Source organism: Psychroserpens jangbogonensis, assembly GCF_000797465.1.
Taxonomy (GTDB): domain Bacteria; phylum Bacteroidota; class Bacteroidia; order Flavobacteriales; family Flavobacteriaceae; genus Psychroserpens; species Psychroserpens jangbogonensis.
In genome coordinates, this window is the sequence record NZ_JSWG01000011.1 from 57,672 (window position 1) to 115,342 (window position 57,671).

Here is a 57,671-nt window from a genome sequence, read left to right on the forward strand (position 1 = left end):
TTTCCATTTTTTAAGTGGGTTTTTTAATCGTTTTTCAAAGCGACGTTGTTGTTCTTCTTTAGAGACTGAAAACCAAAATTTAATTATGGTTGTTCCAGATTCGTATAGCATATGTTCAAATTCAGGAACCTGAATCATAAACCGATTGTATTGTTGTTTTGTGCAAAAACCCATAACAGGTTCTACAACAGCTCTATTGTACCAACTTCTGTCAAAAAAAACAATCTCTCCAGCATTGGGAAGTTCTTTAATGTACCGATTGAAATACCACTGATTTTTTTCTACTTCTGTAGGCTTGTTTAAGGCTACAACTCGCATGGCTCTTGGATTGAGGTGTTCTTTGAATCTTTTTATTGTTCCTCCTTTACCCGAAGCATCTCTCCCTTCAAAAATAATGGCTATTTTTTTGTTTTCTTTTTGAACCCAACGCTGAAAATCTACAAGCTCGGCCTGAATAGGAAGTAATTCCTGTTCATATTGGTGTTTTTCTAAAGCTAATTCATAATTAGGATGTTCAGCTTTGTTAGAGTTTAAATACTCTTTTAAATCTGTATTGGATTTAAATGAATTGAGAAGGTCTTCTGTAAGCATAAATTGAAAATTTCTATGTGAGTATTAAAATTATGAAATAAGGTAGAAATATTTCATGACTTTTGTCATTTAAAAAAATGATATCATAAAAAAACCTTCCAATTTATTGGAAGGTTTTGAGATTGTAATCGATATTATAGTAAGTTATCTTAATTTCGGATAATCACTAGGATTAGCTTCGTGCATAACATCATAAACAGCTTCAAAAATATCTTCTGCTGATGGTTTTGAAAAATAATCTCCATCTGTACCATAAGCTGGTCGATGTGGTTGTGCTGCTAATGTTTTAGGCTGACAATCGAGATATTGAAAAGCGTTTTGTGTGTTTATAATTTCATTTAAAATATACGCTGAAGCTCCACCAGGAACATCTTCGTCAATAACCATAAGACGATTTGTTTTTGCTACACTCTTCACAATATCATGATTGAGATCAAAAGGTAACAACGATTGTACATCAATGATTTCAACATCAATACCAACTTCAATGAGTTCTTTCGCAGTTTGCTCAACAATTCTAAGTGTAGAACCATAAGACACTAAGGTAATATCTGTTCCTTCTTTCACAGTTTCAACAACTCCAAGAGGTGTTTTAAACTGACCAATATTATTTGGTAATGTTTCTTTTAAACGGTAACCATTTAAACATTCTATGATTAGAGCAGGTTCATCACTCTCTAAAAGCGTATTGTAGAAACCTGCAGCTTTGGTCATATTTCTTGGAACCAAAACATGAATTCCTCTTATAAGATTTATAACTCCTCCTAATTGAGAACCAGAATGCCAAATACCTTCTAGTCTGTGTCCACGAGTTCTAACAATTAAAGGCGCTTTTTGTCTTCCTTTAGTTCTATAATGAAGCGTTGCCAAATCATCACTCATGATTTGTAATGCGTACAAAATATAATCTAAGTATTGTATTTCAGCAATTGGTCTTAAACCACGCATTGCCATACCAATTCCTTGTCCGATAATTGTAGCTTCTCTAATTCCTGCATCAGCAACTCTAAGTTCGCCATACTTTTCTTGAAGACCTTCTAATCCTTGATTAACATCACCAATATTTCCAGCATCTTCACCAAAAACTAGCGCTTCTGGATAGTTATTAAAAATAGCGTCAAAATTTTCTCTTAGAATTAGTCGTCCGTCAACCTGTTCTGAATTATCACTGTAGGTTGGTAATACTTCTTTAATGTTTGTTGCAGCATTTTTTGAAGTACTATATAGATGTGAACTGTATTTAGGTTGAACCGTTTCCATATAGGCATTAATCCAAGTCTGAACACTATCTTTTTCGATTGATTCTTCAGAAACAACATAGCGTAATGCCTTTCTTACTGAAGAAGCAATGTCTCTTCTTGCTGGTTCGTCTATATTTTTTAGTTGATCAACAATTTTTTTAATAAATACTTTATTGCTGCTTGATTCAGCTAACGCTGTTAATAATATGTTAGCCTCTTGGTGCTCTGATTTTATTGGTTCTAAGTACGAATTCCAAGCGGCTTTTTTACCATCGCGAACATTCTTTTTGATGGTTTTGTTTATTGAATCAAGCTCATCTTGTGTAGCAATGTTATTGCTGATCATCCATTTGCACATTTGATCAATGCAATCAAACTCTGCTTCCCATTCTAAACGTTCTTTACTTTTATAACGCTCGTGAGAACCAGAAGTAGAATGTCCTTGAGGTTGAGTTAATTCAAGAACATGTATCATTACTGGAACATGTTCTTCTCTAGCAATGTATTCTGCTTTTTGATATGTTTCTATTAACGCTGGATAATCCCAACCGTTAACTTTTAATATTTCGTAACCTTTATTATCTTCATCTCGTTGGAAACCCTTTAGGATTTCTGAAATATTCTCTTTCGTAGTTTGGTGTCTCGCATGTACCGAAATACCATATTCATCATCCCAAATATTAATCACCATAGGTACTTGTAATACACCTGCAGCATTTATGGTTTCAAAAAACAAACCTTCACTTGTACTTGCATTACCGATAGTTCCCCAAGCAATTTCATTTCCGTTTTTTGAGAAATTAGTAGTATCTATACCATCTACATTTCTATAAATTTTAGATGCTTGTGCTAAACCTAAAAGTCTTGGCATCTGACCACCAGTAGGAGAGATGTCTGCGCTAGAATTTTTTTGTTCTGTTAAGTTTTTCCAGTTACCATTTTCATCAAGACTATGAGTCCCAAAATGGCCACCCATTTGACGACCAGCTGACATTGGCTCCTGTGTGATATCTGTATTGGCATATAAACCAGAAAAGAACTGTTCGATCGTTAATTCACCAATAGCCATCATAAAGGTTTGGTCTCTATAATATCCAGATCTGAAATCACCATTTTTAAAGACCTTTGCCCAAGCGAGCTGAGGAATTTCTTTTCCGTCACCGAAAATACCAAATTTAGCTTTTCCTGTTAATACTTCACGTCGACCTAACAAACTACATTCTCTGCTGGTAATAGCAATTTTATAGTCGTTTAAGACTTCAGTTTTGAAGTCCTCAAAAGTTAAATCAGTTTTAGTATCAGAATTGGTTTGCATAGCCTTTTGTTATATGTTGCAAATTTAACTAAAGTTTCTATGTTTTACAACCTTAGAAATTGTTATATATTTGATAAATTATCACAAAAAGACCATAATTTTTGCGAAATTCTTGATTTGGGCAAAAAAATTAGGGTTAAGTTAAGAATTTTCTAAAACCATTTACGTCTAAATAAGCCTAAAAGTCTTCCAGGATCTAATGTAAATAAGAAGCGTATACGCTCTTCATAATTTGGCTGTCCAACTTCCCAGCCTAAACTTGAATATATCGGAAAGTAAATTTCAAAATAATCGGTTATCAAATTCAAACGAATTCCGGAATCGTACACAAAGTTTGGATTCTCGCTTCTGTTTTTGACTAAACCAATATCTCCATAAGCTTCAACGTACCTCCAAATTGTTGTACTTGCATTTACTGTAGTCATCCATCGGTTTGCAAATGGTGTTTCTAACATGGATTTAAATCCACCTTCTGCAATAATAATTTGCTGACTGAAAATTCCTGAAGATTCTGAACGTCCTAAATAGTTATAATCAAAAAGGTAATCTGTTGGACGATCTAAAGCAAAACTGAAATAGTCTGATTGAGAATCTGTTTTATTATATAAAAATGTTCCAGCGAAAAAACGAATATTGAATTGTCTGTTTTTTTCAGATAGTTTTCTGTATTCGTAGTTAACTGATATTTTTCCGAAGCGTTCAGCAAGTTGAAAATCGTAAAACCATCTTTTGAAATTGATAATACCAGGTTTTCCAGAAACGTATCTTATATTAAATACGCTGTAGTCTGGTTCATCAATAATATCATTATCAACTTCAAATACAGTATCATCTCCCACATCTCTTCTAATCGAAAGGAATCTGAAATTTAAATTTTTGAATTCATCTGATCTAAAATCATTGTCATCCCTAAAACTGAAGGAGACACTTGGTGAAATTCTTGTTACAAAGGCTTCTTCTGCAAAAGATGAATAGCTAGCGCTTATCCCATAATTAATTCCATATAGGTTTCTATTCTCGATATTGTGTGTGTATCGAACAGAACCACTACCAGTTATTGATTTTGAATTTAAAGCGTATTGTGGTGATATTTTATAATTAAGTCGTTTTTTAAGTAATGTTTTATTGTAAAATTTACCACCAAGTGTTAATCCATCATAGATGTTTTCAAACTCTACTAACGGCATCATGAAAATCTGATTGTAATATGGATCTTCAACATCTTGAATAAGTCTAAACTGAAGAGGTTTATTATTTAAAAAATTACTATTTAAAGACTTATAATTATCTCTAAGATTAAACTCAGGAATTGTATTATCGTAGTTTAAAGCAAACTTTGTGTTTCCTTCTCTTGGAATGGTAAGGGTTTTACTTTCGTTTATGTTTTCTATCCAAGTTTTGGTAATAATAGAATCATTATCAAGAGTAAATAATGACACTGGTACACTATTATCTCTTTTGTTTCTTATCGTTAGTGTTATAGAATCTTCAGTAGCTTTGACATCTTTAATTTTGAAATCAATCTTTTTTCGAGAATTGATATAATCGGTAAAAAACCAATCGACATCTTTGTCTGTGTTTTTCTTAAGTAGATTTTCGAATTCTTTTGATGATGTAATTTCTAGTTTTTCATCTGAAAGGAATTGACTAATAGTAGATTCAATAGTATTGCCATTTACAAAATCATCTAAATATCGTAAACCAACACCAGCTTTGTATTTACTAGCAATATTTGAATTGAATTTTAAGAGAGAATCTTTTGAAGTTGTCAATGGTTGATCTCTGTTCGTTCTAGCCATTTGCATATAGAACATAACAAACTGGTCATTGTATTTTAAATCTGCAGCATGAAACGATCTAATTCCCCAAACACTTGCTAGTGTACCAATCATTTTGGTGTCAGGATAAAACTCTTCAATATACTTCATTAAGTAATAAATCTGAATCCCTTCTTTAATCCAATAATCTTTTCTTGGGTTGACTAAAAGCGTGTTATCTAAGTAATTTTTAAGCGCAGTTTTTAATAATTTTAGTTCATATTGAAAACTATCAGGAAAAGGCCTAATAAAATCAGGTAGTTGATTTAAGCCATACAAAGGATCTTTTTTATAATCACTCTTTGTAATCAATAATCGCTCGTGAGGATAATCCCCAAGGTTTTTGGTAATATAACGTGTTATTTTGTCTGTAATTAGAGCTTTTTCTTCTCCAGGAATGTCTTTACTATTTATATCTGAAACGATATTAAAATCATCAGTTTGAACATATTTAAACTCAGAAAATCTAACCAATACAAATGTAGTATTAACTCTGTTCTCTCCGTATAATTTTATGATTTGTTCGTTGTTTGTCTGTTGTATATCACTAGTGTTCAATTCAGAAATAAACGTATATCCTAAAGGAAATTTAATTTCAAAATTGAGGTTTGCTTTTGGAGTATAAAGGTCATCTAGATTTTTGTTACTATATATCTGCCATTTGTCATCGTAAACGGCAGGAGTAAGGTACCAATATTTTAAACTTAACTCTTTGTTTTCGCTAATACCATAACCAGTAAAGGTGTCGTCAGGCAATACTAAATTATAGGTTAAGTTGAGCTCATATTTTTGATTCGGTAAAAGCGATGAGTTTAGTTCTACTTTTACGATATCTGGATGTTCTACTAAATTACTAAAATTTAAGTTGTCACCTGTGTTGTCTTTCAAAGTAGTGATTGTGGTATAGCCACGTTGCTCACTCTTTGCAAGATGTACCTTAAGGCTAAATTCTTCTTCAAAACGTTTTGCTAAAGGTGTTTTTTTTGTTGAATAAGCATTATTCCAATCATTAAGATAAATGACATTTAAGGCGTCGTCACTCGTGTTATGATAAATAATCTTTTGTTGTATGTGAATGGTCTTGTTCTCTATATCAAAATCAGCTTTTAGATCAATAGAATTTTGACCAAAACCAACAGTATACAAGCACAAACTAAATGCAATAAAAAGGGATTGTTTTAATTTCAATGTGCTATAATGAATTTTAATGGTTTATCTTGAAATTCTTGTGTTGTGATGTAATATATACCATTTGCCATAGATGACATGTTTTCTTCTATATATAACGAATTTTTAACATTAATTGTTTTAATAACTTGCCCTAAACTATTGTTAATAGTCAGCGTTTTTAATTGAGCTAAGGGATTCAGTTTTAGTCTTAACACATCGCTAATAACATTAGAACCTGCGAATTGAATTGCAGTTATGGTTGTGAACTCTTTTAAGGATAAAGTTTGATTAGTCTGTAATTCTAGTGTAACTGGAAGATGATCACTAAAATTGTGTAACGCATTTCTTATAAATGATGAATAATCAGCACCAGAACAATCTGATGAGTTGATAGCTTGATTATAGCATTGTACATTGGCGTTATTTCCAAAGACTTTATATGTGTTTTCTACAAATTTAATTTCAGGATTTGTCTCCATGTTTTCTGAGGTCATGATAAAATCAAATCGATCATCAAACCCTCCTGTCGCTCCGCCAAAACCAGTTTGTGTTCTGGTAGATTGCGTCATCACATCAATATAATTTGTGTTGTTATGCCAGCTTCCAATTTGGTCCGCAGGATCTATAAAATCAATATTATTGTTGTTGTCAGAATCTATGAGTTCTTGAAATGCAGCTTCAGAACTCGTATATACATTGAAGTCTCCAGCTAGAACCACATTGCTATCTGAAGGTAAAGTGTCGAGATATGCAATTAAATCTTCAACCATTTGAAAACGAAGTGCTTGATTTTCTGTTCCACTAGATGCTTTTAAATGACAAACGATAAAATCAATAAACACAGGATTTGTATCAACTTCAAGTGAATTGATTTTCATTCTATAATGATTGAAATCCCTAAAAATACTCGTTACAATACTTTGGCTATCTAATATAAACTTTGAACTATCGTAGTAAATGAAATTCTGAAGATCATTTTGGTTACCAAGGTTATCATCAGAAGTATTCAATTCAAATGTTGCACTTTGGTAATTTGGATTTAAAAACTCCAACGTACTCATTATGGTATTTGCACCACTTATATTATTGAGTTCACACACCATAAATATATCTGGTCTATAATCGTCTAAAACTAATTCTAAATATTGTAAACGATTAGGGACTGCATCTTCTAAGGGGAAATTTAAAACGTTATAAAACATTAATTTAAAATTCTCCTGTGCATGCAATCCTTTAAATGCAAAGATGCAAAGCATCAATACCAAACATATTTTCTTTTTCATAGCTGTATTAAAAAGCAAATGTCTGTTTTAGAAATTCGGACTTAGTCCAGATTCCTTATAGAAACTATCTAAAATACTTATAACTTCATCTGCAGTATCTACCACATGAATTAAGTCTAAATCCTTCGGACTAATATTTTTTTCTTCTAACAAAGTTGATTTTACCCAATCCATTAAGCCTCCCCAAAAATCGGATCCAACTAAGATGATAGGGAATTTTTCAATTTTATTAGTTTGGATTAAAGTCATAGCTTCAAAGAGTTCGTCTAAAGTTCCAAAACCTCCAGGCATAACCACGAATCCTTGTGAATACTTAACAAACATTACTTTTCTAACGAAAAAGTAATCAAAATCTAAGCTTTTATCTGCATCAATATACGGATTATCATGTTGCTCAAAAGGCAATTCAATATTAAGACCTACAGAAGTTCCTCCTGCAATATGGGCACCTTTATTACCAGCTTCCATGATTCCTGGTCCACCACCTGTAATGACACCATATCCATGTTCTACGATTCTTGTTGCTACTTGTTCTGTGAGTTTATAATATTTGTGATCTGGCTTTGTTCTTGCAGATCCAAAAATAGAAACACAAGGTCCAATTTTACTAAGCTTTTCGTAACCACTTACGAATTCACCCATAATTTTAAAAATGGCCCATGAGTCGTTGGTTTTAATTTCATTCCAACCTTTTACATTTTGTTCTTTTCTCATTTGTATTCTTATTAATTTTAAGTCAACCGGCTAATTTAATTCTTTTTTCAAGAATTTAGCAGTGTAACTCTTTTTATCTTTAATTATCTCTTCTGGAGTTCCTTTGGCTACTATGTTTCCTCCACCTTGTCCGCCTTCGTAACCAATATCAATAATGTAGTCTGCCATTTTAATAACATCTAAGTTATGCTCAATGATTAAGACCGTATTGCCTTTATCAACTAACTTAATTAGAACTAACATTAGGACTCTAATATCTTCAAAATGTAATCCTGTTGTTGGTTCATCAAGAATATAGAAGGTATTTCCTGTATCTCTTTTACTGAGTTCTGTTGCGAGTTTTATACGTTGTGCTTCTCCTCCAGAAAGTGTTGTGCTTTGCTGACCAAGAGTTATATATCCTAAACCAACATCTACAATGGTTTTTAATTTTTTATGAATTTTCGGAATGTGTTCAAAGAAGTTAACGGCGTCATTCATAGTCATGTCCAATACATCACTAATCGATTTTCCTTTGTAGCGAATCTCTAAGGTTTCTCTATTGAATCGTTTGCCTTGGCAAGTTTCACATTCGACATATACGTCTGGAAGGAAATTCATTTCAATGACACGTAAACCACCACCTTGACAGGTTTCACATCGACCACCTTTTACATTGAAACTAAATCGACCAGGTTTATAACCACGAATCAAAGCTTCAGGAATCTTTGCAAACAAACTTCTTATTTCGCTAAAAGTTCCAGTATAAGTAGCAGGATTACTTCTAGGAGTTCTACCAATAGGAGATTGGTTTATATCAATCACTTTATCAATATGCTCCAAACCTTTAATGCTTTTGTAAGGCATTGGTACTTTCACACCATTAAAATAATGCGCATTCATAATTGGGTAAAGCGTCTCATTAATAAGTGTTGATTTTCCACTACCTGAAACACCAGTAACTCCAATCATTTTTCCTAAAGGAAGCGTTACAGATACATTCTTTAAATTGTTACCTGTGCACCCTTTAAGTTCAATTTTTTTGCCATTTCCTTTGCGTCGCTTCTTTGGTACAGGAATTTTTTTTGTTCCGTTAAGGTAATCAGCTGTTAAAGTATCATGAGTTAATAATTCTTCAGGAGAACCGATGCTAATAATTTCTCCACCATATTTTCCTGCCTTCGGTCCAATATCAATAACATAATCGGCACGTTCTATCATGTCTTTATCATGTTCAACAACAATAACAGAATTTCCAATATCTCGAAGAGCGACCAGTGAGTTTATTAATTTTTCATTATCACGTTGATGTAAACCAATACTAGGTTCGTCTAAAATATAAAGAACACCAACTAACTGAGAGCCAATTTGAGTGGCAAGCCTAATACGTTGCGCTTCTCCACCTGATAGTGATTTTGAACTTCTATTAAGTGATAAATAATCTAAACCAACATCTAATAAAAATTTAGACCTTGTTTTTATCTCTTTTATAATTTCTTCAGCAATTTTAAACTGTTTCTCTGAAAGGTGGTTTTCTAAATCTTCAAACCAAGCAGAGAAATCAATAATGTCTTTTTGTGCAAGTTCAGCAATACTTAGTCCGTTAACTTTAAAATATAAAGACTCTTTTCTTAGTCTAGATCCTTTGCAAGTTGGACAAGATACTTTGTCCATATAGTCTTTTGCCCAACGTTTTAGTGATGTCGTTTCAGCATTTTTATACTGACTTTCGATAAAATTGGCAACACCTTCAAATTCTATATTATAATCACGAGTTACACCTAAAGTTTTACTTTCTACGGAAAACTTATCGTTTCCACCATACATAATCATTTGTTTGGCTTCAGAAGGAATGCCTTTGAATGGATCAGTCAAATTAAAATTAAAGCGCTGTGCTATGGTTTCAAATTGCTTAAAAATCCAACTATTTTTTTCCGAACCATGAGGTGCTAAAGCACCAGCCTTAATAGACAAACTATTATCAGGAACAATTTTATTTTCGTTGACTTGGTATAAAGTTCCAATACCGTTACACGTTTGGCAAGCACCTTTTGGAGAGTTGAATGAAAAGTTATTAGGTTCTGGATTTGGATATGAAATACCAGAAGAAGGACACATGAGATTACGACTAAAATAACGAACCTCTTCCGTATCGTGATCGAGAATCATTAATACGTCGTCACCATGATACATCGCAGTATTTATAGTTTCAGAAAGACGTTTATCATTATCTGCAGTGTCATCAATTTTAAGTCTGTCGATGACGATTTCTATTTCATGCGTTTTGTAACGATCGAGCTTCATTCCTTTTACTAGATCACGAACGTCACCATCGGCTCTTACTTTTACAAAACCTTGCTTTGCAATTTGTTCAAAAAGTTCACGATAGTGACCTTTTCTAGAGCGAATAATAGGAGAGAGGACATTAATGCGTTTACCTTTATAGCTCTCTTTGATAAGGTCTTTTATTTGCTCATCACTGTAGCTTACCATTTTTTCTCCAGTATTATAACTATAAGCGTCACTTGCGCGAGCATAGAGCAGACGTAAGAAATCATAAATTTCTGTAATAGTACCAACAGTAGATCGAGGTGATTTACTTGTTGTTTTTTGTTCAATTGCAATTACAGGAGATAAGCCATCAATTTTATCTACATCAGGACGTTCTAAACCACCCAAAAATTGTCGAGCATAGGCAGAAAACGTTTCAATATAACGACGCTGACCTTCGGCATAAATAGTATCAAAGGCTAAAGAAGATTTTCCGCTTCCAGATAAACCAGTTATAACAACTAATTGTTCACGTGGAATGGAAACATCAATATTTTTTAAGTTATGCACTCTGGCACCTTTGACCTCGATGAATTCGTGGAATTTGCTCATAAATAATCCTGAAAATGTGAGTTTTGCTCACAAAGTTGCAAAGGTACTTAATTTAGCAATAAAATCGAAATATGGATCATTTAGAGTTTTGTTAAATTAGGGATTCTGCCAAAGTTTTTAAGACGATGTTCGTTTTCTTTTATTAATTTAGTTGCTAAAGCTAAACCATGCATCTAACAGAAGACATCAAAGACTATATTAATAAGAGTGTTTTGTGTTGGCTTGCGACAGTATCTTCAGATCAAATCCCAAACGTTTCACCAAAAGAAATCTTTGACTGTTATGAACCTGAAAGTATTATTATAGCCAATATTGCATCACCTCAAACGGTTCGTAATATCAAACAAAATTCTAATGTTTGTGTGAGTTTTATTGATATTCTCGTTCAGAAAGGATTTCAAATTAAAGGTAAAGCTGAAATCGTTAGTAAAGCACATTCGGAATTCTCAGCAATGGAACAGAAATTAACCAAAATGACTAGAGGACTATTTCCGTTTGCAAGCATTACAAAAATTAGTATTCAGGAAGTAAAGACCATCATTGCACCTAAATGTCTGCTTTATCCAGAAACAACAGAAGAACAACAAATAGAAAGCGCTAAAAAAGCTTATGGCTTTTAAAAAACTAAACTGTATTAAATCAAATTAATAATGAAGACGAATCTAAAAATTACGTTTGTAATAGTATTAAGCTTATTGTTTTTAAGTTATAATTCTGGGGCTACTTCAGAAGATAGAACAATAGTTGAAATGAAGACCAATTATGGTACAATGGTTCTTGAACTTTACAATGAAACCCCTTTACATCGAGATAATTTTATAAAGTTAGTTAATGACAAAGCATACGATAGCTTGCTGTTTCATCGTGTGATAGAAAGTTTTATGATTCAAGGTGGTGATCCAGATAGTCGACATGCAAAATCTGGTGTTCTTTTGGGTGAAGGAGATTTGAAGTATTCGGTTAATGCAGAATTTAGACCAGATTTGTTTCATAAAAAAGGCGCTTTATCTATGGCTAGATCAGAAACACTTGGAAGAGTTTCTAGTGCAATGCAATTTTTTATAGTTCAAGGAAAAATCTATAACGATAGTCTTTTAGATGTATCAGATTCTAGAATAAATAAAATGTTAGCGAGACATTATTTATTAAACCAACCAGCGAATGAAACGTTATGGACAGCCTTAAAAAAGGCAGAAGAAGATGAAGCTAAGTATAAGGTTTTGAATGACAGTGTTAATGTTATGGTTGAGTCTTTTACAGATTTTGAAACTTATAGCATTCCGCAAACACAACGTGAGATTTATAAAACAATAGGAGGGACGCCTCATTTAGATCAAAATTATACGGTTTTCGGACAAGTTATTGAGGGATTAGATATTGTAGATTCAATAGCCAAAGTAAAAAAGGATAAATGGGATCGACCAATATCTGATGTTATTATACTTTCGGTTCGGTTAAAAACGAATTAAGGTAATTATGGCAAGCTCGTTTCCATATTAATTTATATTTTAGTTGAGCAGTAATCAATAAATTAAATAGATGAAATTATTAGGTATAGGATCAAGAATAAATCACTCAGAATACGGTAAAGGTGTTGTCACTAATGTCACGTCAAAACATTATTGGGTTACATTTATTGATAACGGATTAGAAACTATTGAGCTAGATAGTGAATTTGAAGTTATTGAAGCTGCGGAAGACGAAGTAGATACGGTCAGCTTTTATGAAGTAGAGAGTAGTCTGGTTCAAATTCTAAAAAAATGGAGTGATGCAACTGAAGTTGTTTCTATTGCAGATAAATGGAAAGGGGGAAAATTGATTTTAGAACCAACAGATACTAGTTTACAGAGTAAAGAAATTCCTATTGATGGGTTTTTCCATAAGATTACCATGGTTAGAGATCGATTACGAGTTATGGAACAGAAAATTAACTCCAGCAAGAATCTTGATGAACAAGAAAAAATAGAACTTCAACAATATATTACAAGGAGTTACGGAAGTTTAACCACATTTAATGTGCTATTTAAACTGAAAACTCAACAGTTCACAGGGCAGAAGAGCTCATAATATTAGTATTTCATTTTTTGTTTTTGAAAGCACTGTTTTTAGAAAACATGGATTTTATTTGGAAAATTCTAAAATGTAAAGTATATTTGTCATATAGTAAAGATAATTTTACTTAATATAAAAGATACTTGTCAATTATGGATCGAAATAGTTTTGTTGAATGTGAGAGAAAGGGTTTAAATAAATTAATCAACTTTAGGTTACCATACTATTTCTATAAAGTAGGAATGGTTATAGTAGGAGCTTCAATTGTCATGATGTTTGTTAGGGCATTTGCTTTAGATGGTGATCAAGAAATATTAAAAGAAGTTTTACAAAAAGGAATCTTAATAGGAATGTTACTTATGTCTATTGCAAGAGATAAAGATGAAGACGAGATGGTTGTGAAATTAAGAATGCAATCTTATACTTACGCATTTATAGCTGGTGTTCTATATGCTTTAATTATGCCATTTGTTGATTTAGGTGTGTCTACCATTGTGCATGGAGGAGGAGAAGTATATAAAGATTTAGGCGATTTTCAATTATTGTTATTTATCCTAATGGTACAGCTCTTATGTTTTCATACTTTAAAGCGTATGCGATAATGGAAAATACTATAAAAGTAGAACGTGCTATTTTGAGTCTTACTCAAGATGATTTAGCCAAAAAAATTGGTGTATCACGTCAAACGATAAATTCTATTGAAGCCAATAGATATGTACCGTCAACTGTTTTAGCTTTAAAACTTTCAGATGTGTTTAGTAAACCAGTTAATGACTTTTTTAATCTTAGTAAAAATGATTAGCCTGATAATAGTAATTATAACGATTTGCTTACAAATCGTTATAACAATTCTTTAAGTGTTTTAAGTCCCATTGTAGCTGTTTCAGTAATCACTTTTAATTGCCCTTTACTTTCTATCGCAGGATTAGGATCAATAAAAAAAGTTGGAGTGCCTTCAGGAACATAATGCATTAAACTTGCTGCAGGATAGACTTGCATTGAAGTACCAATAATTACTAAGATATTTGCTGTTGCACAGATTTCCATTGCTTTATCAATCATTGGAACCGCTTCACCAAACCAAACAATATGCGGTCTTAATTGATAACCTTTGTCACACATATCACCAGGAATAAGATCTTTCGTCCAAGATTGGATATCAAATTCGTTTCCAGTGCTCCTTACTTTTAGTAATTCACCATGTAGATGAATTACTTGACTGCTTCCAGCGCGTTCATGAAGATCATCTACATTTTGTGTTATGATAGTGACGTTATATGATTGTTCTAATTCTACTAAGTCTTTATGTGCAGAATTTGGTTCAACTTCTAATAACTGTTTCCGTCGCTGATTGTAAAACGCTAAAACCAATTCTGGATTTTTATGAAACCCTTCTGGTGTAGCAACTTCCATAACATCATGACCTTCCCATAATCCGTCGGCATCTCTAAACGTTTTTAATCCGCTTTCGGCACTCATGCCAGCACCTGTAAGTACAACTATATGTTTCATGTGTGTATGCTTATTGTTTTTTTATTGACACATGTTATTCGCTATTGATCATTCTCTTGAGTGATAAAGCTTTTAACTTGCTTATTTCATTGTATAAATTTACTAATTTTAGCGTATGATTGACCTAGACCTTTTAGAACATTTAGAAACTTACCTCACAGAAAAACGAAAGGTGCGATTCACAAATGTATTGTCACAACGCACAAAACATTTTACTGTTGCTACAGAAGATGTTTATCAATTGCATAACACAAGTGCCGTAATTCGCAGTTGTGATGTGTTTGGTATTCAAGAAGTAAATATTGTCGAAGAAGTAAATAGCAAAAACATAGATCGTGAAATAGCCATGGGAGCACAAAAGTGGGTAGATTTAAATCGCTACAATTCTGTAAAAGAAACTATTTCAGATTTAAAAGAAAAAGGGTATCAAATTGTAGCTACCACACCTCATGAAAAAGATGCGATGCTTCATGATTTTGATGTAACAAAAAAATCTTGCTTTTTCTTCGGAAGAGAGACAGAAGGTTTGTCACAAGAGGTTATAGATCAAGCAGATTGTTTTTTAAAAATACCTATGGTTGGATTTACTGAAAGTTTGAATATTTCGGTTTCAGCAGCAATTATTTTGCAACATGTTACCACTAAGCTTAAGCAATCCAATGTGAATTGGCAACTCACTGAAGCCGAAAAACAAGAAAAGCGAATAGATTGGTGTAAGAAAACTATTAAAAGTTATGATGAGATTATTGAACGTTTTTATCAAACGCAGTAATCATAAAACTTAAGTAATATCTTGTCAAAGCCTCATATAAAGTGTTACTAATCTATTATTTTGGTATTTAAAGAGAATTAATTTGTCAATCAATCATAGATTAATAGATTGGATTCAATTAGTTATTTTATTAAAGTGAGTGTTTTATTCAAACAATTAAAATCACTGCTCTTTACATTTAGATTAATTTTTATTGTTGTGTTAATAATGCTAGGGATATTATTAGGATTACATTATTTTAATGATGTACCAATAGAAGTTTTAACGAATGATGTAGCAGTACTTGGAAAACTTCCTATTTATGCAGGTATACTATCTCAAATAGGTATATTTCTGTGGTCAGCAACTGCTGCAATTTGTCTTTACAGCTTGCAATTTATTTCTAACAAAAAGCATAAGACGTTTATTTGGGCTTCAGCATTTATTACAATTTTTCTAGGTTTTGATGATGCATTCATGTTTCATGAAATATTATTTCCATCTTTAGGAATACTTCAAAAAGTAGTGTTTTTATGTTATGGAATATTGATGTCGTTCTATTTCTTAAGTTATTTTAAACTCATCTTTAAAACAGATTTTATACTCTTAGGATTGGCTATGATAAGCTTTGGGTCATCTTTATTTATAGATAATTTGATGGCAAACACAACACCATATGTCTCAAAACTACTTGAAGATGGTTTTAAATTTTTGGGTATTCTTTTTTGGTTGGGATATTTTGTAAAAACTACGAAACAAATGATAGGTCTGGAAACTTTAGAAGCGTCCTGATTTTTTACTACGACTTAATACTTTATACTCTTCATAGCATTCACTAATAGCATCTAGAACTTGAAGATCATTAGCAGTTTCTATAAAATCTTTTGAATAATTACATTGATTTATGATTTCGTCTAAATCATATTTATCAACTTGCAAAAGGACTAGAAGCATTTCTCTATCAAAACGTGAAGCTAGGTTTTTTCTAATTTCATCGTCTTGCTTCATCTTTTTGAGCTTACGTAATTCATTTGGCTTTTTACCAAACATATTATGTAAGAAATCTGCAGGATTAAAAATAGCGCCTAAAACTTTATTTACAGCATTAGGTCTTCGGTCACCAGCTTCATAGCCTTTGTTTGATAATCCTGAAATACTATATCTATAATTAGATTTTATAGGTATTTGCTTAATATCTACAGCTAAGTAACCCGTAAGTTTTAATTGATTAACAACAACTTCTTCTAAAGCTAAAGCTAACTCAGTCATGCCTATTTTGGTCTGGCCAAACTTAAGCCAATCATTGGTAACTCTTACTTTAATGGATTTATAACCTAAATACGAAAAATGAAGTGTGTCATTAACACTTGCTTTTATTTCAAACTCACCTTGATCATTGGTAGAAGTACCAATAACTTGATTCAAATTAACAATATTCACTCGGTCAATTGGTAAATCTGTAGAGACATCGATAACCGTTCCCATTACAGATGTTGGATCTTGAGCAAAACAAATTACAGTTGTAAAAAAAAGAATAGCAAGTAGCTGTAGGTGTCTCATGTATTAAAATTACGGTATAAAAGTACTAAACAAAAGTAAATAACTAAATGAATGCCTAATAATTTGACTTAATATTAACAAGATGTGATTCTGAAGCCTATATTTAGTGTTGTGTTAAAGTTTTGTATGCTTATTTTATTGTATATATTAAACAAAACTATGATGAGTCTAAAACCAACGTTTAGTATTATATTACTCCTATGTTGCTTAGCAGTTAACAGTTTTGCACAACAAGAAGCTGCAATATGGTATTTCGGTGATAATGCAGGTTTAGATTTTAATTCTGGAGTTCCTGTACCATTATTAGATGGTCAGATTGATACAGTTGAAGGTTGTGCCACAATTTCAGATGCCAATGGTAGTTTGTTGTTTTATACTGATGGGATTATAGTCTGGAACAGAAATCATAATGTGATGCCCAATGGTACTGGATTGTTAGGAGATCCTTCTAGTACACAATCTGGAATTATAGTACCAAAACCAAATAATACCAACGTTTATTATATTTTTACCGTTGATGATTCTGCTGGTCCAAATGGACTTAATTATTCTGAAGTTGATATGGCATTAAATGGAGGTAATGGTGATGTGACTTCTTTAAAGAATATTCAACTAGTGACACCAGTATCTGAAAAAGTGACAGCAATAGACCATGCTAATGGAATTGATTTTTGGGTAGTAACACACGAATTTAATTCAAATAACTTCACATCATACTTAATTTCTGAATCAGGAGTTACAACAACTCCAGTTATTTCCTCAGTTGGAAGTATGCATGATGGTCCAACACAAGAATCATTTGGGTATATGAAGATTTCTCCTAACGGAGAACGCTTGGCACTAGCTAAATTTGTTGCAGATGTAGATGTTGAGTTATTCGATTTTGATAATTCTACTGGAATCGTGTCTAACCCATTAGAATTACAAGGTGTGTTTTATGATAATAATGCCTCTGGAGCATATGGAATAGAGTTTTCTCCTAATAATCAACTGTTGTATGTGTCTGATGTTGATTTTGAAAATAATGTTAGTAGAGTTCATCAATTTGATATTAATCAAAATTCAGTTGTAGATATTTTAAATTCAGACACGATTCTTTATGAAGGTAATAGAATTCTTGGAGCAATTCAACTTGCTATAGATCAAAAAATGTATGTGTCTGTGGCTGAAGCATTTTTTATTGATGTTATCGAAAACCCAAATAGTATCGGGATTTCAGCTAACTATTCTTCTGAAACGGTCAGCCTTGGAGGAAGATTAGGTGTTTTTGGATTACCGCCTTTTATCCAATCCTTTTTTAATGTTGGAATTAATGTAGAAGGAATTTGTCTTGGTGAAAGTACACAATTTTCAGTTTCTGCTTCTGATGAAATTGTATCAATTTCGTGGAATTTCGGAGATGGTAATACTTCTGAAGATGAAAATCCATTACATGTGTATGCATCTCCTGGTGAATATGATGTAGTTGTAATTGTTAATTCTCTATCAGATACAACAACCTTATCAAAAACTATTGAAATTTATGATTCACCAATAGCTAACACTATAACAGATTATATTTTATGTGATGATCTTAGTTCTGACGGCTTTGAAAATTTTAATCTTTTTAGTCTGAATGATCAGATATTAAATGGACAAGTTGGAAATTTTAATATTACCTTTCATATATCTGAAGAATTTGCTAATGAAGGTACTAATATGTTACCTAGTAATTATGAAAATACGAGCAATCCTGAAAGCATTTTTGCACGGATTGAAAATGCTAATAATAGAATTTGTTATGATATTACATCATTTGAAATTTCAACGTTTCCTTTGCCTTCTATAATTGAAGAGGAGACTTATATGTTATGTGTAGGTGATTCTATTCAGTTAGAAGCAGAGGAAGGTTATAATTATTATTGGTCTACTGGAGAGGCTACTCGAATTATTACGGTTAATGAAGCTGGAATTTATACAGTTGATATTATTGATGAGAACCAAGTGCCATTTATTAGTTGTTCGAGAACTAAAACGTTCGTAATAAATGCGTCTGATATTGCAACAATTGTTAATATTCAAATTGAAGATTGGTCACTAAATAATAATATTATAAGTGTTTTTGTAGATGGCTTAGGTGATTATGAATTTTCTTTAGATAATATTACATACCAAGACAGTAATATTTTTACAGGGTTATCTCCAGATGCTTACACTGTTTATATTAGAGATAAAAATGATTGTGGTATAGTTAGTGAAGACGTATTTCTGTTATATTATCCTAAATTTTTTACACCAAATGGAGACGAATATAATCCATTTTGGCAAATTATTAACGGCTCAACAGAGCTTGATTTAGAAGTGTTAATATTTGATAGATATGGCAAACTAATTGCAGAATTCACAACGGGCTCCATTGGTTGGGATGGGAGTCATAATGGTCAAGATATGCCAGCTACAGATTATTGGTTTGCGGTTAAACGACCCAGTAATGGAAAAACATATACAGGTCATTTTACATTGAGACGTTAGTTTACTATAAAAAAAAAAGCCTTGTTTAAAACAAGGCTTTTTTTTAATCTCTACGTCTTGAACGTCTAGGTCTGTCAGATCCAGAACTACTCTCTGAACGTCTAGGTGCTCTTGAGTCTCCTCCTGAACTTTGTCTATCACTTCTATTTCCAGAACTATCGCTAGAACGTCTATCGCCTCTGTTTCCAGAATCACTTCGTCTTCCTGAACCTTCAGAAGAGCGTCTGTCAGAAGAGCGTCTGTCACTTCTGTTGCCAGAATCAGAATCACTACGTCTTCCAGATGAGCGTTTATCATCGTTGCGTCTTCGGTCACCACCACCAGAAGAGCGTCCACCATCACGACGTCCACCACCTGAGCGTCCGCTATCACGACGTCCACCACCAGATGATCGTCCACCTCGACTTCGTCCGTCACCACCTCTGTCTTCACTAACTTCAACATTGACAAATCTTCCGTCATGTTTAAAATCGGTAAAAAAGGCTAATACCTTCTCTTGAACTTCTTTTTCAGTATTAAAGAAAGAAAAACTCTCTTTTACATCAACTTTAAAGACATCATCACGACCTAACTCTAAAACTTCTTTTAAGAAATCTTTTAGTTTCATCCAATCATAACCATCTTTTCGCCCTACGTTTATAAAGTAACGTGATTCATTTTTACTTCCTCCATAACCACGACCACCACTATCGCCTTCAGAATCTCTAGAAGAACTTGGAGCATTAAGGTTTTTAGTTTTTTGGTAATAGTCAAAGAAACGAGTAAACTCAACTGAGAAGAATTTTTTAATCAATTCGTCTTTATCAGTATCTTCAAATAAATCATTTATACTCGTTAGATATTTGTCAATCTCATGATTAACTTCTGTATTGTGTATTTTATTAGCAAGTGACATCAATTGAACTTCACAAATTTCCATTCCATCAGGAATTTCTTTTTTCTCAAATTCTTTCTTGATGATGCGCTCGATACTTTTAATTTTACGCACTTCACTTTTAGAAACGATTACCATCGAAATACCAGTTTTACCAGCACGTCCTGTACGTCCAGAACGGTGTGTGTAAATTTCAGGTTCATCAGGTAATTGGTAATTGATAACGTGAGTAATATCATCAACGTCAATACCACGAGCAGCAACATCTGTTGCAACTAGCATTTGTATTTGTTTGTTTCTGAAAGACTTCATTACCATATCACGTTGATTCTGACTTAAATCTCCATGTAAAGCTCCAGCACTGTAACCATCTTCGATTAAGTTTTCGGCTACTTTTTGTGTATCACGTTTTGTGCGACAGAAAATCACAGAAAAGATATCTGGATTTGCATCAGACAAACGTTTTAAGGCTTGGTAGCGATCTCTTGCGTTTACTAAATAGTATTCGTGAGAGACTTGACTTGTGCTTTCGTTTTTATTTCCAACCGTAATTTCAATAGGGCTATCCATGAATTTTCTAGCAATGTTAGATACCTCTTTAGGCATCGTTGCAGAAAACAGCCACGTATTTTTATCATCTGGTGTATGTGATAAGATATCAGTGATATCCTCATAGAATCCCATGTTTAGCATTTCATCGGCTTCATCTAAAACTGAATATTCAATTTTAGAAATATCAACCATGTTTCTACTAATCATATCTTTCATACGACCTGGAGTAGCCACAATAATTTGTGCGCCACGTTTTACAGCTCTTGCTTGATCTTGAATACTTGCACCACCATAAATAGCGACAACATTCAGACCTTTACAATACTTTCCGTAAAGTTTAATCTCGTTGGTAATTTGTAAACAAAGTTCACGAGTAGGAGAGAGTATCAATCCTTGCGTCGTACGACTATCTACATTAATTTTTTGTAGCATCGGAAATCCGAATGCGGCAGTTTTACCTGTTCCTGTTTGCGCTAAGGCAACAAGATCGGTATCTTCTTCTAATAAAATTGGAATTGCTTTTGCTTGTACATCACTAGGGTTTTCAAATCCTAAATCGTTAATAGCTGCAATAAGGTCTTCATTAAGACCGAGTTCTTGGAATGTGCTCATTCTTTTGTTTTGTATTCGATTATGTCCTTTGGTGTTACAAAAGAAGCGAATCGACATACTAAACACTTAAACTTCTAGGTAACACATCCTCACTCTGAGGAATTTAACGTCCCGATTCTTCGGGATTTTTCAAGGTGCAAAGATAGGCTTTTATTTGGATAATCAATATTCTAGTTTATCTCCATTGGAAGTAAAGTTTAAACCCTCTGCTAAAAGCCGCTTTTTAAAATTTTCTATTTATCGTGCTTTCCCTATTTTTCTAGTTAAATCATTCTGTATAATGATATATATCATTGTGTGAATTTTACAATCCTCTTACCTTTTTAATCGGAAATAATTCCGGAAAATTTACTCAATGTTGAGTATTTAATAATAAATAAAACTTAATAACTATGAAAACTAAACAGTTTATTACAGGTATTCTTTCTATTCTTACTATTTTTTGTTTTACCATAACTTTTACAGGATGTAGTAGTGATGATGATGGAGATGGAGATGGTCCCACAACGGTAACGTACAGAGTTGCTGAAATAGTTAACACTGAAATTTCAGGTTCAAATATTTATGAAGACAAAGATCTTTATAATTATATAGATAATCGGTTAACAGAAGTTATTAATCTTGACAAAGAAAATGGAATTTGGGTGGAAGACAGAAAAACGGAATTTGAGTATAATGGTGATTGGGTGTCTTCTACCCGCTATGACAAAGATGGAGATGATTGGGTGTATCAGAATATGCAGTCATCAAATCAAATCAAAATTGTAAATGGGAAAGTTATGGAAATCCAAAACACCTATTTGAATTATGTTTATAGAGAAGTTTTTACGTACAGTGGAGATAAAATAATGAAAGTTGAGTTTTTTGAAAATGGTGAATTAGATGAAAAGTATGTCTGTACATATATTGGAGAAAACCTAGATGAAATTATTGAATACAACTACTATAACGGTATTGAAGAATTAGATCGCAAATATGAATTCTCTTATGTAAATGGAAACTTGACAGAGGTATTAAGACTGTACTATGATAACGGAGTTTGGGAAAATTCTGATAAAGATGTATACTTATATTCTGGAAATAAAGTGATTCAAATTGATGATTATGACTTTGATGATGATAATGGTATTTGGGAATTAGATGATAGCGAATATTTTAGCTATAATAGTCAAGGACTTTTAGAATCTATTTCAGAGAGTGGTGATGGATGGACAGAGGAAGAAATATACACGTATGAAGAAGGCATAGGTAATTATAGATTATTATATGGTGATGCTGGTTATTATGAAGTTTTCAATTATCCAAATGCTCAAAGAAATGGTGAGACTGTTGCAAGTCCTGATGAAAGAAAGTTTAATTTAAAACGATTCTTAATGCATTAGAATGATGTACTAAGTAAAAAATCATATTATTTTTTTTGATTGTTAAAAGCTAATTAACTACCATCAAATAAAAAAGACCTTGCAGAAATGTAAGGTCTTTTTTATTTGATGATTTTTATCTATTCAGTTTGGTGTCAAATATCTTGCTTAAATTGTATTTAGAAATTCAACCAATAACCTAACAGCTTTCCCTCGATGTCCAATGGTGTTCTTTTCATCTAACGAAATTTCAGCAAATGTTTTATTATAACCTTCAGCTTTAAAAATTGGATCATATCCAAAACCTTTATCTCCATGTTTGGTTTTAGTAATTTCGCCTTTACAAATTCCAGTAAACGTTTCTAAGTTATTATTTAGATGAAGCGCAATAACGGTTTTAAACTGTGCATTTCTATTCGGTCTTACTTCAAGATTTTGAAGTAACTTATCCATATTATCATTAGCATCTCGTAGCTCTCCAGCATAACGAGCACTAAAAACACCAGGCTCACCATTAAGCGTTTCAACTTCTAAACCTGTGTCATCAGCAAAGCAATCAAATCCATAGTGTTCTTTTATATATTCTGCTTTTTGAATGGCATTGCCTTTAATTGTTAATTGCGTTTCTGGTACGTCTTCAAAACAACCAATGTCTTTTAAACCTAATAGTTTAACATGTGAAGGAATTAAGGATTGTACTTCTTTGAGTTTATTAAGATTGTTTGTTGCGAAAACGAGCTGCATGACTATAAATATTGAAGCTTTAAAGATACTTTAATTATTTTTTTTATCTGAATAATTTTCAACTACAAAATCACCCCATTCTGCAATAGAAATCAGAATAGGAATAAGTGTTTTTCCGAAATCTGTTAAGGCATATTCAACTTTTAAAGGAGGTTTAGTCGTGTACACTTTTCTACTTATCACTCCATCTTCTTCCAGTTTTTTTAGTTGTAAACTCAACGTACGCTCAGTTACAGTTGGAATAAGTTTTCTTAATTCGTTATATCGCAATGGACTATCAATTAAATGAATCAAAATAACCGATTTCCATTTTCCTCCAATGATGCCCATTGTAACGCTTGTGCAACATGGATATTCTTTTCCTTTTACTTTATACATAACTTTTTTTGTTATAAAATGCTACTATCCTTTTAGACCGTTATTGCAAATGTAATATACTATACTTAGTTTTGCAACTATAAAAAGTATAGTATAAATAATTATTTAAAATATGAACATAATAGATACCTTAAATTGGCGATATTCTACAAAAGATTTTGACCCAACAAAAAAAATTTCCGAAGATAATGTTAAACAGTTAAAAGCATTATTAAGAATGAGTCCTTCAAGTACAAATATTCAGCCTTGGCATTTTCTAATCGCAGGTGATAAAGAAGGTAAAGAAAGAATAGCAAAAGGAGCTCAAGGCTTTTTTCATTTTAATGAGCCAAAAATATTAAATGCGTCTCATGTTGTTGTGTTTTGCTCAAGAACAAGTGCAGATGAAGACTATATGTTACATCTTTTAGATAAAGAAGAAAAAGATGGAAGATTTCCAAATGATGAAGTGAAACAAAATACGCATGGAGGTCGAAATCTTTTTGCTGATATCCATAAATATGATGTAAAAGATTTTCAACATTGGCTGGAAAAGCAAGTCTACCTAAACATTGGTAACTTCTTGCTTGGCGCTGCAACCCTTGGTATAGACGCTTTGCCTATGGAAGGCGTAGATTTAAAAGCGCTTGATGGAGAGTTTGGTTTACGAGAAAAAGGATATACTTCTGTTGCAGTTGTAGCTGTTGGATACAGAACAGATTCTGATTTTAACACAACTGACAGAACACCAAAGTCGAGGTTGTCAGAAGCCGAAATATTTACATTGTTGTAAGAAAGACTAAATAATATTTAGTTAAAAATTGATAATAGTTTAAAACACAGATTTTGGGATCTGTGTTTTTTTTGTCTTAATAAATTAAGCTTTATACTGAAAAACTTTAGTTATCTTTAGTAACTACTAACTAAATTAAAGAATGCAAGAATTTAATTCACCATTAGCCGCTTTTCTGCATTGGGAAGCCGAATCTCCAAATCATATCTTTTTAAAACAACCTATTAATGGTAAGAAAATAGAATACACATATCAAGAAGCTGGTAAAGAAGCGCGTAAAATGGCTACATATTTAAATTCTTTAGGTTTGCCAGACCGAAGTCATATCGCCTTACTTTCAAAAAATTGCGCACATTGGATTATATCAGACTTAGCAATAATGATGGCTGGTTATGTGTCTATTCCGATTTATCCAACATTGAACAGCTCATCAATGAACCAAATTTTGGTACATAGCGAATCAAAAGCTATTATTATTGGTAAGTTGGATGATTTTGCATCTCAGAAGGAAGGTATTCCAGATATTCCAAGAATTAGTGTTGGATTATTTGGCGAACAAGAAGGCATGTTATGGGAAGATATCATTGAAAAAAATCAAGCACTTAAAGAAGTTCATAAAACAGATCCAGATGCTTTACATACAATTATTTATACATCAGGAACAACTGGAACTCCCAAAGGTGTGATGCATTCTGGCAGTAATTTTATGGAGTCATCATCAACATTAGTTCGAGAGTTCACATTAGATAGTAAACCAAGGCTGTTTTCATATTTACCTTTAGCTCATGTAGCCGAACGTTTACTAAACAATGCAGGAATGGCATTAGGAGGTTCGATTACATTTGCCGAGTCTTTAGAGACATTTGCCAAAGATTTAGAAGAAGTTCAGCCCAATTTGTTTTTTGCAGTGCCAAGAATATGGACCAAATTCAGAGAGAAAATATTAGAATCTCTTCCTCAGAAGAAACTTAATTTATTATTAAAAATCCCAATACTAAACGGCATAATAAAAAATAAACTGAAACATAAGTTAGGTTTAAAGGAGGCTGTTTTTATTGCCTCAGCGGCTGCGCCAATTTCTTCTGAAATAGTAAGATGGTATTTAAAGTTAGGGATAACTATTTATCAAGGTTACGGAATGACAGAAGATTGTTGTGTATCTCATTTTAATAAACCAGGAGCAAATAAAATTGGTTCTGTAGGTAAAACATTTGATAATGTAAAAGCAAAATTGTCACCCGAAGGTGAGATTTGTATCAAGAATAAATGCTTGATGAAAGGTTATTATAAAGCGCCAGAATTAACAGCAGAAGTTTTTGATGATGAAGGTTATTTAAAAACTGGCGATATGGGAGAATTTGATCACGATGGATTTTTGAGTATTGTTGGTCGTGTAAAAGATCAATTTAAAACCGATAAAGGCAAATACATTTCACCATCACACATTGAGTTATTAATGTGTGGTAATACAGATATTGAACAGATTTGTATTGTTGGTACTGGAATTCCTCAACCTATCGCTTTAATCACCTTATCTGAACTCGGAAAAGCAAAGTCTAAAGAAGATGTCTCAAGTTCATTGCTAGCAAGTGCAACCGGAATTAATCCAACGCTTGAAAAACATGAGCGAATCGAAAAAATAGTTATTATGAAAGAAGATTGGAATGTTGCTAATGGTTTAGCGACACCAAGTTTGAAAGTGAAACGAAACAGTATTGAGAAAATTCATCAGGAGTTTTATCCATCATGGTTTAAAACTACTGAAAAGGTGATTTTTGAATAGATTTTCAATCCGTAAAATTTATCAATACTTTATGACTTTTGTCAGTTAAATTTTATTTTCAATTTTGTAAATTTATGTATTGAAATTAACTAAAACAAGACCGATTATGGATGTAAACATTAGATATGTCGATGTAGATATAAGTGACACACTGAACACTTTTACAAAAGAAAAATTAAATAAATTATTTGTCAGATATGATTTTCTAATTGGAGCGGCAGTCCGATTCAAACAAGATGAACACAGTCATACAAAAGGTAAAATATGTGATATAGAATTAAGTTTACCTGGACCACGAATATTTGCTACTTCAGACGAAGCAAAACATGAAGTCGCTGTTAGAAAAACTATTAGCGATTTAGAAAAACAACTTAAAAGGCGAAAAGAAGTTTTTAAGACGCATTAACTCTTTAAATTTTTCGCAAACTGGCCTTATGAAATTCGAAAGCATTTTATGAGGCTTTTTTGTGCATTAAAGAATTAGTGAGTTTTGAATGTTATATTTGTAGATACTTAAATTTCTCTTCAAATGAAAAAACTAGCCCTTGTAATTGTATTATTATCACTTATGAATTGTTCAGAAAAAGAAATCGAAAAAATTGCTGTTGAGTTACCAAAAGATAACCCGTTTAATGTTGCTTTAAATGAATCTTTTGATTACGCTAAAGTTACAGGAGAATCTATAGAATCCTACGTAGATTATGAAATAGAACAAGCAGTGCAAACGATTGAAGTTATAAAAAGTCAATCAACGCCATCATTAGAAAATACATTTCTTCCATTTGATGCTGTATACAATAAATTAAGTCAAGCTGGCAGCAATTCATTTATGTTGTATTGGACGTCTACAGATTCTATAACTAGAGTAAAAGGGATAGAGTATTCTCAAAAAGTAGATTCTATAAGCACAGCGATTTCATCAGATAAAGAATTGTTCAAACAGTTTGAAACTTTTGCAGCTTCTGAAGCCTATTCTAAATTAAATAATAGACGACAACGATTTGTTGACGATATCATTGATAATTTCAAACAATCTGGAATTAATTTAGCTGATGATAAATTGGATAAGGTTAAAACCTTAAAAGCCGAAATTTCAGATTTGACGTCTCAGTATTCAATAAATATGAATACAGCTAATTCAGTATTAACACTAGATGAAGCTGGAGCTGACGGACTTCCAGAGAGTCTTAAAGAGAAATATAAGACTGAAAATAGCACTTATGAAATTCCTGCTCAACCTTCAACTAGAGGGCCAGTTATGGATAATGCGACAAATCCAGAAACTAGAAAAGCATACCAAATGCTGTATTCTAATAGAGGTGCTGATAAAAATTTAGAGATTTTAAATCAGTTGGTTAAAAAACGTTATCAACTTGGACAGTTAATGGGTTACAAATCTTATGCGGAATATAATTTAGTTCCTAAAATGGCTAAAAACCCAGAGACAGTATGGAAATTTGTTAATGACCTGATAGCAGAATCTAAAGAAAAGGCCATTCAAGATATAGAGGTGTTAAAAACGGCTAGAAAGAAGTTGGATAATATCAGTATTGATGAAGATTTAAATGCTTGGGATTTAGCATATTATAAAAATCAGATATTAAAAACCGAATACCAAGTAGATGCCGAAAAAATACGTGAGTATTTACCAATGAGTGCATGTCTTTCAGGAATGTTTGAGTTATATCAAGAATTATTAGATGTAGAATTCAAAAAAATAGAAAATGCTTCGGTTTGGCATGAAGATGTTTTAGCGTATGAAGTGTTTGAAAATGATAAATTAAAAGGACGTTTCTTTCTGGATTTGTACCCAAGGCCAAATAAAGAAACATGGTTTTATGCTGTGCCTTTATCTTCCGGAAAACAAATGGAAGATGGTTATGAAGTTCCAGTATCTATGCTCTTGGGTAATTTTACAAAGGGAACTGATGAGTTGCCTTCCATGATTACTCATGGTGAATTAAGCACTTTATTTCATGAGTTCGGACACATTATGGACAAGATGTCTTATGAAGGAGAATACAGCATGCAATCTGACACAAAAAGGGATTTTGTTGAGGCAATGTCACAGATTTTCGAAAATTGGATTTGGGATTATGATGTCTTAAGTACGTTTGCAAAGCACTATGAAACAGGTGAAGTATTGCCAAAAGAATTATTTAATAGCATGGTGAATGCTAAAAATGTATCATCAGGTATTTCTGCTCAAGGGTCATTAAGAAACTGTATTTACGATATGAATTTATATGATAAATACAATCCAGAGCAACCAATAGATACAGATCAGTTATGGCGTGATGTAGATAACCAATTGGGCGTTATGGATTGGTATGTTGAAGGAACTCATCCTCAAGCTTGTTGGATTCATATCAATACACATCCAGTTTATTACTATGGTTATTTATGGTCTGAAGTTTATGCTCAAGACATGTTTACTGTATTTGAAAAGAATGGATTACGCAATCAAGAAACTGGTGTGAGATACAGAAAATTAATTCTTGCTAATGGAAGTCAAAGAACCGTTGATGAGGCTGTTGAAGAATTTCTAGGTCGACCAATGAATAACAAAGCCTACGTTAAAAGTCTTGGGCTAGAATAATAATTATGAAGTACACGAAGTACATATTTATTTTTTGTTCTTTTTTGTTCTTGTCAAATTTCAAGAGTTCTAAAGACTATGAATTCGATTACATTATTGAGTACAAATCACTGTTAAGTGGCAAAGAGGATAAATCTATTTTTTACCTGACAAATTCTAAAGACAATTCTTATTATGGTAAATTTTCAAGTGAAGATGATACAAATTATAGAATTAGTTTTTTTAAGCCAGGAAGCGTTCGAAGTCATGCAACTGTAAACAAGCAAGATTTTTTTAAAGCTGAGACTATTTTGATTGAAGCTAATGTTTTCAAAAAAGATTATAATTCAAAAGCCAATAATAATGATTACTTTGAAAATCTTAGGGATACTTTAATAAATGAAGCTTCTTTTAAAAGATATGTTTTTAAATCAGTACATGTTAATCCTATGAATTTAGATATTTACTACACTGTTGAGCCTAAAACTGAATTTCATTTACCATTACTGTCTTTTGGAGGTGCTTATCAAGTATGGAAATCAGAAAAAAATATTCCAAATGGTATTTTGAAGGAGTATTATTTTTTTAATGAGGATAATAACATTGTTGAAGCACATTATAAACTAGTTGGTTATCAACCTTACAAAAAGACGATAAGAGTAAAGTATTAATCATCTATGATGATAAGGCTCATTTCGTAAAATAGTAAAGCCACGATACAATTGCTCAATCACAAACAAACGAATCATTTGATGGGAAAAAGTCATTTTAGATAATGACAGTTTTCCATTTGCTTTTTTATACACGTCTGGTGAGAACCCATAAGGTCCACCAATCACAAATACCAATCGTTTAATACCCGAATTCATGTGCTTTTGTAAATAATTTGAAAAGGCAACCGAATCTAATTCTTTTCCGTTTTCATCCAATAAAATCAAAACATCTGTAGGATTCAGTTTGTTTAAAATGAGTTCACCTTCCTTTTGTTTTTGTTGGTCTTCACTAAGGTTTTTTGCTTTTTTGAGATCTGGAATAATCTCAAATTCAAATTTCACATAAAAACCTAAACGCTTTTGATAGTCATCAATAAGAGCCTGTAATTGCTTATTATCAGTTTTGCCAATGGCAAGAAGTTTAATTGTCATGCTTCAAAGTTATACTTTTTTAGAATTTGGAATTTGTTTTTTGAAACTTTTTAAGTTGCAATTACTATTTTTACATTAAATACATTCATATGATTTCTCAAGAACAATTCAACATAGAAGTAGACCTCATTATTACAAATGCGATAAGAGAAGATGTAGGTGATGGAGATCACAGTTCTTTAGCTTGTATTCCAGCAACAGCAAAAGGTAAGGCCAAACTTTTAGTGAAAGATGAAGGCATTATTGCTGGTGTAGAATTCGCAAAGCAAGTATTTGCTTATGTCGATAAAGATATGAAAGTTGAAACCTTGATTGAGGATGGAAGTCCTGTAAAGTATGGAGATATTGTGTTTTATGTAGAAGGTGCTTCGCAATCTATTTTGAAGGCTGAACGTTTGGTTTTAAATGCGATGCAACGTATGAGTGCGATTGCGACAAAAACAAAGCAGTTTGTTGATTTATTAGAAGGTACTGGAACCAAAATTCTGGATACTAGAAAAACAACACCTGGACTTAGAGCTCTAGAAAAATGGGCTGTAAAAATTGGAGGAGGAGAGAACCATAGGTTTGCATTGTATGATATGATAATGTTGAAAGACAATCATATTGACTTTTCTGGAGGAATAACAAAAGCAATTAATAAAACAAAGCAATACTTAAAAGACACCAATCGTGATTTAAAGATTATTGTTGAAGCAAGAGATCTTGATGAAATAAAGCAAATCCTTGAAGTTGGAGGTGTGTATCGAATTTTGATAGACAACTTCAATTATGAAGATACTCGAACAGCTGTTAAGATTATTGGTGATCAATGTTTAACTGAGTCTTCAGGAGGTATTAACGAAAAAACCATTAGAAAATATGCCGAATGTGGTGTGGATTATATTTCTTCAGGAGCTTTGACACACTCTGTGTACAATAAAGATTTAAGTTTAAAAGCAGTAGACTAAAAAGAGGTTAACTTGTTGTAAGTCCTAAACGTTTCCCTTCTTTAATCATTAATTCATGAGCAGCTTCATATTCATTAGGAATATCACCTTCGAGAATAGCTTCTTTAATCAATTCTTTTATGTGTCCGATTTCACGAGAAGGCTTGATATTAAAAGCTTTCATGATATCTTCACCTGAGATTGGTGGTTGAAAATTACGTATTTGATCACGTGCCTCAACTTCATCAATTTTTTGACGGACAATCTTAAAATTATTATGATACTTCTGAAATTTATTTGGATTCTTAGTCGTAATATCTGCTTCGCAAAGCGTCATTAAATCTTCGACATAATCACCAGCATCAAAAACCAAACGCCTAACAGCCGAATCAGTAACAAGGTCTTGAGCTAAAACAATAGGTCTCGAACTCATAAAAACCATTTTTTGAACAAATTTCATTTTTTCATTCAATGGCATTTTTAACTTTTTGAATAAATGGTATACCATTTTAGCACCTTCAAATTCGTGTGCATGGAATGTCCAACCTACTTTTTTACTAAACTTTTTAGTAGGTGCTTTTCCGATATCATGGAGTAGTGCAGCCCAACGCAACCAAAGATTGTCTGTGTGCTTTGAAATATTATCTACAACTTCTAAAGTGTGGTAAAAGTTGTCTTTATGTTTTTGTCCTTCAATTTCATCTATACCTTTTAAAGCAGTTATTTCAGGTAAGATATGGTCTAATAAACCTGTTTTTTCAAGCAATAAGAAACCTACAGAAGGTACATCGCTTTCTAGAATCTTATTTAGTTCTACAACTATACGTTCCTTAGTAATGATTTTAATTCGATCTTTATTTCTTGTAATTGACTCCAATGATTTTGCTTCAATAACAAATCCAAGTTGTGTCGCAAATCGGATGGCTCTCATCATTCGCAAAGGATCATCACTATACGTTATATCTGGATCTAGAGGTGTACGAATGATTTTGTTCTGTAAGTCTTCAACACCATTAAAAGGATCTAATAAGGCACCAAAATTATCTTCACTCAAATCCAGAGCTAAAGCATTTATTGTGAAGTCTCTTCGGTTTTGGTCATCTTCAAGAGTTCCGTTTTCAACAACAGGATTTCTACTGTCTTCATTATAACTTTCCTTTCGAGCACCTACAAACTCAATATCCATATCTTCAAAAGGAAGCATAGCCGTTCCGTAAGTTTTAAATACCTGTACTTTTGGTTTGTTAGGCAAGTTTTTCGAGACTTGTTTGGCAAGTGTGATTCCACTACCAACAGCAACAATGTCAATGTCTTTATGTAATCCTCGATTTAAAATATGATCACGTACAAAGCCACCAATCACATATGAATCAAGTTCAAGCTCGCGAGCAGAATCAGATATGATTTTAAAAATAGTGTTGTGTAAGGCGTTTTTGTAATTCATTACTTCAATTTCAAATGCTTCGAGATGAATTTAATTACTTTTTTAAAAAGTAAATAAAAGTTTGTTTCAGTTGACAAATCTACAACATAGTCGACTTCTAATAAAATGTCTTTATGTTTATTTTATGGACAAATTCAAGTATTGATTGCATTATTCCTATCTTGTTTGCCAATGATTTTTAATATAAATTGTGCAACACACTTAAACATTTTATATTTGTTTTTATATTTTTAAATTCATCAACTTTTCTTAATGATTAACGTAACAAAATCTTTCCTTCCAAATCAAGCAGAGTATAATGCCATTTTAAAAACATCTTGGGATAAAGCTTGGATCACCAATAGAGGTCCTTTGGTAAAGGAGTTGGAACAAAAGATTAAAGATAAGTTTGATATCAGTCATGTTATAGCGACTACAAATGGAACATTGCCACTTCAAATAGCTATAAAAGCTTTAGAACTTAAGGGTGAAATAATAACCACACCGTTTAGCTATATAGCAACGGCTTCTAGTATCGCTTGGGAATCATGTACACCGATTTTCGCTGATATTGAGGCAGATAGTTTCAATATTGATCCCAAAGAAATTGAAGCTAATATTACTGAAAAAACAACTGCAATTATTGCAACACATGTATTTGGGAATCCTTGCAATTTAGAAGCGATACAGAGCATTGCAGAAAAATATAATTTGAAAGTTATTTATGATGCAGCTCATGCTTTTGGTGTAATTTATAAAGGAACTTCTATTTTTGAATATGGAGATGTGAGTACATGTAGTTTTCATGCGACAAAAATTTTCCATACAGGAGAAGGTGGAGCATTGTTTACAAAAGACCAAGAGCTTTATGATGCTTTGTATTACCATCATAATTTTGGTCATGATGGACCGGAAAATTTTCATGGTTTAGGAATCAATGCTAAAATGAGCGAATTTCAGGCAGCAATGGGTTTAACTGTATTTCCATATTTTGATGATATTATTGCAAGACGGGAATTACTTTATAAATTATACTTAAGTAAACTGAATTCAGAAAATTTGCAATTTCAGAGGATCATAAATGATTCAGAATATAACTACGCTTATTTTCCTTTAGTATTTGAATCAGAATCACAATTAAACACAGTGAAAGAGGCCTTGAATGATAATCAAATTTTTCCTAGACGTTACTTTTATCCATCTTTAAACACCATTGATTATTTAAAAGGTGAGTCAATGAAAGTTTCTGAATCTATTTCAAAACGTATTTTGTGTTTGCCTCTCTACTATGATTTGACCGAGACTGATGTAAATAAAATAAGTGATATTATTATAAAATATATATAAATGATAATTATAGGAGCTAAAGGCTATGCAAAGGAAGTTTTAGAAGTTGTAGTTTCAGATCTTAAAGCTGATAATATAGCGTTTTTTGATAATGTAACTAATCCATGTCCTGATCAATTATATGATAAATATAAAATTTTAAGGTCAGAGAACGAAGCGAAAACATTTATTAAGAAAACTGAAGATAAGGATGTAGTGATTGGAGTAGGCTTACCAATAATAAGAAAAAAAATGTATGATTTCTTTTCGAATTTAGGTGCTAATCCAAAAACAATAATTGCTAAAGACACTTCTATTGGGAGTTTTGATGTAAGTATTGGAAATGGTACAACTATAATGCAAGGCGTTAGAATTACTAATAGTGTAAATGTCGGAAAGGCTTGTTTAATCAATTTGAATTGCACCATTGGTCATGATACAACCATAGGAGACTTTGTTGAATTATCACCTAATGTAAATATTTCTGGAAGGTGCGAAATAGGAGATTTAACAAGTATTGGAACTAATGCCATTATAATTCCGGATATTACTATTGGACGTAATTGCATAATTGGAGCGGGAACCTTGGTAATAAAAGATGTTCCTGATAATAGTGTAGTAGTTGGAGTACCAGGTAAAATTATAAAGACAAATGAGTAAACCTTTAGTTTCTGTTGTAATAATCACCTATAATCATGAAGAGTTTATTAAACAAACTCTAGATAGTATCCTTTCCCAAAAAACAAATTTTGATTTTGAAGTTGTTGTAGGCGAAGACAAAAGTCCAGACAATACACTTGAGGTTTGTAAGACTTATGGAGATAAAATCAACCTGATTTATGGCGAAGAAAATATTGGGATGATTCCTAATTTTATCAGAACCCTTAAAGCAGCTAATGGAAAATATTTTGCAGTTTGTGAAGGTGACGATTATTGGATTGATCCGTTGAAACTTCAAAAGCAAGTTGATTTTTTAGAAGCTAATCCAGACTATGTGATTTGTTGGACTGATTACAATATTTTAAACGATAATGGTGAAATCACAAAGACCGATTTTGGTTATACTAAAGACGTGATTGATATAGATTATAATAATCTGTTTAGACCATATTCTACCTATACATTAACTTCAATGTTTAAACGAGAAGCTTTCGATTTAGAGCTCTATCAGACCTTGAAATACTATAAAGATAATTCGTTGTATGTTTTGCTATTAAGGGAAGGAAAAGGTGTCTTTTTAAACTTTGTGTCTTCTGTCTATCGAGTTCATGAAGGTGGAATATATTCGTTAACATCAAATTACCAGAAAAGATATACGTCCTACTTAAACCTTAAGGAAATAATGGATGCCGTTCCAGAATCTCATACTAAAAACATGAAACGCGTATTAAATTCATTAGGTAATGCAACTGCTTTCGGACTTCTTAAACTTAAACAAAAAGGAGAAAAATTAAGCGAAGATCAACTAACGTTTATGAATGATTATTTTAAAAACGGGAATTTAAAAACCAAATTGAAATATTTCAAAAGACGTTTCTTAAAGTAAACTTTTAAAAAAGAGTGCCATTTTATCTATAAATGGAATTTGACCAAAATATCCGGACTCATTTTTTAAATAGCTATAAAACTTTTTATTGTAAGAGCTAGAATTTCTAATGGTTCTGATAATGACAGTATCAATATGCTTATTGAAAATCTCTAGGTTGTAATATTTAGTTTCTGAATTTCTTGATTTCAAATCTTTTGATGCTTCAATAACAGAAATAACTTGTTCTGGAGCGAGGTTTCGTTTTAAAGAGACAGCATATAAATAATTGTCAAGGTTTGTATTGGTTTCGTTAATACCAAAATGAAGCAATTGCTTTTTCTTTATTAATACATTAGCCTTTTTAAGATTTTCTTCTTTTGTCTGACTAATATTATTAGGATGCCATCTGTAGTTGAGCAACGATTCAGGAATATTATAAAAATCAGTAACTTGAATTACCTGACTCCATAGTCCGTAATCTTCAGCAGGAACATATTGATGTTCAAACTTAAAATCCTTAATTGCAGACTTTCTAAACATAACTGTTGGATTACCAATACCACAACTACTTAAAAACTGTACTTTTAAATTTTCTGGATTAACTGAATGTTTAATTAGTTTTTGTTTATCACCAAAAAAAGTTAACCAGGTTCCACAGACACCAATATTTGGATTGTTCTTAAAAACAGCTAATTGCTTTTCAAATCGTGTTGGTAACGCAATGTCATCAGCATCCATTAGTGCGATAAACTCAGTATGAGCTCTTTCTATACCTTCATTTCTTAAATTAGCGGGACCTTCGTTTTCAGTTTTATTGATAACTTCAACACGGTTGTCTTTTTTTTGATATGTGTCTAATATTTCTGGTGTGCTATCTGATGAATTATCGTTTAAAACCAATAGTTTGAAATCTGCAAAAGTCTGGTTAAGAATACTATCAATAGCTTCTTTCAGATACTTTTCGCCATTATAAACTGGCATGATTACAGTTAAAGAATTCATTGGTTTATGTTTTTCAATAGCAAAAGTAAGTATTTATAAAGCTTAACATTATATTTGTAAAAATTATTTTTGTGGGTAAAATACAAGTAGGCTTCCTGGTATCTTATGACTTTAATTTGCTAAAGAACGCAATTCCTAGAGTTTATAAAGATGCTGACACCATTTTTTTAGCGATAGATAAGAATAGAATGACCTGGAATGGTGCTCCGTTTACTATTGATGATTCTTTTTTTGAATGGATAAAAGCGTTCGACACTGACGGTAAAATTGTTATTTATGAAGATGATTTTTATGTTCCAGAATTGTCAACAATGGAGTGTGAGGTGAGAGAACGAAAAATGCTTTCTGATAAAATGGGAATAGGAAATTGGCTCGTACAATTAGATGCAGATGAATACTTTATTGATTTTAAAAGTTTTGTAGATTTTTTGAAATCAAAAAAACACTTATTGAAAAATCCAGAAAAAACTCCCGTAGAAGTTTCTCCCTTTTTGGTTAATATTTATAAAAAACTGGAAGGAGGTGTTCTTGTAGTAGATAAAGCAACTAAAATTAGAGCAGCAACCAACTATCCAGATTACAAAGTTGGTAGAAAAACAAAACATAAAACGGTATATCATAATTCTTTGATTTTACATGAATGTTTATCAAGAACAAGAGAAGAACTTGAGTTTAAACTTGATAATTGGGGACATGATGTAGATATTAATAAAAAAGAGTTTTTGGAGAAGTGGGAGTCTGTAAATGAAACTAATTACAACACAATGCAAGATTTCTTTTATTTAGAACCATCAAGTTGGAAAAACCTAAAGTATTTAAAAGGAATTACTGTGGAAGAATTATCAAAAAGTGTAAAAGATGAAGGGATGTATCATTCTGCTTTATATGTGTTCTTTAAAAATTTTGGTCAATCGTTTAAATATCTTTTTAAGTAAGGGAAATGGATAAGGTGAATGTAAGCTTAATTATTACAACATATAACTGGCCAAAAGCGTTGGAGTTGGTTTTATTGAGCATTTCAAAGCAAAATGTATTGCCATATGAAGTGTTGGTGGCAGATGATGGGTCTACAGAAGACACACTCCAATTGGTTAGGAAGTTTCAAGAAAACTTCCCTGTACCTTTGATTCATATATGGCATGAAGATGATGGTTTTAGAAGGTCAGCTGTGTTAAATTTAGCTATTTCTAAGGCAAAAGGAGATTATATTATGCAGTTGGATGGAGACTGTATTGTGCATAAAAACTTTGTTGGAGATCATGTCGGTAGTGTTGAGAAAAACACATATCTCTATGGGTCTCGAGTAAATATTCAGGAATCTTTTCTAGAGACACTATTCGATCAAAAGAGAATAGGGTTTTCTTTTTTTTCTAAAGGAATTAAAAAAAGAGGAAGAACTATTCATTTGCCTTTTTTTGGTAGGATATTGTATAAAAAGAACAATGAGCTGTCTAGGAAATTACGAGGTTGTAACTTGTCTTATTGGAAAGCTGATTTTATAGCTGTTAACGGGTATAATGAAGATATGACTGGTTGGGGTAGAGAAGATTCAGAACTGATTATAAGAATGATGAATAAAGGGGTTGCAGGAAAACGATTAAAATATCAGGCTATTATATATCATATATGGCATAAAGAGAGTTCAAAGCAAAAATTAACTATTAATGATGCCATACAGAAAGATGCAATTAAGAATAAAACTGTTTGGTGTGATAATGGGGTTAATAAATATTTAAGTGAAAAGAACTAAAAGCATACATAAAGATTATAAAGTACACGAAGCTTTTTTTGATGATATCATTTCAAATTTTGATTCTAAAGGCGAGCATTTTGGTAATCAAGATAGAAATTCACTTAAACTATTTGATTTAAATGGAAAGACGGTTAATGTGAAATCTTTTCGTGTTCCTAATTTTATCAATCAAGTTGCCTATAGATTCTTTAGAAAAAGTAAAGCACAGCGTTCATTTGAATATGGTAATTGGCTTAAGAGTTTAAATATTGGTACACCACAACCTTTGGCTTATTACGAATACAAATCGCTTTTGCTTTTCAAAAAAAGCTATTATATCAGTGAACAACAGGACTGTGATTTAACATATCGTGAGTTAACTACCGATTTTAATTATCCTGATTATGATAATATTCTAAGAGCTTTTACTAGATTCACATATAAGTTGCATGAAAAGGATGTTCATTTTTTAGATCATTCTCCAGGAAACACTTTGATTAAAAAAACTGGCGACAGCTATGAGTTTTATTTAGTGGACTTAAATAGAATGGAGTTTAAAGACTTAGATTTTGAAACTCGAATTAAGAACTTCTCAAAACTTACGACTCATAAACCTATGATTGAAACCATGAGTGACGAATATGCAAAATGTTCTGGTGAAGATTATAACAAGGTGTTTAATTTAATGTGGTCTTACACAGAAGCATTTCAGAATAGATATCATAGAAAAAGAAGACTCAAAAACAAACTCAAGTTTTGGAAGAAGTCTTAGAACTCTTTATTCCTATAAAGTTTTTTGAGTTTGGTGTATTTTAAATAAGTAATATTTGCCGTTTGAGCACTAATTACAAACCCATTTTTACCATCTAAAAATCCAAATCTTAAAATGTAAGCTTTAAAAAAAGCCCAAATTGGATTCCATACAATTTTATATAATGGTGCTTTTTCCCCTTTATCATAATAAGCTTGAGCCGAAATGGTAGAAAAGTATTCCGTTTTCTGATTAAATTCTGGATAACTTTGATAGGTCCAATGTAAGATGTCGCCTTTAAGTCTAGACGTTTTTCGGTTGTCTTTTAATTTGATTTCATCATGTGGATTTATACCTTCCCAATGCGCAACACATCTATCAAAAACGCGTAGTTTTTTATTTGGATACCAATCAGAATGCTTTATCCATTGTCCGCAAAAATTATTAAAACGATTACAGTAATAACCATCAAACTGCCAATTAGACTTAAGTTCAATAATTGAATTCTGAAGTGTTTCTGATAAGGCTTCATCACCATCTAACGATACAATAAAATCGTTTGAAGCTTGTTTTAATGCAAAGTTTTTTTGTTCAATGTAGCCAAGAAACTCTTGTTCAATAAACGTAACATTGTATTTTAAACAAATCTGTTTAGTGTTATCTGTGGAAAATGAATCCACAACAATAATTTCATCAACTAGATTAACGAGAGATTGCAAACACCTTTCAATGTTTTTGTCTTCATTAAACGTAATAATAACACCTGAGAGTTTAATCATTCTACATTCATCTTAATTTGGCAAAAATAACTATTTTTGATGCAATGAAAGCTATAGACATTTCAGTAATTATAAGTACCTATAATAATCCAAAGTGGTTACAGAAAGTATTGTGGAGTTTTGATGCTCAAACCTTCAAAAATTTTGAAGTCGTTATTGCTGACGATGGATCAAATGAAGACACAAAATTACTTATAGATTCTATGTCTACTAAATTGAGTTATCCTATACAACACATTTGGCACGAAGATAATGGCTTTCAAAAAACAATCATTTTAAATAAAGCAACAGTAGCCAGTAAAGGAGAGTATCTCGTTTATACTGATGGCGATTGCATCGCAAGAGCAGATTTTTTGCAAGTTCATGCCAATAGGAGAGAAGTTGGTTATTTTTTATCTGGAGGTTATTTCAAATTGCCTATAGATATTAGTGAAACTATTTCTGAAGCTGATATAAAGGAACAACATTGTTTTGATATCAAATGGTTAAAACAAAACGGGCATAAATCTTCATTTAAGAATAATAAAATTACTTCAAAAGGATTAAAAGAGAGTTTGCTTAATTTACTTACACCTACTACAGCGACTTGGAATGGTCACAACGCTTCTGGTTATAAAAATGATATTATAACTGCAAATGGTTACGATGAGCGCATGCAATATGGAGGTGAAGACAGAGAATTAGGAGAGCGTTTGTTTAATGCTGGACTCAAGGCAAAGCAAATTAGATATAGTGCTATTTGTTTACATTTAGATCATGCAAGAGGATATGTAACACCTGAAATGATTGAAAAAAACAAAGCTATAAGAGCAACTACAAAATCTGATAAAATAACAAAAACACCTTACGGTATAGAAAAACTAAATTCATAATGGTAGTTCTAAACAACGAACATTACATGGCTCAAGGCTTGGCAAGGAAATGCTATTTCTATCCTGATAATGATGCTTTATGTATTAAAATTGGATTGCCAGACGTTGATGAATCTCATATCACTAAGGAAATTGATTATTACAAAAAGATACAGAATAAAGACGTTGCAAAGTTCGACTACCCGTTTTATTCGTTATACCACGAAACTATTGAAACTAATGTTGGTGAAGGGTTTGTTTACGATTTAGTTAGAGATGAAAAGACTCAAAAGGTTTCAAAAACCTTACTTGATTATATTGTAATGAAGGATTGTCCGATTGAGGATTCAATCTTTGATTCTGCGTTACATAGGTTGAAAGAACAAATGATCAAACATAAGATATTTGCAAGCGATTTAAGACCTCGCAACATTTGTTGTAAAATACTTAAAGATGATTCAATTGAATTAATTATCATTGATGGGATTGGTCACAGAGACTTTTTGCCATTAGCTGATTGGTTTGGATATTTTGCTAGAAGGAAAGTAGTACGACGTTTTGAAAGCATCCATTTACATACAGCAGATGAACATCGTCAATTAATAAGGCGATTATATCCAAAATGGATTAATTGGTAGTAAGAAATTTTTTGAGTTCTTCAAAAAACAGAGACGGCTTAATCATTTCATAAAGCGACTTATAATTGTCTTTCAATTCTTTAGATGTTGAATTGTTCACAATATCTGGATTGAAGTCTTTTAAGTGAACAGAGACATTTTGTGTACCATCTTCAAACATATTCCATGCTTCTTTAATAATCCAAGGTGAGAAAATAGTAAAGGTTGGAATATTTAAAGCTTTAGCCATATTAACAGCACCTCCTTCATTCCCAATCATGGCAGTACAATGATGTGTAATGGCTAAAAATTCTCGTAATCCCTTTCCGAAGACATCAAAAAAGATGTGTTTTCGTGTTTCCAAAGCACAAAAATTATATACCGTTTTTGCTTCATCCACTTGTTTAGGTATGTAATTAAATAAAATTTGTCCGTTAGTTTGTTCTACAATAAAGTCAATCACTTTTGCCATGTGAGGCAAAGGATAAGTTTTATTATCACCACTTCCCAAAACGCTAATCATATATAAGGGCTTAGACAAATCTATATTTGAATCTTTAAGTAATTGATGAGACGTTTCAATCTCCTCAGGTGTTAGATGAATTTTCGGTCGAATAGGTTCCGGAATCTCTTTAACAATAGGTTCCAACATTTGCAATCTGTTCTCTATTGCTAATCCAGCGTTAGTTTTAGCCTCAGTTGCTTCTTTAAAAGTATTTGTGTAATAGTATTTTGTGTACCATTTATATTTCGAAATCTTAATGGCAGCACCAGAAAATTTTGTAATTAGATTACTCGAAAATTTTGAGTACACATCAATTACAACATCGTATTCTTCTTTTCTTATATCTTTTAGAAAGCTTAAAAATTGAGCTCGACTGTCTTCAATTTCTGGAGTAATAAATAAAAATTTATTTATATATGGATTATTCTCAACAACGGCATAGGTGTGTGAGTTTATGACATAGTGTAGCTCAGCATTTGGATGTTCGGCTTTTATAGCTTCAAACAATATGCTTGTGGTGAGCACATCACCAATCATTTTTTGTTGTATAATAAGAATTTTCAAAACTCTGAGATAATCAATTAAACAGCTACATCGTATTCACGTAAAGCATCATTAAGAGAAGTCTTTTTATTAGTACTCTCTTTACGCTTTCCAATAATTAAGGCACAAGGCACATTGTATTCTCCTGCAGGAAACGTTTTTGTATAGCTCCCAGGAATAACTACAGAGCGTTCTGGTACAATACCTTTCATTTCAACTGGTTCATCACCAGTAACATCAATGATTTTTGTACTCATGGTCAAAACGACATTAGCTCCTAATACAGCTTCTTTTTCAATGCGTACACCTTCAACTACAATACATCGTGAACCTATAAATGCACCATCTTCTATAATTACTGGTGCAGCTTGTAAAGGTTCTAAAACACCTCCAATGCCAACACCTCCAGATAGATGTACATTTTTTCCAATTTGCGCGCAGCTACCAACTGTAGCCCAAGTGTCAACCATTGTACCTTCATCAACATAAGCACCAATATTTACATAACTAGGCATTAAAATAGTTCCAGGAGATATGTAAGCACCATGTCTTGCTACAGCATTTGGCACAACACGAATACCTTTCTTTTTATAGTCACGTTTTAATGGAATTTTATCATGATACTCAAAAATACCAGCTTCTAGGGTTTCCATTTTTTGAATAGGAAAATATAAAACAACAGCTTTTTTAACCCATTCATTTACTTGCCAACCATTTTCAGTTGGTTGTGCAACTCTTAAAGTACCTTCGTCTAAAAGGTCTATAACGGTTCGTATACTTTTAATGGTTACTTCGTTAGTTAGAAGAGAACGGTCGTTCCAGGCATCTTCAATATACTGTTGTAATTCTTTCATTTTAATTATTGTCAGTTTTCACAAAGATAAGTCTATAAAATTCTTGTCATAATTTCTAATTCAGAAAAAAATAAAAAAAGATGTGACCTATTTAAAAAGATGGTGTCTTATAATTGTGATTATTATTGTTCTTGTGTTATCCTTAATACAAACACTTGATTTCTTTAATAATTAATAGCTAATTTTTAAAACACCTTTCTTACCCTGGAAGGGTGTTTTTTTTTTTTTAAAAAATTTATAAAAAAGATGTGACCCTATTCATAATCATGTGTCTTAAAAGTATAACATGAACTGTTTAAAGTAGAGGGTAAACTAGTTTATGGATAATTATTAATGGTTGATTATTTTAAAACGCTTCTTTGACCTTCAAAGAGGCGTTTTTTTGTTTTTTAACAATTACCTTTGCAATATGGCGAGAATACTAGCAATTGATTATGGTACAAAGCGTACAGGAATAGCTGTGACAGATGAGTTACAGATTATTGCCTCTGGTTTGACGACAGTAGATACTAAAGAATTAATAGGGTTTTTAAAGACCTATTCTTCGGAAGAATCGGTTGAGTTATTTATTGTAGGAGAACCGAAACAAATGAATTTTGAAGCCTCTGAAAGTGAAGTGTCAATTTCTAAATTTTTAGAAAAATTAGAAAAAGCTTGTCCAGATATTCCTATTAAACGAATTGATGAACGTTTTACATCTAAAATGGCATTTCAAACCATGATTGATAGCGGACTTAATAAAAAGCAACGTAAGAATAAAGCCTTAGTTGATGAGATTAGTGCTACAATCATCCTTCAAAGTTACCTTTATAATCAATCTTAAATAAACACAAAAAGTTATAAAATCACAATAAGAATTGTATTTTTGCAATCGAAAAATAATAGTACATGATATTACCAATAGTTGCTTATGGCGACCCTGTTTTAAGAAAAAAAGGAGAACCAATTACTAAGGATTACCCTAAATTAGATGCTCTTTTAGAAAATATGAAAGAGACAATGTATGGTGCTTTTGGTGTAGGTTTAGCAGCTCCACAAATTGGATTACCTATTCGAATATTTTTAGTGGACACATCTCCTTTTGCCGAAGATGAAGTCTTTACGGAAGAAGAACAAGAGGAATTAAAAAATTTCAAACGTACATTTATAAATGCTGAAATCATAAAAGAAGAAGGTGACGAATGGGCTTTTAATGAAGGCTGTTTAAGTATTCCTGATGTTCGTGAGGATGTATTCAGACAACCAAAAATAAAAATTGAGTATCAGGATGAAAATTTTGAAACTCATACTGAAGAGTTTGATGGTCTAATTGCTAGAGTCATTCAACATGAATACGATCATATTGAAGGTGTTTTATTTACAGATAAACTATCCTCATTAAAAAAGCGTTTGATAAAAGGAAAATTATTAAATATCTCTAAAGGGAAAATTACAGTCGATTACAGAATGCGTTTTCCAGCTATAAAAAAGAAACGATAACATATAAAAATCATAACCCATAAATTATGAGCTTAGATAAAATACTTTCCATTTCTGGAAAACCAGGTTTATATAAAATTATTGCACAAACTAGAAATGGCTTTGTTGCAGAATCTTTAATTGATCAAAAAAAAGTTAATGTAAATATTCACAGTAATGTGAGCATCTTAAGCGAAATTGCTGTTTATACATTAACAGAGGAATTACCATTAAGAAAGGTTCTTAAAAAGGTAATGGAAAAAGAAAGCGGTCAGCAGACATCAATAAGTCATAAAGACTCTAAAGATAGTTTAGAAGAGTACTTCTTTGAAGTATTACCAGATTATGATGAAGATCGTGTATATGCAAGTGATATCAAAAAAATTGTGCAATGGTACAATTTACTTCAAAAGCATGATATGTTAGATGCTTTAGAAGAAGATTCAGAAGTTGTAGCTTCGGAAGAAGAAGAATAAGTATTAAACATGTCTGATAAAAAGTCGCAATTAAAAGCTTTTGGGCGTTTACTCATCATTATGGATGAGTTGCGTGAGCAATGTCCTTGGGACAAAAAGCAAACCATGCAAACGCTTCGTCATTTAACTATTGAGGAAGTTTACGAATTAGGTGATGCTATTTTAGACAACGATTTAGACGAAGTAAAAAAGGAATTAGGCGATGTATTGCTTCACATTGTATTCTATTCTAAAATAGGAAGCGAATCTAACAGTTTTGATATTGCAGATGTTTGCAATAGCATTTGTGATAAGTTAATAGACCGTCATCCGCATATTTATGGTGATGTTGTTGTTGAAAACGAAGAAGATGTTAAAAGAAACTGGGAGCAACTCAAGCTTAAAGAGGGCAAGAATAGTGTTTTAGAAGGTGTTCCTAAAACTTTACCTGCTATGGTAAAAGCCAACAGAATTCAAGATAAGGTTGCAGGTGTAGGTTTTGATTGGGAAGAACCACATCAAGTTTTTGAAAAAGTAGAAGAGGAGCTAGGCGAATTGCAAGTTGAAATCAACGCTGGAGATCAAGATAAAATTGAAAGTGAATTTGGAGATGTCTTATTTTCAATGATAAACTACGCACGATTTTTAAAAGTTGATCCCGAAAGTGCTTTAGAGCGCACCAACAAAAAATTCATAAAACGTTTTCAGTATTTAGAGGAAAAGTCTAAGGATTTAAACAAACCATTATCTGATATGACACTTGCAGAAATGGATATTTATTGGGAAGAAGCGAAAAAAATATAATTTTTTTACTCGTTGTAGTCCAAACTTATAAAACCATTCGTATATAAAATAGATAGAAACCTATTACTAGGTTTCATTATCATAAGTAGGTAATCTTAATTAGATAGTTAAGCGGATGTGGTTAAGATTTAAAATTTAGTTTAGTTAGGGGTAAAATCCTGTCTGTTTATTCAGGCAGGATTTTATTATTTAAGACGTTTGTTATTCTGTTGTTTCTTCCATCGTATGATACACGTTTTGCACGTCATCATCTTCTTCAAGCTTTTCAAGTAATTTTTCTACATCATGAGCTTGTTCGGGAGTTATTGTTTTTGTTACCTGAGGTATACGTTCAAAACCAGATGAAATGATTTCTATTTTATTTACTTCTAAATAGGATTGGATGTTTCCAAAACTTTCAAATGGCGCATAAATCATGACGCTAGTTAACTCATTTCCTTCTTCATCCTCATCGGTATCTTCAAAAATTTCTTCAACACCAAAATCTATGAGTTCTAATTCTAATTCTTCTAAATCTAATTCTTCACCTTTAATTTTAAAATTACAGGTGTGGTCAAACATAAAAACAACAGAACCAGAAGTACCTAAACTTCCATCACATTTATTAAAGTAAGAACGTACATTTGCTACTGTTCGTGTGTTATTATCAGTGGCTGTTTCAATAAGTACGGCAATTCCATGTTGTGCATAACCTTCAAAAATAACTTCTTTGTAATCACCTTGACCTTTTTCACTTGCTTTCTTAATAGCGCGTTCAACATTGTCTTTAGGCATGTTTACAGATTTCGCATTCTGAATCACAGCTCTCAATCTAGAATTTGAATCTGGATCTGGACCACCTTCTTTCACAGCCATTACAATGTCTTTACCAATGCGTGTAAAGGCTTTACTCATTGCAGACCAACGTTTCATTTTTCTTGCTTTGCGAAATTCAAAAGCTCTTCCCATTATCGTTCTTTTTTAAATTTTTTTTGTTGAATTCAAAATTATCAAAATTTAATTGAAATGCCAACAAACATTAGTCTTTAGGAATGTGTTTTGCTAAAAAGTTTGCGTTGGTATTATTCAGTCCATTAATAGCAGCTTGACGATTAGTATTTAAATCGGTATTTACCTTATTGTAATTTTTAACAGCTTTATTAATATCCTTTACTTTCTTGTTATAAGCCTCAATTTGTTCTTTAGTACGTTTGCGTTCAGAAGTTTGATCTAAAGCCGTTTTAATTTTATCGAAATCTTCATTTAGGATAAGGTAATCTGTTAATTGTGGTACTTTGTTTTCTGTTTCATCAATAAAGAATTCAAACGCTTTTTTTGTCGCATTAATAATAGAATCATCTTTTTTATATTGTGATTTTGTCTTTAAAATTTCAAGACCATCTTTTGCAGCTGCGTTAAGTGCATTTGCATTTTGTTGAATGGCACTTACATCATTAGACTCTACAGCATCCCAAAGATAAATCTCATTGATGTATACTTTAAAATATACCAAATACATTTCATTATAATGTTCAAAAACTTCATTTGAAATTTTCATTTTTTTACCTAGATCATTTTCATTTTCTATAATTTCAATATTATGTTCTGTAGCAAAGGCATAAAATTTAGTTTCATATTCTTTTTGTGATTCCTCCATTTTTTTATCGGCCATTTCCTGAGCAATAATGTAGGCTTCCATGGCATCATAAGATTGTTCTGCTACTGCTTTCATATCTACAATTTCAGCATAATCATGATTTAAAAGACTTTTGTTAAGTCGCATGTGTTTTAGCACTTCATTCTTATAATCCTCGCCGTCAAAACCGTTGGCTTTTTCAATTTTTGCGATGGCCTTATCTATTGTTTTTAGCAGATTTTTCCTTTTACTATCAATGCTTCTGTCACTTTTACTGTGTGCGACAGCTTTAGTGTATTTCCACATGTTTTTAGTAATAGCTTGCTGTTCTTCTCCTACGAAATCTAGATATTCTGAAGCATTACTGAATTTTTGTGCCGTTGCAACGCTTGATATTAGAATACATAATATGCTAAATGTTAATGTGATATTTTTCATGTTAGTCATTGGTGTTTAATTTTAAAAGGTCCATTATAATGTGATGTGCCTCAGAAATATATATATCGTTTTGAATGTTTTTTAGTATTGTTTTATTGACGTCTTTCTGCTCGTCATTATAGCTAAGAATCTCGTTTGTTGAACTTGTGTTACTCACAACCAATGAAGATGCTTTGTTATCAATCACATCACTAAATATTTCCCATTGAGAATGATATGCATTAATGTTTTTATACACATTTTGCAAATTGAGAGGATATTCAGTTTCCAACTCAAAATAGTTTTCTATAATTAATTTGTTGAGTGATTTAACGGCGTCAAAAGCAGAATTGTTTTCAATGCGAGCTTGATTTTTAGTTACTAATGATTCTAAGGGAAGTGCTTTAAGTTTAATATATTTTAATGTAGGTTCAATAGAATCATTATCTAAAGCAAAAGAAGAGAAGCGCTCTTCAGTTTTAAAGTTATCATATAAATTTGGTAATCGTATATCTGGAATGACACCAACTGCCTGATGACTTTGTCCAGTTATGCGATAGAATTTTTCTACTGTAAGTTTTGAAAACCCTAATTCCGAATCTTCATCTAACGGCAATATCACTTGAGCTGAAGCTTTACCATGAGTTGTTGAGCCTACAACAATTGCTCTATTATAATCTTGCATAGCCGCTGCAAAAAACTCTGAAGCTGATGCACTAAAACCATTGATAAGGATAACAATTGGCTTCATAAATAAAGAGCCTCTATTCATATCTCTTATAGTATATGTTTCACCATTTCCATATTTCAAAATTGATAATGGACCTCTGTTAATAAACATTCCAGAAAGATCAGCCGCTTCTTTCATTGAGCCTCCACCATTAAAGCGTAAATCTAAAATAAGAGCATCAATGTTTTCTTTTTGGAGTTTATAAAGTTCTTTTGCAACATCGTTTGCTACACCTAAACCATTTGGAGATTCAAAATCTGAATAAAAATTATTAATACTGATGTAGCCTACATTAGCTTCGTCTTTTAATAAAAAACCTGTGACAGTATTATCTTCAATTTTTGTTTTTGTTTTGGTTAGCTCTATGGCTTTTATAGTGCCATTTTGCTTTTTAATTTTAAAGGTGATGGTTTTATTGTTTTCATCGTTGGTAAATGCGATGATGTCTTCGTTAGAAACGCAATACGTTTCTAAAACCACTCCGTTTGCTTGCAATGATTTAATAACATCTTTAGATTCGAAATTACCATTAATAAATGCTGGACTACCAGGCGTAATATGGGCAATGATAATATCACCATTATCATTTTTGCTTGTTACGATACCAAAAGAGAGTTGATCGTTCGATAAAGAGTTTACATAAGTTGTTTTATCTGTAGCATTAAAAAATGTAGAATTAGGATCATGAAAAGCAACATAAGCATTTAAGAAGGCTTCTTTTACAAATTGAGAAAGTCCGCCTTTTTTGTTTAGTAATTCTTCGAGTTTACATAATTCTTTTTGTATGATTTTTGGTTTAATATCTTTCTCTTCCGCAATAAAGTTTGCTGTAAGATTTTCAATTATGGAATCTTTTTCAATAAGTTCAAACAGAATATTATAGCGTAAACGTTTACTCCAATAACCAATTGTTTTTGAATTGTTATCAAGATACTTATAGGAAGCATCTGGTGCAAAGCGCAGCGTGTCTTTTCCCGAATAGTCTAATTTCGCTTTTGAAAAACTAGTTATGATCTGTTTTGCATTTTCTATACGTTCGGCAAGGATAATACTGTATTTATCAATAAACTCACAATCCTTATTTAAAATGTAATCATCTAATTGCAGACGATCCTTTTCGAACAAATCAATATCCTTTTTTGTAAAGAATTTTTTGTTGTTATCTAATTGGCCTAAAAATAATTTATATACACCAATAGAGAGACTGTCGTCTACAGGTTTAGGTTTGAAATGCTCTTTCTTTACTAATACTTTTATAGCTTGTAATTGGTCGCAAAACTCTGGTTGCTCCTGGGATGGAGCAATTAAAAAACAGCATAAAAAAGATAGTAGAGTAAGTTGTTTAAGCATAGAGGGATTTAGTAGGTTTCATTTTTTAGATTTCGCTATTAGTCTTGAACTTCAACAATATCTTCTATTGCTTCTGCTAATTTAAAATCTTTGTTTGTGACACCATTAACATCATGAGTTGACAATGAAATTTTCAAAACATTATATACATTACTCCAATTTGGATGATGATTTTGTGCTTCACATTCAAAAGCAATTCTGCTCATAGCGCTAAAACAATCTTTGAAATTATCAAATTCAAATTCGGCATGAATGGCATTTTTATGGTATTCCCAATCTGGAAAATGTAGTAGTTTTTTTTCAATAATGTCATCTGAAAGTAAACTCATAGTTATAGTGTTTCTATTAAAAGTATGAAATTTTATCGTAAAATAAGAACTTATCCCTTGCGAGAATACAAAATGAGTCAAACAGACAAAATAAACTTTGAAAGGTTGTTTTTACTACTTATTTAGCTCTTGAAGGACTTCAAGACTTGTAACTTGAAGATGTTTAGGAAGTTTATTAAACTTTGGAAGTACTGCTAAGTAACGATCTTCGTTGGTTGTATAAACATGTTTGTACAACACTCCGTTTTTGGTTGTAATTTGATTAACAATGTCTTTAATGTATTCATCATGATGTACTAGGTCTGTACTTCCTAAATGAAACACACCAGACTTATTTCTGTTAATCATGTAATGAATTTGTTGAGTGACTTTAGAGTCTGTTGTCACATTCATAATGATATTCGGAAAAATTTCAATAGCAGTTTTGTCTGCTAAATGTTGTTTTAATTCCTTTATTCTTGGAGACTGAGCACCAAGAACCATTGGTAGTCTCACAATTGCCGCTTTTTTCTTCGGAAGACGTAACAGCATGTTTTCAATTTTTATTTTGAAATGGCCATATATACTACCGCTAAAGGTTTTATCTAATTCGTAACTTGGATATTTACTGTAGGCATCAAATACATTGGCTGACGACAGAAAAATAATCTTACAATCGTGTTCTAAAACATATTCTGAAAGGTGCTGATGCGCTATAGTTTGCGCTTGAAAATCACCTCGCAAGGCCGAAATAATGATAGTAGGTTTTGTTGCATTTAATACATCGTAAACGTCATCCTCTTCAACATTGTATTGCAAAAAGTGATTATTGTCTTTGTAGATTTTGTGAGGAACGCGGTAGGTACCAAAAGTTTTAAAATAGGAACATAGTTCTTTGTAAATAGCATTTCCTATAAACCCACTAGCTCCTAAAATTAATATACGATGTTTGCTGTCGTTCTCCTTCATGAATCACTACGTCAATGGATGTAACTAAAGTTTGTAGAATGGTAGCTTTACAACAGTTGCTGGAATAGTTTTTTTACGAATTTGAATATTTATTTTACTATTAACATCTGCAAAAACGGTAGGCACATAACCTAAACCAATCCCTTTATTTAAACTTGGAGACATTGTTCCGGAAGTAACTATACCAATCTTTCTTCCGCTAGAATCAACGATATCATAACCTTGACGTGGAATACCTCTGTCGTCAAGTTCAAAAGCAACTAATTTGCGTTCTGCTCCACGACGTTTTTCATCTTCTAAAGCTTCAGAATTTGTAAATGTTTTAGAGAATTTTGTAATCCAACTTAAACCTGCTTCAATTGGAGACGTAGTATCGTCTATGTCATTTCCATAGAGGCAATAACCCATCTCTAAACGTAAGGTATCACGAGCAGCTAAACCAATAGGCTTTGCTCCAGCTTCGACAACTTTATCCCAAACTTGTTTCACTTCAGAATTTTTGCAATAGATTTCAAATCCACCACTTCCAGTATAGCCAGTAGCTGAGATAATAACATGTTCAACTCCAGCAAAATCACCTACTACGAAGTTGTAAAACTTTATTTCAGAAAGGTCATGACTAGAAAGCGTTTGCATTGCATCAACAGCTTTTGGACCTTGAATGGCTAAAAGCGAATAGTTCTCACTAAGATCTTTCATTTCAGCACCAACATCATTTTTAGATGAGATCCAGTTCCAATCCTTTTCTATGTTACTTGCGTTAACAACCAATAAATAGGTTTCTTCCTTGATCTTATATATAATTAAATCGTCAACAATACCACCATCATCATTTGGTAAACAACTGTATTGTGCTTTTCCAACTGTTAGTTTTGAGGCATCATTGCTACACGTTTTTTGAATTAAATCAAGTGCGTTTGGACCTTCAATTAAAAATTCTCCCATATGCGATACATCAAAAACACCAACTCCAGTTCTTACGGCTTCATGTTCGATATTGATACCATCATATTGTACTGGCATATTGTAACCAGCAAAAGGAACCATTTTTGCTCCAAGTGCTTCATGAGTTTCTGTTAAGGCTGTATTTTTCATTAAAATGAGTTTTGTGTTTCCGTTTAACGGAAGTGATATTATTTTACTTAAAAAGGGATAATTCTTCCTTTGATTTTCAATGACAAATGTATCGAAAATTATCTGTTTTATTACAAGAGTATTTCGACAGAAATTTCAAGAATTAAAGTATTTATTGAAGTGTTAATGAATAAAGGGATTTCCCTAATGATTTCAAATTGCTTGGATAAAATGATTTATTCTTGCCAAGACTCAATTAAATCATCAATTTCAAAAGAGTCATCTGGAATGTATAAATTATCCCAATACAAACTCCCATTAATTTTAACAAATACTCGGTAATATCCAGGATTTAAATCTTCAATATTTATAGTTAAATTAGAACTGTTGACCTCATTAAACTTAAGTTCTGCTTTAGAATCCACGTTTTCTTCAGTGTACAAATCAGAATCTAAAAACTCATCAAAGTCAGTTTCCTGATATTTTTTTTCAGCATGTGCAGCAATCAACCAAATATCTGAAATTGTATTAAATGATTGTATTGTTATATTATCTGATGGTGGGTTTGGGAAAGCCAAGAATTGAGAACCAGTAAAAACATTTGGATTACCGAGTTTAATTGATTCTGATACATCAGACATTCTAATATTTATTCCTGTAACCAAGGTAATACTGTTTACGTCTGAGCTTATAGATGATGAATCATCGTCATTAGAACAACCAAGTAAGATAAAAAAAATGATTATAAATTGAAAGAGTTTATGATTCATTATTTTGGTTTAGTTAAGCAAGTTTTAAGTCTTAATCCTTTAGAATATCTTCGAAATCAGTAAAAAAGCTTTCAAATTTATCCATATAGGTCTTGAAGAACACCATAACGTTTTGCCAACTGTTTTTGTTATGAATGGAAACTTTTTGCTCAAGCGGTAAATAAATTCTAGAAATTTCCTTTCCATTATCGAGGTAGTAGGTTTCTTCAAAAATAGCGTCACTCAAATACTCATCTTTAAGAATGCTTTTTAGACTTAAAAGTTTTTCCCAAGAATTAATTCGATTTTCTAAATCATCCTCAAGATCTAAGGCTATTAGAGCAGATTTTGTGTCAAAATGAAACTTAAAAGAGAAGCCTTTGATTTTCGTATCATATAAAATCCATTTCCTAGGAAATGACTTTCCGAAGCTTGTCCAAAACTCTTGTCTTAACTGTCGTGACTCTTCTTTTGAAAACATAGTTAAATAAGATAGGCAATTCCAACTCCTAAAATAATTGCAGTGAGTTTTGATAAATTGAATTTATGACCTTCACCACTTTCAAATAATATTACTGTAGAAATATGAAAAAAGATACCAATCACTACGGCATTAATGATAAACACATAATTTGAAATCCAATCTACATTGTTAGAAACTATAGTTCCTAAAGGAGTCATCATTGTGAAAACTACTAAAAACCCAATAATCTGTAGTTTACTAAAACTGGATTGTAATAAGAACATAGTTAATAATGCAGCAATTGGAATTTTATGTATTAATACACCATACACCATGTCATTATGCTGGTGAATAGGAAATCCTTCTAAAAAACTATGAATACATAAACTAATAAACAACAACCAAGGGAATGCTGTTTCATCTTTATGGATATGCACATGGCCATGCTCTGCACCTTTAGAGAAAAACTCTAATATGATTTGCAATAAAATACCAGACATAATAAACAAGCCAGTTTTTTTGCCATCTAAATGTTCGTAAACTTCGGGTAGTAAATCAAAAAGAGTTAACGCTAATAAAAATGCACCACTAAAAGAGAGTAGTAGCTTTGTATAAGCGTTTCTTTGTTGTTTAAAAATAACAACTATAAAAACTCCAATTAATACGGCATATACAGGAAATAAGTATTTATTCATTTACAATGTTCTTCTTGAGTGCAATTTAATGTATTCTGATTATTTAAAAACCATAACTAGACGTTCTGAAGTGTTTTTATGAAATGGATTCAGTTTGAAATCTCCAAAGACATCTAGTAAATAAACACCAGCTTCTTCAAAAAGAACTTCGAAGTCTTTAAGCGTTAATGCTTTTACTCGTTCTTGAAAACGATAATCTTCATTGTTAACACTAAACGTAATGGTTTTAATGATGTAGCCATCTTCAACATGTCGTTTCTGATTAAAATCAATCCCATCAACAGTTTTTACATTTTCAGCAACTAGATTATTGACAACAAAGTCACTATTCAAAAAGTCAATTACACCAAAACCGTATTCATTTAAGTTTTCTTTAATAGATTTAATTGTTTTGAGATTGTCATCTTCATTTTCAAAATACCCAAAACTAGTAAAAAGATTAAATACAGCATCAAATTTTTTACCATAAGGCTTACACATATCATGAACATCAAAATGTAAAGTCTTATTTTCAAATTGCTTTGCGTAAGAAATGCTGTTTTCAGATAAGTCTACTCCAGTAACTTCATAACCTAAAGAATTTAAATACATAGAGTGACGACCTTTTCCACAGGCAAGATCAAGAATTTTGCCATGCTCAGGAATGTTTAAATATTCAGTAAGGTTGTCCATAAACAATTGAGCTTCACTATAATCTCTATCCTTATAAAGAATATGATAGAAAGGTGTATCAAACCAAGATGCGTACCATTGCTGTGTGTCTTCTGTCATGTTTATTTCCCATAGTAATGGGAATCCTTTTAATTCTTCTTTTAAGCCACAAAAATACTTTATTTTTGCTATCTATTAGTCGTATGGTATGGAGAATAATTATAAAATGGTGGCCAAAACACTATTTGGTTTTGAAGATTTATTAGAACGTGAGCTTATTCAATTGGGAGCTATTCATGTAAAAAAAGGCGTAAGAAACGTTAGTTTTACTGGAGACAAAGGCTTTATGTATAAGTGTAATCTAGCATTGCGTACTGCCATTAAAATTCTTAAACCAATACATTCATTTAAAGTAAAAAATGAGCAGGATCTTTATGATAATATCTACAAGATGCCATGGGAAAATTACCTAAAGGCAACAGGTACTTTAGCTGTAGATGCAACTGTTAATTCTTTAGTGTTTACGCATTCATTATATATTGCTCAAAAAACCAAGGATGCTATTGTAGATAAATTTAGAGATACTGAAGGACAACGTCCAAATGTAGATTTGAAGTTTCCTGACGTAAAGATTAATGTTCATATAGACAGAAACACGTGTAACATCTCTTTAGATTCTTCTGGAGATTCATTACATAAAAGAGGTTATAAAACGGCAACTAATATTGCACCAATCAATGAAGTGCTTGCAGCTGGTTTAGTTATGCTTTCGGGTTGGGATGGTCAATCTGATTTTATGGATCCTATGTGTGGTAGTGGTACTATTTTAGCTGAAGCCGCTATGATAGCTTGTAATATTCCACCAAATTTGATGCGTAAAGAGTTCGCTTTTGAACGCTGGTCTGATTGGGATGTTGATTTATTTGAAAAGATAGAAGAATCACTCCTTAATAAAACGAGAGACTTTCATCATAAAATAATTGGTTATGATAAGTCACCTAGTGCTGTTTCAAAGGCTCAGGCAAATATTGAAAATGCGAAATTAGAAGATTTTGTTCATATACAACATGAAGATTTCTTTAAGACTAGGAAATCTGGTAGCGAGAAATTACACATGGTATTTAATCCACCTTATGGTGAACGATTGGATATTGATATGGAAACGTTTTATCAGGATATTGGAGATACGTTAAAACAAGGCTATCCAGGAACTGATGCTTGGTTTATTACCTCAAATTTAGACGCATTAAAACATGTAGGCTTGCGTCCTTCACGAAAAATACATCTTGTAAATGCAAAACTAGAAGCACGTTTAGTAAAGTATGTAATGTATGAAGGAAGTAAAAAAGGAAAGTATATGGACAACTAGATGTTGTTAGTCTTATTGGTAATTAGTATTTTTCTTCCAGTGTATTAGTGTGATGCTCAATGTGATGAGCTGTCCACATAATGATTTCTCGTATTGGCATTTTTCCCATAAGAGGATGTGGAAGTATTAGAGTATCTAAGTTTTTGTCTGAAATTTTTCTTGCTTTATACTGTAGTTTTTTGCTTTCAACTTGTAAACGATCTAATATGAATTGTTTCTCAGTTAAAAGAGGTGTTTTCATGTTTCTTGATGGACCAAAAGTTCCACCTTCCGCATTTTTTAGACGTTCTTGATACCGATTAACTACTGTTTGGTAATCTCTAACTTCTCTGTTTGACTTTCCGTATTTATAACGCAATAAAAATTTAGGCATGCTCAATGCATTATTAAGAAGCTTAAAGCTTTGAAGTAGATGTAAAGCGTGTTGACCAGTTGTCCATTTACCTTTTGGACCTTCAAGCCATTTATCATCTTCCTGTTTTGAAATCCAAGTGACTAAAGCTTTGTTCTTGTCCTCTATAAGGTCTGCAATTGAATCTTTATCCATATAAATCGTTCGTTGTATATATGGAAAAGATATAAAATATTTATGGATTTATCAGTATTGAAATTTAGGGATAGTTATAAAAAAGAGCACTGTGATTTTAATCTTCCTTTTCAACTACTACTTTTTTGTCTTTTTTAATAATAGGGATGAGGTAAGACAAGTTGTAACCAAAGCCTATTCCAAATCGTCCACTATCATATGTCCTGTTAAATCCAGGAATATATTGGTTTTCAAACCCTTCAGGCTCATCTTCACTGACTAAACTTTTAATTTGAATATTAAGTCCTAAGAATAAATTACTAAATAATTCTGCTTTTATACCTATAATGAGTTCTACCCAAATTGCTGTTAAACCACTTACTTCTCTTGACTCTTCTGAAGAAAATTGACTCGGCCAATATTGATTGGTATTATACACTGTGAAACTATCTAGGTTTTGGCTAAATGTACTTGCTCCAACTCGTAAACCGAAATAAATCATGTTTTGCATTTCTAACCAGTTTTGGTAAGAATTATAGTCAATACCAGCTTTAAAATAACTACCAGTTGCAGTAACGCTTAGAAAATCATTTGAAATAGTTCGCTCTTCAGTTCCTAGTTCACCTGCTAGATATATTTTCTTTGTCAATCTATAATCTCCGGTAATTTCAAAGCCTGTGTAATCCTCATCAATAACTGTTCTAACTAATCTACCTATATCAGCACCAAGACGCAATCCATATTTTTGTTTATAGATTAAGGTATCAGATTTCGTTTCTTCATCAATTGCTTCTTGAGCATTTAAAACACCACAGAAGAGAAAGAGGAAACTACTAATGAAAAAAGTTAAAATGTGTCGTTGTTTCATCTTCAATTGATTGATTATCATTTAGGGGTTGTGCAAGAACAATCCATCTGTCCATATCATCTAAATCAAATTGGATATTGACAGTTCTATAAATTGTTTTATAACCGCATGCACGCGATACATAAACGTTTTCAGTTATATAGTTTATGGTA

The 57,671-nt window shown here is 32.0% G+C and carries 58 protein-coding genes (2 of these 58 cut by a window edge); 28 read left to right on the plus strand and 30 right to left on the minus strand.

What is annotated here, in order from left to right; genetic code table 11:
- The 6 genes from ppk2 to uvrA all read right to left on the minus strand — a co-directional run.
- Positions 1-591 carry the 5' portion of a polyphosphate kinase 2 gene (ppk2, locus tag RH81_RS11485; protein WP_033960485.1) on the minus strand. Its footprint begins 264 nt before the window's first position, so only the first 591 of its 855 coding nucleotides appear in the window; it begins with the start codon at positions 589-591; its stop codon lies beyond the left edge, outside the window.
- Between the two features lie 144 nt (positions 592-735).
- A complete protein-coding gene (locus RH81_RS11490) occupies positions 736-3,147 on the minus strand; it encodes an alpha-ketoacid dehydrogenase subunit alpha/beta (protein WP_033960486.1) in 2,412 nt (803 codons plus the stop codon).
- A gap of 152 nt (positions 3,148-3,299) precedes the next feature.
- Entirely contained in the window at positions 3,300-6,152 is a 2,853-nt protein-coding gene (locus RH81_RS11495) for a gluzincin family metallopeptidase (RefSeq protein WP_033960487.1), read from the minus strand.
- Positions 6,149-7,417, minus strand: a complete 1,269-nt coding sequence (locus RH81_RS11500) for an endonuclease/exonuclease/phosphatase family protein (RefSeq protein WP_033960488.1) — start codon at positions 7,415-7,417, stop codon at positions 6,149-6,151. Before RH81_RS11500 ends, RH81_RS11495 begins: the two co-directional genes overlap by 4 nt.
- A gap of 27 nt (positions 7,418-7,444) precedes the next feature.
- The gene (locus RH81_RS11505) at positions 7,445-8,131 is read right to left on the minus strand and encodes an LOG family protein (protein WP_033960489.1); all 687 of its coding nucleotides are present in this window, start codon (positions 8,129-8,131) and stop codon (positions 7,445-7,447) included.
- A gap of 30 nt (positions 8,132-8,161) precedes the next feature.
- Complete coding sequence (gene uvrA / locus RH81_RS11510) at positions 8,162-10,993, minus strand: excinuclease ABC subunit UvrA (protein ID WP_033960490.1); 2,832 nt, start codon at positions 10,991-10,993, stop codon at positions 8,162-8,164.
- A gap of 167 nt (positions 10,994-11,160) precedes the next feature.
- Between uvrA and RH81_RS11515 the strand changes: the two genes are divergently transcribed.
- The 5 genes from RH81_RS11515 (at position 11,161) to RH81_RS11535 (ending at position 13,847) form a co-directional block, all read left to right on the plus strand.
- On the plus strand, positions 11,161-11,613 hold the full coding sequence (locus RH81_RS11515) for a pyridoxamine 5'-phosphate oxidase family protein (RefSeq protein WP_033960492.1): 453 nt from the start codon (positions 11,161-11,163) through the stop codon (positions 11,611-11,613).
- A 30-nt stretch (positions 11,614-11,643) separates the two neighbouring features.
- Entirely contained in the window at positions 11,644-12,462 is an 819-nt protein-coding gene (locus tag RH81_RS11520) for a peptidylprolyl isomerase (RefSeq protein ID WP_052172538.1), read from the plus strand.
- A 70-nt stretch (positions 12,463-12,532) separates the two neighbouring features.
- On the plus strand, positions 12,533-13,060 hold the full coding sequence (locus tag RH81_RS11525; protein ID WP_033960494.1) for a hypothetical protein: 528 nt from the start codon (positions 12,533-12,535) through the stop codon (positions 13,058-13,060).
- 137 nt (positions 13,061-13,197) lie between these two features.
- Positions 13,198-13,647, plus strand: a complete 450-nt coding sequence (locus tag RH81_RS11530; protein ID WP_033960495.1) for a hypothetical protein — start codon at positions 13,198-13,200, stop codon at positions 13,645-13,647.
- The gene (locus tag RH81_RS11535; protein WP_033960497.1) at positions 13,647-13,847 is read left to right on the plus strand and encodes a helix-turn-helix transcriptional regulator; all 201 of its coding nucleotides are present in this window, start codon (positions 13,647-13,649) and stop codon (positions 13,845-13,847) included. The genes RH81_RS11530 and RH81_RS11535 overlap by 1 nt, the downstream gene beginning before the upstream one ends.
- Positions 13,848-13,885: 38 nt before the next feature.
- On the opposite strand, the gene RH81_RS11540 is transcribed toward RH81_RS11535, so the two are convergent.
- Complete coding sequence (locus RH81_RS11540; protein ID WP_033960498.1) at positions 13,886-14,557, minus strand: SIR2 family NAD-dependent protein deacylase; 672 nt, start codon at positions 14,555-14,557, stop codon at positions 13,886-13,888.
- Between the two features lie 115 nt (positions 14,558-14,672).
- Here RH81_RS11540 and RH81_RS11545 point away from each other — a divergent pair, with 115 nt between their 5' ends.
- Both RH81_RS11545 and RH81_RS11550 read left to right on the plus strand, forming a co-directional pair.
- Positions 14,673-15,329: a TrmH family RNA methyltransferase gene (locus tag RH81_RS11545; RefSeq protein ID WP_033960500.1), complete on the plus strand. Its 657-nt coding sequence runs from the start codon at positions 14,673-14,675 to the stop codon at positions 15,327-15,329.
- Between the two features lie 207 nt (positions 15,330-15,536).
- Positions 15,537-16,100: a hypothetical protein gene (locus tag RH81_RS11550; RefSeq protein ID WP_152604828.1), complete on the plus strand. Its 564-nt coding sequence runs from the start codon at positions 15,537-15,539 to the stop codon at positions 16,098-16,100.
- Here RH81_RS11550 and RH81_RS11555 read toward each other — a convergent pair.
- On the minus strand, positions 16,086-16,868 hold the full coding sequence (locus RH81_RS11555; protein ID WP_033960501.1) for a carboxypeptidase-like regulatory domain-containing protein: 783 nt from the start codon (positions 16,866-16,868) through the stop codon (positions 16,086-16,088). The genes RH81_RS11550 and RH81_RS11555 overlap by 15 nt on opposite strands.
- A gap of 159 nt (positions 16,869-17,027) precedes the next feature.
- Here RH81_RS11555 and RH81_RS11560 point away from each other — a divergent pair, with 159 nt between their 5' ends.
- A complete protein-coding gene (locus RH81_RS11560; protein ID WP_033960502.1) occupies positions 17,028-19,379 on the plus strand; it encodes a T9SS type B sorting domain-containing protein in 2,352 nt (783 codons plus the stop codon).
- A gap of 43 nt (positions 19,380-19,422) precedes the next feature.
- On the opposite strand, the gene RH81_RS11565 is transcribed toward RH81_RS11560, so the two are convergent.
- Positions 19,423-21,417, minus strand: coding sequence for a DEAD/DEAH box helicase (locus RH81_RS11565; protein ID WP_033960503.1), 1,995 nt, complete (start codon positions 21,415-21,417; stop codon positions 19,423-19,425).
- 392 nt (positions 21,418-21,809) lie between these two features.
- On the opposite strand from RH81_RS11565, the gene RH81_RS11570 reads away from it, so the two are divergent.
- A complete protein-coding gene (locus tag RH81_RS11570) occupies positions 21,810-22,799 on the plus strand; it encodes a hypothetical protein (RefSeq protein ID WP_033960504.1) in 990 nt (329 codons plus the stop codon).
- A gap of 147 nt (positions 22,800-22,946) precedes the next feature.
- Here the strand turns inward: RH81_RS11570 and RH81_RS11575 are convergent, their stop codons facing one another.
- Together RH81_RS11575 and RH81_RS11580 are read right to left on the minus strand one after the other, a co-directional pair.
- Positions 22,947-23,522: a non-canonical purine NTP diphosphatase gene (locus tag RH81_RS11575; RefSeq protein ID WP_033960505.1), complete on the minus strand. Its 576-nt coding sequence runs from the start codon at positions 23,520-23,522 to the stop codon at positions 22,947-22,949.
- A gap of 30 nt (positions 23,523-23,552) precedes the next feature.
- The gene (locus tag RH81_RS11580) at positions 23,553-23,900 is read right to left on the minus strand and encodes a winged helix-turn-helix transcriptional regulator (protein ID WP_081988305.1); all 348 of its coding nucleotides are present in this window, start codon (positions 23,898-23,900) and stop codon (positions 23,553-23,555) included.
- Positions 23,901-24,012: 112 nt separating this feature from the next.
- Here RH81_RS11580 and nfsB point away from each other — a divergent pair, with 112 nt between their 5' ends.
- The 5 genes from nfsB to RH81_RS11605 all read left to right on the plus strand — a co-directional run bounded on the left by nfsB (position 24,013) and on the right by RH81_RS11605 (position 29,704).
- Positions 24,013-24,672, plus strand: coding sequence for an oxygen-insensitive NAD(P)H nitroreductase (gene nfsB / locus RH81_RS11585; RefSeq protein ID WP_033960507.1), 660 nt, complete (start codon positions 24,013-24,015; stop codon positions 24,670-24,672).
- A gap of 142 nt (positions 24,673-24,814) precedes the next feature.
- The gene (locus tag RH81_RS11590; protein ID WP_033960508.1) at positions 24,815-26,455 is read left to right on the plus strand and encodes an AMP-binding protein; all 1,641 of its coding nucleotides are present in this window, start codon (positions 24,815-24,817) and stop codon (positions 26,453-26,455) included.
- 106 nt (positions 26,456-26,561) lie between these two features.
- Positions 26,562-26,861: a ribosome hibernation-promoting factor, HPF/YfiA family gene (hpf, locus tag RH81_RS11595; protein WP_033960509.1), complete on the plus strand. Its 300-nt coding sequence runs from the start codon at positions 26,562-26,564 to the stop codon at positions 26,859-26,861.
- Between the two features lie 123 nt (positions 26,862-26,984).
- A complete protein-coding gene (locus RH81_RS11600; RefSeq protein ID WP_033960512.1) occupies positions 26,985-29,054 on the plus strand; it encodes a M3 family metallopeptidase in 2,070 nt (689 codons plus the stop codon).
- Positions 29,055-29,059: 5 nt separating this feature from the next.
- Complete coding sequence (locus RH81_RS11605; RefSeq protein ID WP_152604829.1) at positions 29,060-29,704, plus strand: hypothetical protein; 645 nt, start codon at positions 29,060-29,062, stop codon at positions 29,702-29,704.
- On the opposite strand, the gene rlmH is transcribed toward RH81_RS11605, so the two are convergent.
- Positions 29,705-30,178, minus strand: coding sequence for a 23S rRNA (pseudouridine(1915)-N(3))-methyltransferase RlmH (gene rlmH, locus RH81_RS11610; protein WP_033960515.1), 474 nt, complete (start codon positions 30,176-30,178; stop codon positions 29,705-29,707). It abuts the gene before it with no gap.
- A gap of 89 nt (positions 30,179-30,267) precedes the next feature.
- On the opposite strand from rlmH, the gene nadC reads away from it, so the two are divergent.
- A complete protein-coding gene (nadC, locus tag RH81_RS11615; RefSeq protein WP_033960516.1) occupies positions 30,268-31,128 on the plus strand; it encodes a carboxylating nicotinate-nucleotide diphosphorylase in 861 nt (286 codons plus the stop codon).
- Between the two features lie 7 nt (positions 31,129-31,135).
- Here the strand turns inward: nadC and RH81_RS11620 are convergent, their stop codons facing one another.
- The gene (locus tag RH81_RS11620; RefSeq protein WP_033960517.1) at positions 31,136-32,551 is read right to left on the minus strand and encodes a CCA tRNA nucleotidyltransferase; all 1,416 of its coding nucleotides are present in this window, start codon (positions 32,549-32,551) and stop codon (positions 31,136-31,138) included.
- 252 nt (positions 32,552-32,803) lie between these two features.
- Between RH81_RS11620 and RH81_RS11625 the strand changes: the two genes are divergently transcribed.
- Genes RH81_RS11625 through RH81_RS11635 form a run of 3 tightly spaced genes read left to right on the plus strand, consistent with a single transcriptional unit; the run spans position 32,804 to position 35,402 of the window.
- Positions 32,804-33,877: a DegT/DnrJ/EryC1/StrS family aminotransferase gene (locus RH81_RS11625; protein ID WP_033960518.1), complete on the plus strand. Its 1,074-nt coding sequence runs from the start codon at positions 32,804-32,806 to the stop codon at positions 33,875-33,877.
- Positions 33,878-34,516 carry an acetyltransferase gene (locus RH81_RS11630; protein WP_033960519.1) on the plus strand — a complete coding sequence of 213 codons (639 nt, stop codon included), beginning with the start codon at positions 33,878-33,880 and terminating at the stop codon, positions 34,514-34,516. It abuts the gene before it with no gap.
- A complete protein-coding gene (locus tag RH81_RS11635; protein ID WP_052172540.1) occupies positions 34,509-35,402 on the plus strand; it encodes a glycosyltransferase in 894 nt (297 codons plus the stop codon). The genes RH81_RS11630 and RH81_RS11635 overlap by 8 nt, the downstream gene beginning before the upstream one ends.
- On the opposite strand, the gene RH81_RS16560 is transcribed toward RH81_RS11635, so the two are convergent.
- Positions 35,394-36,386 carry a glycosyltransferase family 2 protein gene (locus tag RH81_RS16560; RefSeq protein WP_052172541.1) on the minus strand — a complete coding sequence of 331 codons (993 nt, stop codon included), beginning with the start codon at positions 36,384-36,386 and terminating at the stop codon, positions 35,394-35,396. The two genes, RH81_RS11635 and RH81_RS16560, sit on opposite strands and share 9 nt — an antisense overlap.
- Before the next feature lie 71 nt (positions 36,387-36,457).
- Here RH81_RS16560 and RH81_RS11645 point away from each other — a divergent pair, with 71 nt between their 5' ends.
- From RH81_RS11645 to RH81_RS11655, 3 genes are read left to right on the plus strand one after another with little or no spacing between them, the layout of a single operon-like run.
- Entirely contained in the window at positions 36,458-37,321 is an 864-nt protein-coding gene (locus RH81_RS11645; RefSeq protein ID WP_033960520.1) for a hypothetical protein, read from the plus strand.
- 5 nt (positions 37,322-37,326) lie between these two features.
- Positions 37,327-38,136 (plus strand): glycosyltransferase family 2 protein, encoded by an 810-nt coding sequence (locus tag RH81_RS11650; protein WP_033960521.1) that lies wholly within the window; start codon positions 37,327-37,329, stop codon positions 38,134-38,136.
- Positions 38,123-38,890 (plus strand): Kdo domain containing protein, encoded by a 768-nt coding sequence (locus RH81_RS11655; protein ID WP_033960522.1) that lies wholly within the window; start codon positions 38,123-38,125, stop codon positions 38,888-38,890. The genes RH81_RS11650 and RH81_RS11655 overlap by 14 nt, the downstream gene beginning before the upstream one ends.
- Here RH81_RS11655 and RH81_RS11660 read toward each other — a convergent pair.
- Positions 38,887-39,648, minus strand: a complete 762-nt coding sequence (locus RH81_RS11660) for a glycosyltransferase family 2 protein (RefSeq protein ID WP_033960523.1) — start codon at positions 39,646-39,648, stop codon at positions 38,887-38,889. The genes RH81_RS11655 and RH81_RS11660 overlap by 4 nt on opposite strands.
- Positions 39,649-39,692: 44 nt before the next feature.
- On the opposite strand from RH81_RS11660, the gene RH81_RS11665 reads away from it, so the two are divergent.
- Positions 39,693-40,520 (plus strand): glycosyltransferase family 2 protein, encoded by an 828-nt coding sequence (locus tag RH81_RS11665; protein ID WP_033960647.1) that lies wholly within the window; start codon positions 39,693-39,695, stop codon positions 40,518-40,520.
- On the plus strand, positions 40,520-41,137 hold the full coding sequence (locus RH81_RS11670; RefSeq protein WP_033960524.1) for a YrbL family protein: 618 nt from the start codon (positions 40,520-40,522) through the stop codon (positions 41,135-41,137). Before RH81_RS11665 ends, RH81_RS11670 begins: the two co-directional genes overlap by 1 nt.
- Here the strand turns inward: RH81_RS11670 and RH81_RS11675 are convergent.
- Positions 41,127-42,185, minus strand: coding sequence for a glycosyltransferase family 9 protein (locus RH81_RS11675; protein WP_033960525.1), 1,059 nt, complete (start codon positions 42,183-42,185; stop codon positions 41,127-41,129). The two genes, RH81_RS11670 and RH81_RS11675, sit on opposite strands and share 11 nt — an antisense overlap.
- 17 nt (positions 42,186-42,202) lie before the next feature.
- Complete coding sequence (locus RH81_RS11680) at positions 42,203-43,018, minus strand: 2,3,4,5-tetrahydropyridine-2,6-dicarboxylate N-succinyltransferase (RefSeq protein WP_033960526.1); 816 nt, start codon at positions 43,016-43,018, stop codon at positions 42,203-42,205.
- A gap of 409 nt (positions 43,019-43,427) precedes the next feature.
- Here RH81_RS11680 and ruvX point away from each other — a divergent pair, with 409 nt between their 5' ends.
- The 4 genes from ruvX to mazG all read left to right on the plus strand — a co-directional run bounded on the left by ruvX (position 43,428) and on the right by mazG (position 45,735).
- The gene (gene ruvX / locus RH81_RS11685; protein WP_033960528.1) at positions 43,428-43,841 is read left to right on the plus strand and encodes a Holliday junction resolvase RuvX; all 414 of its coding nucleotides are present in this window, start codon (positions 43,428-43,430) and stop codon (positions 43,839-43,841) included.
- A 65-nt stretch (positions 43,842-43,906) separates the two neighbouring features.
- Positions 43,907-44,497: a peptide deformylase gene (gene def / locus RH81_RS11690; RefSeq protein ID WP_033960529.1), complete on the plus strand. Its 591-nt coding sequence runs from the start codon at positions 43,907-43,909 to the stop codon at positions 44,495-44,497.
- Between the two features lie 26 nt (positions 44,498-44,523).
- Positions 44,524-44,952, plus strand: a complete 429-nt coding sequence (locus RH81_RS11695) for a DUF5606 family protein (RefSeq protein WP_033960530.1) — start codon at positions 44,524-44,526, stop codon at positions 44,950-44,952.
- A 9-nt stretch (positions 44,953-44,961) separates the two neighbouring features.
- Entirely contained in the window at positions 44,962-45,735 is a 774-nt protein-coding gene (mazG, locus tag RH81_RS11700; protein WP_033960531.1) for a nucleoside triphosphate pyrophosphohydrolase, read from the plus strand.
- 201 nt (positions 45,736-45,936) lie between these two features.
- Here mazG and RH81_RS11705 read toward each other — a convergent pair whose 3' ends face one another.
- The 10 genes from RH81_RS11705 to RH81_RS11750 form a co-directional block, all read right to left on the minus strand.
- Positions 45,937-46,683, minus strand: coding sequence for a YebC/PmpR family DNA-binding transcriptional regulator (locus tag RH81_RS11705; protein WP_033960532.1), 747 nt, complete (start codon positions 46,681-46,683; stop codon positions 45,937-45,939).
- A 70-nt stretch (positions 46,684-46,753) separates the two neighbouring features.
- Positions 46,754-47,788: an LIC11966 family surface protein gene (locus RH81_RS11710; protein WP_152604830.1), complete on the minus strand. Its 1,035-nt coding sequence runs from the start codon at positions 47,786-47,788 to the stop codon at positions 46,754-46,756.
- A 1-nt stretch (position 47,789) separates the two neighbouring features.
- On the minus strand, positions 47,790-49,847 hold the full coding sequence (locus RH81_RS11715; RefSeq protein WP_033960534.1) for a S41 family peptidase: 2,058 nt from the start codon (positions 49,845-49,847) through the stop codon (positions 47,790-47,792).
- 38 nt (positions 49,848-49,885) lie between these two features.
- Positions 49,886-50,176 (minus strand): 4a-hydroxytetrahydrobiopterin dehydratase, encoded by a 291-nt coding sequence (locus RH81_RS11720; protein ID WP_033960535.1) that lies wholly within the window; start codon positions 50,174-50,176, stop codon positions 49,886-49,888.
- Positions 50,177-50,290: 114 nt separating this feature from the next.
- Positions 50,291-51,124 carry a sugar nucleotide-binding protein gene (locus tag RH81_RS11725; RefSeq protein WP_033960536.1) on the minus strand — a complete coding sequence of 278 codons (834 nt, stop codon included), beginning with the start codon at positions 51,122-51,124 and terminating at the stop codon, positions 50,291-50,293.
- 24 nt (positions 51,125-51,148) lie between these two features.
- Entirely contained in the window at positions 51,149-52,219 is a 1,071-nt protein-coding gene (gcvT, locus tag RH81_RS11730; protein ID WP_033960537.1) for a glycine cleavage system aminomethyltransferase GcvT, read from the minus strand.
- Positions 52,220-52,434: 215 nt separating this feature from the next.
- Positions 52,435-52,968, minus strand: a complete 534-nt coding sequence (locus RH81_RS11735) for a hypothetical protein (protein WP_033960538.1) — start codon at positions 52,966-52,968, stop codon at positions 52,435-52,437.
- A 31-nt stretch (positions 52,969-52,999) separates the two neighbouring features.
- Complete coding sequence (locus RH81_RS11740; RefSeq protein WP_033960539.1) at positions 53,000-53,428, minus strand: DUF4268 domain-containing protein; 429 nt, start codon at positions 53,426-53,428, stop codon at positions 53,000-53,002.
- A gap of 2 nt (positions 53,429-53,430) precedes the next feature.
- Positions 53,431-54,105, minus strand: a complete 675-nt coding sequence (locus RH81_RS11745; RefSeq protein ID WP_033960540.1) for a ZIP family metal transporter — start codon at positions 54,103-54,105, stop codon at positions 53,431-53,433.
- A gap of 39 nt (positions 54,106-54,144) precedes the next feature.
- Positions 54,145-54,876, minus strand: a complete 732-nt coding sequence (locus RH81_RS11750) for a class I SAM-dependent methyltransferase (protein ID WP_052172542.1) — start codon at positions 54,874-54,876, stop codon at positions 54,145-54,147.
- A gap of 88 nt (positions 54,877-54,964) precedes the next feature.
- Here RH81_RS11750 and RH81_RS11755 point away from each other — a divergent pair, with 88 nt between their 5' ends.
- A complete protein-coding gene (locus RH81_RS11755; RefSeq protein WP_033960542.1) occupies positions 54,965-56,125 on the plus strand; it encodes a THUMP domain-containing class I SAM-dependent RNA methyltransferase in 1,161 nt (386 codons plus the stop codon).
- Positions 56,126-56,147: 22 nt separating this feature from the next.
- Here RH81_RS11755 and RH81_RS11760 read toward each other — a convergent pair whose 3' ends face one another.
- The 3 genes from RH81_RS11760 to RH81_RS11770 all read right to left on the minus strand — a co-directional run.
- Complete coding sequence (locus RH81_RS11760; RefSeq protein WP_033960543.1) at positions 56,148-56,672, minus strand: DinB family protein; 525 nt, start codon at positions 56,670-56,672, stop codon at positions 56,148-56,150.
- Between the two features lie 97 nt (positions 56,673-56,769).
- Entirely contained in the window at positions 56,770-57,519 is a 750-nt protein-coding gene (locus RH81_RS11765; RefSeq protein WP_033960544.1) for a DUF6048 family protein, read from the minus strand.
- Positions 57,485-57,671: the end of a DUF6452 family protein gene (locus tag RH81_RS11770; protein ID WP_052172543.1), read on the minus strand. 365 nt of this gene lie beyond the right edge of the window; only the last 187 of its 552 coding nucleotides appear in the window; the start codon falls outside the window, past its right edge — the gene reads right to left on this strand; it ends in the stop codon at positions 57,485-57,487. Before RH81_RS11770 ends, RH81_RS11765 begins: the two co-directional genes overlap by 35 nt.

Coding starts and splice junctions, on each gene's coding strand:
- RH81_RS11755 (WP_033960542.1), top strand. CDS start 54,965: ATGGAGAATAATTATAAAATGGTGGCCAAAACACTATTTGGTTTTGAA.
- RH81_RS11515 (WP_033960492.1), top strand. CDS start 11,161: ATGCATCTAACAGAAGACATCAAAGACTATATTAATAAGAGTGTTTTG.
- RH81_RS11715 (WP_033960534.1), bottom strand. CDS start 49,847: ATGCTTAAACAACTTACTCTACTATCTTTTTTATGCTGTTTTTTAATT.
- RH81_RS11555 (WP_033960501.1), bottom strand. CDS start 16,868: ATGAGACACCTACAGCTACTTGCTATTCTTTTTTTTACAACTGTAATT.
- RH81_RS11580 (WP_081988305.1), bottom strand. CDS start 23,900: ATGTATAAAGTAAAAGGAAAAGAATATCCATGTTGCACAAGCGTTACA.
- RH81_RS11665 (WP_033960647.1), top strand. CDS start 39,693: ATGAAAGCTATAGACATTTCAGTAATTATAAGTACCTATAATAATCCA.
- RH81_RS11625 (WP_033960518.1), top strand. CDS start 32,804: ATGATTAACGTAACAAAATCTTTCCTTCCAAATCAAGCAGAGTATAAT.
- RH81_RS11505 (WP_033960489.1), bottom strand. CDS start 8,131: ATGAGAAAAGAACAAAATGTAAAAGGTTGGAATGAAATTAAAACCAAC.
- RH81_RS11695 (WP_033960530.1), top strand. CDS start 44,524: ATGAGCTTAGATAAAATACTTTCCATTTCTGGAAAACCAGGTTTATAT.
- RH81_RS11565 (WP_033960503.1), bottom strand. CDS start 21,417: ATGAGCACATTCCAAGAACTCGGTCTTAATGAAGACCTTATTGCAGCT.
- RH81_RS11545 (WP_033960500.1), top strand. CDS start 14,673: ATGATTGACCTAGACCTTTTAGAACATTTAGAAACTTACCTCACAGAA.
- RH81_RS11535 (WP_033960497.1), top strand. CDS start 13,647: ATGGAAAATACTATAAAAGTAGAACGTGCTATTTTGAGTCTTACTCAA.
- RH81_RS11745 (WP_033960540.1), bottom strand. CDS start 54,105: ATGAATAAATACTTATTTCCTGTATATGCCGTATTAATTGGAGTTTTT.
- RH81_RS11600 (WP_033960512.1), top strand. CDS start 26,985: ATGAAAAAACTAGCCCTTGTAATTGTATTATTATCACTTATGAATTGT.
- RH81_RS11630 (WP_033960519.1), top strand. CDS start 33,878: ATGATAATTATAGGAGCTAAAGGCTATGCAAAGGAAGTTTTAGAAGTT.
- RH81_RS11670 (WP_033960524.1), top strand. CDS start 40,520: ATGGTAGTTCTAAACAACGAACATTACATGGCTCAAGGCTTGGCAAGG.
- RH81_RS11570 (WP_033960504.1), top strand. CDS start 21,810: ATGAAAACTAAACAGTTTATTACAGGTATTCTTTCTATTCTTACTATT.
- RH81_RS11750 (WP_052172542.1), bottom strand. CDS start 54,876: ATGACAGAAGACACACAGCAATGGTACGCATCTTGGTTTGATACACCT.
- RH81_RS11660 (WP_033960523.1), bottom strand. CDS start 39,648: ATGATTAAACTCTCAGGTGTTATTATTACGTTTAATGAAGACAAAAAC.
- RH81_RS11635 (WP_052172540.1), top strand. CDS start 34,509: ATGAGTAAACCTTTAGTTTCTGTTGTAATAATCACCTATAATCATGAA.
- RH81_RS11760 (WP_033960543.1), bottom strand. CDS start 56,672: ATGGATAAAGATTCAATTGCAGACCTTATAGAGGACAAGAACAAAGCT.
- RH81_RS11490 (WP_033960486.1), bottom strand. CDS start 3,147: ATGCAAACCAATTCTGATACTAAAACTGATTTAACTTTTGAGGACTTC.
- nadC (WP_033960516.1), top strand. CDS start 30,268: ATGATTTCTCAAGAACAATTCAACATAGAAGTAGACCTCATTATTACA.
- gcvT (WP_033960537.1), bottom strand. CDS start 52,219: ATGAAAAATACAGCCTTAACAGAAACTCATGAAGCACTTGGAGCAAAA.
- RH81_RS11500 (WP_033960488.1), bottom strand. CDS start 7,417: ATGAAAAAGAAAATATGTTTGGTATTGATGCTTTGCATCTTTGCATTT.
- rlmH (WP_033960515.1), bottom strand. CDS start 30,178: ATGACAATTAAACTTCTTGCCATTGGCAAAACTGATAATAAGCAATTA.
- RH81_RS11575 (WP_033960505.1), bottom strand. CDS start 23,522: ATGCAGCTCGTTTTCGCAACAAACAATCTTAATAAACTCAAAGAAGTA.
- RH81_RS11740 (WP_033960539.1), bottom strand. CDS start 53,428: ATGTTTTCAAAAGAAGAGTCACGACAGTTAAGACAAGAGTTTTGGACA.
- RH81_RS11560 (WP_033960502.1), top strand. CDS start 17,028: ATGATGAGTCTAAAACCAACGTTTAGTATTATATTACTCCTATGTTGC.
- uvrA (WP_033960490.1), bottom strand. CDS start 10,993: ATGAGCAAATTCCACGAATTCATCGAGGTCAAAGGTGCCAGAGTGCAT.
- RH81_RS11550 (WP_152604828.1), top strand. CDS start 15,537: ATGCTAGGGATATTATTAGGATTACATTATTTTAATGATGTACCAATA.
- mazG (WP_033960531.1), top strand. CDS start 44,962: ATGTCTGATAAAAAGTCGCAATTAAAAGCTTTTGGGCGTTTACTCATC.
- RH81_RS11720 (WP_033960535.1), bottom strand. CDS start 50,176: ATGAGTTTACTTTCAGATGACATTATTGAAAAAAAACTACTACATTTT.
- RH81_RS11620 (WP_033960517.1), bottom strand. CDS start 32,551: ATGAATTACAAAAACGCCTTACACAACACTATTTTTAAAATCATATCT.
- RH81_RS11520 (WP_052172538.1), top strand. CDS start 11,644: ATGAAGACGAATCTAAAAATTACGTTTGTAATAGTATTAAGCTTATTG.
- RH81_RS11765 (WP_033960544.1), bottom strand. CDS start 57,519: ATGAAACAACGACACATTTTAACTTTTTTCATTAGTAGTTTCCTCTTT.
- RH81_RS11530 (WP_033960495.1), top strand. CDS start 13,198: ATGGATCGAAATAGTTTTGTTGAATGTGAGAGAAAGGGTTTAAATAAA.
- RH81_RS11605 (WP_152604829.1), top strand. CDS start 29,060: ATGAAGTACACGAAGTACATATTTATTTTTTGTTCTTTTTTGTTCTTG.
- RH81_RS11650 (WP_033960521.1), top strand. CDS start 37,327: ATGGATAAGGTGAATGTAAGCTTAATTATTACAACATATAACTGGCCA.
- RH81_RS11680 (WP_033960526.1), bottom strand. CDS start 43,018: ATGAAAGAATTACAACAGTATATTGAAGATGCCTGGAACGACCGTTCT.
- hpf (WP_033960509.1), top strand. CDS start 26,562: ATGGATGTAAACATTAGATATGTCGATGTAGATATAAGTGACACACTG.
- RH81_RS16560 (WP_052172541.1), bottom strand. CDS start 36,386: ATGAATTCTTTAACTGTAATCATGCCAGTTTATAATGGCGAAAAGTAT.
- nfsB (WP_033960507.1), top strand. CDS start 24,013: ATGAACATAATAGATACCTTAAATTGGCGATATTCTACAAAAGATTTT.
- RH81_RS11725 (WP_033960536.1), bottom strand. CDS start 51,124: ATGAAGGAGAACGACAGCAAACATCGTATATTAATTTTAGGAGCTAGT.
- RH81_RS11590 (WP_033960508.1), top strand. CDS start 24,815: ATGCAAGAATTTAATTCACCATTAGCCGCTTTTCTGCATTGGGAAGCC.
- RH81_RS11735 (WP_033960538.1), bottom strand. CDS start 52,968: ATGAATCATAAACTCTTTCAATTTATAATCATTTTTTTTATCTTACTT.
- RH81_RS11525 (WP_033960494.1), top strand. CDS start 12,533: ATGAAATTATTAGGTATAGGATCAAGAATAAATCACTCAGAATACGGT.
- RH81_RS11705 (WP_033960532.1), bottom strand. CDS start 46,683: ATGGGAAGAGCTTTTGAATTTCGCAAAGCAAGAAAAATGAAACGTTGG.
- def (WP_033960529.1), top strand. CDS start 43,907: ATGATATTACCAATAGTTGCTTATGGCGACCCTGTTTTAAGAAAAAAA.
- RH81_RS11710 (WP_152604830.1), bottom strand. CDS start 47,788: ATGAAAAATATCACATTAACATTTAGCATATTATGTATTCTAATATCA.
- ruvX (WP_033960528.1), top strand. CDS start 43,428: ATGGCGAGAATACTAGCAATTGATTATGGTACAAAGCGTACAGGAATA.
- RH81_RS11540 (WP_033960498.1), bottom strand. CDS start 14,557: ATGAAACATATAGTTGTACTTACAGGTGCTGGCATGAGTGCCGAAAGC.